The following is a 54471-nucleotide window of genomic DNA, read 5'->3' as shown; positions in this document are numbered from 1 at the left end:
CGCCGCAGTCACAGAATGACATGGGTTTCTCGCTTCCGCCGCACGGGATCGATCTCAACGACTTGGAGGCGGAGTTGATCCGCCAAGCCCTCTCGCTGGCCGGCGGGAACAAGAGTCGGGCCGCGCGACTCCTCGGATTGACTCGGGATACGTTGTTGTATCGCCTTCAAAAGCACCTCATCGCCGGCTAAACCGCGTCCCGTGCTATCCGGTGATGTTGCGATATGACGTGACGGTCGGAGCAGTCTCGGAAGGTCGGCGCCGGACGCGGTTTAGAAAATAGAAAAATAGAAAAATAGAACAACCGGATTCCCGAGCCGCGTCCCCTCCGGCGATGCCGGAGCGCGCCTCGCCGAGAGACGGCTCGAAAGGATGCATGTACCGCCGACGCGTCTCAGCGCGGTTCAGTGTAGGCGCTGACCGCTGCACCATTTGTCGAAGTAACGCTGCATCAGCTCTCTGACCTGCGTCGGATAATTCAACGTCTCCATTTGTCCCATGCCCTCGCGGAAGAAGTAGGGTGCGTGATCGGGCAGCTGCTCGCCGATGGCATCGAACGCCGCTTCCATCAGGGCAGGCTGATGACTGCGCGTGGCGACGATCCCGCGATTGATGAGCAGGATGAGCCAAGGGTCGGTCGGGTCGGTCGGGTCCATTCCTTGGATGCGGTCGGCCCCGATGCCGTCGGCGATCTCGTCCATCAGGCCGTAGAGCTCGGCCAATTCATCGGGTTCTTCCAGGCTGTTTGCGAGCGTGGCCAAGGCGCTGACCACCTCCTCCGGGTGTTGTAGCTCGGCGCCCCGACGCAGCATCCAACAGGTGAAAGGGACGACGAGGACCTCGACGGCTTGCGCGTGCGACTCCTGATTCAAGCGACGCGCGACCTCGGCGAGTTGGCGCAGCAGGCCGAGGCCGTGGTCGAGCAGGGCGTCGGGTTCCGCGCCTGTGGCGGCCCGCAACAACTGCGCCGACCCGCCGTGCGAATCGGCCTCGCCGGCGCGCACGGCGTCGAGCAGCTGCGCGAATCCGCTCAACGACACCTGCGGCGCGGGATCGACCGCCTGCTCCGAGTCCTCGTAGGCGCGCTGAATCTCGTCGCCGAGCCGCGTGAGCTCGTCCGCAATATCGCTGAGGTCGACCTTCGGGAGCATGGGCTGATCATCCTGGCAACATGAAAAAACCGAGGTCGGATCGACCGATCCGGCCTGCGTCCTGCATCGGCACGGCGTCGCGTCGTTGCAAGCGGACTCCGACCGCCTTACCTGGAAAATATAGCAAGTGCCGCAATTCGCGTCTCGTGCGCGGCCTTACGTCGGCGCGAGGCATGCGCACGCGGGATCAGTTAGACTAACGCGATGATAAAAAGCCCAGATCTTCACAGCCATTCGACGGCCTCCGACGGCACGCTGACCCCCGACGCGCTCATGCAGCGCGCGTGCGCGTCCGGTGTGCGGGTCATTGCTCTCACCGATCACGATACCACCGAGGGCCTGGCCGAGGCACGTGCCGCGGCCGATGTGCTCGGTCTTCGGCTCGTCGACGGGGTGGAGATCTCGGTGACCTGGGGAGGCCGCACCGTTCACATCGTGGGTCTCAATGTCGATCCGGAGAATAGAGCGCTTCAGGAGGGCCTGAATCGGCTGCTTGCCTACAGAGGCTGGCGTGCGGAGGAGATCGGGCGCCGCCTTGCCAAACAGGGTATCGAGGGCGCTTACGAGGGCGCGAAGGCCCTCTCCAACGGTCGTCTGATCGGACGCACCCACTTTGCCCGCTTCTTGGTCGGGCAGGGCCATGCACTTGACCTTCGGGATGTCTTCAACCGCTACCTGGTCAACGGCAAGCCCGGCCATGTCAGCGGAGAATGGGCGACGCTCGAGGAGGCAACCCGCTGGATCACGGGCGCGGGCGGTCAGGCCGTCATCGCGCATCCGGCGCGCTACAAGCTCACGCGCACCCGCCTGTTGAGGCTGCTCGGGGAGTTTCGCGAGTGCGGCGGAGTGGGGCTGGAGGTCGTCTCCGGGAGCCACAGCCGGGACGAGGTCTTCAATTTCGGCTGTCTCGCTCGCGACCAGCGCATGCTTGCCTCCGCCGGTTCCGACTATCACGGCCCCGAAAACCCTTGGATCGACCTGGGGCGTCTGCCCGCCCTGCCGCCGGCCTGTACGCCCATCTGGCACGACTGGCCCCGGCTCGACGATGAGCCGAGTCTGAGCCGCGTCGCTGCCGGTTGATCTCGGACCATGGCGCAGTTCTTCCAGATCCATCCCGCGAACCCGCAGACGCGCTTGATCCGTCGCTCGGTCGAGATCCTGCTGGACGGGGGCGTCATCCTCTATCCGACGGATTCCTCCTACGCGCTCGGCTGCCAAATCGGGGAGAAGTCCGCCATGGAGCGGATCCGTCGAATCCGCAAGCTCGACGACAAGCACAACTTCACCCTGGTCTGCCGTGATCTGTCCGAGATCACCACCTACGCCAAGATCGACAACCAAGCGTTTCGTTTGCTCAAGACCCTTACGCCCGGCCCCTACACCTTCATCCACGAAGCGACCAAGCAGGTGCCGCGTCGGCTGCTGCATCCCAAGCGCAAGACCATCGGCATCCGGGTGCCCGACAACGAGATCTGTCGTGCGCTGCTCGGCGAGCTCGACCAACCGATCCTCAGCACCACCCTGATCATGCCGGGCGGCGATCGCCCCCTCACCGACCCGGAGGAGATGCGCGAGCTGCTCGACAAGCAGGTCGATCTCATCATCGACGGCGGGTTCTGCGGGCTCGAGCCGACCACCGTCGTGGATATGACCACGGAGCCGCCGAGTCTCATGCGTCTCGGCAAGGGCGAAGCGAGTTTGTTCGAGGAATGAGCCGTCCAACCGGCGCACGGTGGCGACACCGATCGCGCGTGGGTTTTTCGGAAAACAGGGAGCGTCTCGCGCTCGGTATATAATGCCGCGATGGAAGCACTAAACCCCTACCAACTGCTGGCTGTCCTGCTTATCCCGGTGCTGTTCGCGATCACGGTCCACGAGGCCGCGCACGGCTGGGTCGCGAGTAAGCTCGGCGATCGCACCGCCTTGATGCTCGGTCGCGTCACCTTCAACCCCATCAAGCATATCGATCCGATCGGAACCATCGTCGTTCCTCTCGCCACCTTTTTTCTGGTGGGATTCCTGTTCGGCTGGGCGAAACCCGTGCCGGTCAACTGGCGCAACCTGCGTCATCCGCGCCGCGACATGGCCTTGGTGGCGATCGCGGGCCCGGGTGCGAATCTGCTGATGGCGCTCTTTTGGGGCGGCATGATCAAGCTGGGTGTCGTGCTGCTGCCGGCCAGTCAATGGATCGCCCTGCCGCTGATCTACATGGGCGCGGCCGGAATCCTGATCAATGTCTTCTTGATGGTCCTGAATCTGATCCCTCTTTTGCCGCTCGATGGCGGGCGCGTGCTCAACGCCGTGCTGCCGCCGAAGGTGGCGCTGCAGTTCTCGCGACTGGAGCCCTTCGGGCTGATTATCCTGCTGGCATTGCTGATCACCGGGCTCTTGGGTGCGGTTCTGCTTCCGCTCGTGATCGGCACCGTGGGCCTGCTCCCGGGCTCGGCGATCGTGAGAGAGCTCTTCTTCGTCTGATTACGAGGCTGCCAAACCTTGACTTCCGTCTCCGCACACCACTCGCGCGTCCTCTCCGGGATGCGTCCCACGGGCCGTCTCCACCTGGGGCACTATCACGGTGTCCTGAAGAATTGGCTGGAGCTACAGCACGAATACGAGTGTTTTTTCTTCGTCGCCGATTGGCACGCCTTGACGACACACTACGAGGATCCCTCGATCATCCCGACGAGCACTCGCGAGATGGTGATCGACTGGCTGGCCGCCGGGATCAATCCGGGCTCGGCGACACTCTTCATCCAATCGCGGGTCCCGGAGCATGCCGAGCTGCATCTCTTGCTCTCCATGATCACGCCCCTGGGCTGGCTGGAACGGGTGCCGAGCTACAAGGACCAGCAGGAGAGGCTCAAGGAGCGCGATCTCGCGACCTACGGATTCCTCGGCTATCCGCTGCTCCAAAGCGCGGACATCCTCATGTACAAGGCCGGGCAGGTTCCTGTCGGCGAAGATCAGGTTGCCCATGTCGAGCTCACGCGGGAGGTCGCGCGGCGCTTCAATCACATCTACGGTCGCGAACCCGGCTTCGAGGAGAAGGCGGAAGAGGCCAAGCGCAAGATGGGTAAGAAGAATGCCAAGCTCTTCGATGGCCTAAGGCGCCGCTATCAGGAGCAGGGCGATCAAGAGGCTTTGAGTGTGGCCCATGCACTCTTGGAAGGGCAGGCCAACATCACCCTGGCCGACCGCGAGCGTCTGCTCGGCTATCTGGAAGGCGGCGGGCGCGTGATCCTGCCCGAACCGATGCCGCTGCTGACGAAAGCCTCCAAGATGCCGGGTCTGGACGGGCAGAAGATGTCCAAGTCTTACGGCAACACCATCGCCCTGCGCGACGAGCCTGCCGATGTCGAGAAGGCGCTGCGGACCATGCCGACCGACCCGGCGCGGGTGCGCCGGACCGATCCGGGCGATCCGGAGAAGTGTCCGGTCTGGCAATTCCATCTGGTCTATTCGAACGATCAGGTGCGCGACTGGGTGCAGCAGGGATGTCGCTCCGCGGGTATCGGCTGTCTTGAATGCAAGCAACCGGTGATCGACGGCGTGCTTGCCGAGCTGATGCCGATGCAGCAGCGTGCCCGGGAATACGCGGCTCAACCGGAGCTGTTGCGCAACGTCATCAACGACGGCTGCGAGCGTGCACGCGATGTCGCCCACGAGACGCTCGAGGAGGTTCGGCACGCGATGTCCCTCGTGATGAGCTAAACCGCGCGTGGCGTTCAGGCGTTGGTTCGAGGTGCTCTCGGCGTTGCCGCCCTCGGTCGGCGACGGCAGGGCACGGTTTAGACCATTCAATTCTTAGGGATTCGCATATGGCGGACGAGGGGGCCGACCGGCAGCCGCCGCCGGGGCAACAGCGCGAGATGCCGCTCGAGGTGGCGCCCTTCGCCATGGTGCGGGGTCTGCCGTTCCTGACGTTGCCCGTGGATCTGTATATCCCGCCGGATGCGCTCGAGATCTTTCTGGATGCCTTCGAGGGACCGCTGGATCTGCTGCTTTATCTCATCAAGCGACAGAATCTCGACATCCTGGATATCCCGATCGCGGCCATTACCGCCCAGTACATCGAATACGTCGACCTCATGACCGAGCTGCGCCTGGAGCTGGCGGCGGAGTATCTGGTGATGGCCGCGATGCTCGCCGAGATCAAATCCCGGATGCTTCTGCCCCGTGTGCAGGCCGCAGAGGATGAGGGGGAGGACCCGCGTGCCGAGTTGGTGCGTCGCCTCCAGGAGTACGAGCGGTTCAAGCAGGCGGCGCAGGATCTGGATGCGCTTCCCAGGCTCGAGCGCGACGTCTTCGCCGTCCGCGTCGAGGTGCCGCCCGGCCATGTGCAGCGCGTGCCGCCGGACGTTGATTTCCGTGAGCTTCTTATCGCCATGCGCGAGGTGATGGCCCGGGCGGATCTCTTCACGCGCCACCGCGTCGAGCGCGAGTCCTTGTCGCTGCGCGAGCGCATGTCGTGGGTGCTCGATCGGCTGAGCGACGGCGCGTTTCTCGCCTTCACGGACCTCTTCGACGTCACCGAAGGTCGCCAGGGCGTCGTCGTGAGCTTTCTCGCCCTTCTGGAGCTGATCAAGGCCGCGACGTTGGAGCTGGTCCAGACCGAGCCGTTCGCACCCATCCATGTGCGTCTGCGCGAGACGGCCGCAGACGAGATCCTCGACGAGGCGTCAGGTGCTTAAACAGATCGTCGAGGCCGCACTGGTTGCCGCGGGCGGACCACTGACCCTGGACCAGATCCTTGCGCTCTTTCTCGACGACGAGCGTCCGTTGCGGGCCGATGTGCTCGCGGCGATCGGCGCGCTGAAGGAGGACTATGCCGAGCGCGGACTGGAGATCGTCGAGGTCGCCGGCGGTTGGCGCGTCCAGGTCCGCGCGAGCATCGCGCCTTGGGTCGCACGTCTGTGGGACGAGCGTCCGCCGCGCTACTCGCGCGCGCTGCTCGAAACGCTTTCCCTCATCGCCTACCGCCAGCCGATCACTCGCGGCGAGATCGAGGATATCCGCGGGGTTGCCGTGAGCACCCAGATCGTCAAGACCCTGACCGAGCGCGAATGGATCCGTGTGGTCGGCCATCGCGACGTCCCCGGGCGGCCGGCGCTCTTCGCCACCACGCGCAAGTTCCTGGACTATTTCGGCCTGCGCTCCCTCAACGAGCTACCGACCCTCGCCGAGATCCGCGCCCCGGATTTCCTGATCGACGAGGAGCTGACGCTCGAGGAGCCGACCCGGGACGGCGCGGACAAAAAGCCCGGCGACGACGCTGGTGTATGATCGCCGCGAGGCACCTACACCAAGTAGGATGGGTAGAGCACAGCGAAACCCATCCTCCAACCCGAGAACCTTCATGAAATCCGATCGACGCTCGCCCCCGTCCCCCCCGCCGCTTCCCGCCGAGGAGCCCGTGCGCCTGCAAAAGGCCCTCGCCGACGCGGGCCTGGGCTCGCGTCGCACCATCGAGGGCTGGATCAGCGAGGGGCGGATCCGAGTCAACGGCGATCTCGCCAAGCTCGGCGATCGGGTCACCAGCCGGGATCGGATCCGCATCGACGGGCAAGACGTCAAGCTCAAGGGGCGGCGAGAGAAGCTGCCGCAAGTCATCGCCTATCACAAGCCGGAAGGCGAGCTGGTTACGCGGCGCGATCCCGAGGAGCGCCCGACGGTGTTTCGGCGTCTGCCGAAACCCAAAGAGGGCCGCTGGATTGCGGTCGGCCGGCTCGACATCAACACCTCCGGGCTCATCCTCTTCACCACCGACGGCGAGCTGGCCAACCGGCTCATGCATCCCTCGCGCGAGGTCGAGCGCGAATATGCCGTGCGCATCCTCGGCGAGGTGCCCGAAGGAACGCTCGAGCGACTCGCCGCCGGGATCGAGCTGGAAGACGGGCTCGCCAAGTTCGATGCGGTCACCGAACGCGGGGGCACGGGTGCGAATCGCTGGTTTCACGTCGTCCTGCGCGAGGGCCGCAACCGCGAGGTGCGCCGGCTCTGGGAAGCCGCCGGCTGCCAGGTGAGTCGCCTGATTCGCATCCGCTACGGCAACATCGAGCTCGGGCGACGCCTCTATACCGGGAACTGGCGACCCTTGTCCGAGGACGAGCAAAAGACCTTGATGGCGCAGGCCGGTCTGACACCCCCGGTGCCGAAGCGCCGGCAGGTCCGCCCCGGGGCGAAACCTTGGCAGTCCAAACAACCGAGCGGCGAGTCCCCCTTCGCGCGCGGTCCCAAATGGGGTCGGCCTCGGGGCGATCGCTGAGCCCACGTTTTGCGTGATTGCCGTTTGGGTGTACTCTTAATGCCATATCGCATTTCGAGGGCCCTTGATGGAATCGCACGCGAGAGTTTTCCGGATTCCGGTGTTTTCCGGGGTCGCCGACGCCGAGATCGCGCCCGGAGGGGGGGCTACGGTCTTTCTGCGCCTCGGACTACCGACCGATCGGGCGGGTCTGGTCGCCGAGAGCCGCCGTGGCTTTCCGGTGACGGTCATCGAGCGGCTGGCCGAGGTGCTCGGCCGGCCGCAGCAGACCCTGCTGCGGATCGCCAAGATTGCACCGTCCACCCTGACCCGGCGTCGGCGCAGCGCCGACGGGCGCCTATTGCCGGAAGAGAGCGATCGTGTCTACCGAATCGCGGCTGCGTTCGGCGATGCGGTGGATCTCTTCGAAGGCGATGTCGCCGCCGCGTCCGGGTGGCTCGGCGAGCCGGCGAAGGCGCTGGGCGGGACGGCGCCGATCGAGCATCTGGACACCGAGGCCGGCGCCACGCAGGTGCACGACCTCATCGGGCGTTTGGAGCATGGCGTCTACAGCTGATGCGGGTCTTTCGGCTCGTCAAGGAACGATTCGCCGACAACGCGCTGGACGGTTCGGGCGCGAAGGTCTACGGCGGACGCTGGAACCGCAAGGGTCATGCGACGGTGTACACCTCGGACAGCATCGCGCTGGCGGTTCTCGAGCTTCTGGTGCATCTGCATCGTAGCGAGGTGCTCAATCGGTATCGTCTGGTGACCCTCGATCTTCCGGATGAAGAGATCCTGGTTCTGGATGACCCCGGCCTGCCCGAGGATTGGCGAGACGATCCCGCACCTGTCTCGACGGCGGCGATCGGTACCGCCTGGTTGGCCGGCGGCCAATCGCTCGCGCTCTCGGTTCCGAGTGTCCTGATCCCGCAGCAACGCAACCTGCTGTTGAATCCCGCTCATGCGGCGTCCGGCGGGGTGTTCGCGACGGCAACGCTTCAACAATTCGATCTCGATCCGCGTCTTGTCCGTTGATTCGATTGTGATCGGCTCGACTATGAGCAGACCCCGCTTCATCGACCAACGTACCGCGATCCTGATCGTGGTCGCCAACATGATCGGCACCGGCGTGTTCACGACGCTCGGCCTCCAAGCGGCCGGTATCCCGGACGGCACGGCCTTGCTCTTGCTTTGGTTGATCGGCGGTCTCATCGCGCTCTGTGGCGCACTCTCATACGCGGAGTTGGCCGCTGCCTTGCCGCGTTCGGGCGGGGAGTACCACTTTCTGTCGAGGATCTTTCAACCTCTGCTCGGCCAATTGGCCGGCTGGGTCTCGGTGAGCGTTGGGTTCGCGGCCCCGGTGGCTTTGGCGGCGATGGCGATGGGGCACTATGCGGCGACCGTCTTCCCGACCACGCCCACGGCGATTGCGGTGACGGCCTTGGTCCTGGTCACCGCCGTACACGCCTTCGATCTAAATCTGGGGCGAAGGGTACAGGTTGTCGCGACCTGGCTGAAGATCGCCGTCATCCTCCTGTTCTGCGCCGTGGGGCTCAGTCTGCCGGCGACCTCGGGAAGTCTCTCGGTGTTGCCCTCCGCAACGACGCTCGAGGCCGTCTGGAGCGCGCCCTTTGCCGTGTCTTTGATCTATGTCGCCTATGCCTATTCGGGATGGAACGCCGCCGCCTATGTGGTGGACGAGGTCCAGGACCCGCGTCGTGCGGTTCCGCGCGCCCTGCTGCTCGGCACGCTGATCGTCACGCTGCTCTATCTCCTGCTCAATCTGACGTTTCTGCGCACCGTCGAATACGCTGCCTTGGTCGGTCGCGTCGAGGTCGGTGCGCTCTCCGCCGAGACCATCTTCGGCGCCGTCGGCGGGCATCTCATGAGCCTGGTGCTGACCCTCTTGTTGGTCTCGACTGTCAGCGCCATGGTGCTCGCCGGACCGCGTGTCTTGGAGCGGATCGGCGAGGATCTGCCGTTCTTCCGACCGCTCAGTGTCCGCAACCGGCGCGGTGCACCGACCCGCGCCGTGCTGCTGCAACAGGGGCTGGCGCTTGCGATGATCCTGACCGGCTCGTTCGAGGGTGTCTTGAGCTTTGCGGGCTTCACGCTCACACTCTTCGCGGTAATCACCGTCGCCGGTGTCATCCGTCTGCGTCGGCGCGAGCCGGACCTGCCGCGACCCTTTCGCGTGCCCTGGTATCCGCTGCCGCCGCTGGTATTTATCCTGGTCAGCCTGGCGAGCCTGGTGTTTCTCGCGCTGGAACGGCCGCTTCCGGTCTTGCTGGCCGTCCTTCTGCTCGGTCTCGGCTGGGTGTCGGTGCGGCTCGCCGGGCGACCCTGAGCGACGCGCCGTCTGTCCACGTCATCCGTCCACGCCATGTCCGTCTTCGCCGTTGCGGAATCCGTATGCTGACGCTCATCTCCCCCGGCCTTCTCGGCCCGATCCCGGCGGCTCCGGAGGCACTCCCGAAGGTCCCGGCGATCGATCGCCTGCTCGCGCGCGCGGATCGCATCCCAACCGGCGGGCACGACGCGATGACCACACTCCTGAGGCACTGCGGTGTCTCGTGCGATCCTGAACGCGATGCCCCGACGGCATCGATCAGCCTCCTAGGCGAGGCGCCGGACGTCCGCTCGGACGGCTATTGGATGCATGCCGATCCGGTGCACCTGCGCCCGGATCGCGACCGTCTGCTGCTCTTCGCCGGCGCCGGTATCGCACCCGACCGGGCGGAGGCGGATGCCCTGGTCGCGCTCTTCAACAGCCATTTCGCCGACGAGGGGATGCGGCTGACCGCGCCGCATCCGCATCGCTGGTATCTCGGATCGGATCGAGCCCTGGACCTGCGCACGGAGCCGCTTGAGCGCGTCGTCGGCGGACCGGTCCCGCTCGATGTGCCGAGCGGCGGGGATGCACGGCGCTGGCGCGGCCTCATGAACGAGGTCCAGATGCTCTTCTACGACAGCGAGGTCAATCGTCTCCGCGAGCAGTCCCGGCGTCCGGCAATCAGCGGTATCTGGACGTGGGGCGGCGGCCTGCTGCCGGAGCGTTCGGGCGCACCGCCGGATGCGGTGATCGGGGATGATCCGTTGACCGCGGGTCTGGCACGATGGTGCGGGGTGATGCACCGCTCGCTCGAGGGGTGGTCGCCGCAGGAGTCGCTTCCCGGACGCCGCCATCTCGTGCTCTGGGACCGGCCCTTTGCCGCGCTGCTGGAGCGGGATCTCGCGTCCTGGTCGACTGCGTTGCTCGTGCTGAACGCGACGATCGCGGTGCTGGAAGCGCAGATCAAAGGGGGCGCCCTCGACGAGGTCATACTCGATCCCTGCGAGGGCATCGCCTATCGGCTGACGCGATCGTCGGCGCGTCGTTTTTGGCGTCGCGACGGGTTGGTCGAGAGCCTGGTTCAGCGCTAGGTCGACTCCGCTCAGGTCGCCATCTCGACCCGTGTGGGCTTGAGGAAGGCGAGGGCATCGGCGGTCGCGAGCGAGATCATGTAGCCGCGCTTGCCCCCGTTGATGTAGATCCGCGGTAGTGCTGCGATACCGCTTTCGCAGTATACCGGCATGGGGCGCCGCGTGCCGAAGGGCGAGGTGCCGCCGACCTGATAGCCGGAATGCTTGTCCGCGATCGCCGGCGCGCAGGGCTGGACGCGTTTTACGCCGATCGCGCGTGCCAGGGCTTGGGTGGACACCTGCCGGTCGCCGTGCATCAGCACGATCATGGCGTTGCCGCGCTCGTCTTCCATGATCAAGGTCTTCACGACCAGGTGCTCGTCGACGCCGTGCTCGCGCGCGAACTGCGCCGTACCGCCCCCGTCGATATAGCTGTAGGGGTGGTCTTCGAAGTCCACCTTGGCGGCCCGCAGTGCGCGGACGGCTTGCGTGACGGGTGCTTTCGGCATCGGTGTCGTTACCAGTGAGAGGTGCCGGGCTCGCCTTTGAAGGGGCCGACGACGTCCGCGGTGATCCATCCTCCGTAATAGCCTCCGGGCTGTGCGAGCACGCGCTCGACGTCGAGAAAGCAGGCAACCCGTCCGGGATAGAAGCAGATCCAGCCGGCATGGGGCTCAAAGCCCGCGAGCGGCTCCGGGTAGCACCAGGCGACGTCGATCGCGGGCCCGGCGGCATTCTTGACCCGGAAATAGCGCGCCTGGCCTTTCCACTCGCAGAAACTGCGCGTCGGCGAGACCGTCAGGAGGTCCATCGCGACGTCCTGCGGCGGGACATAGAGCGTCGGCGGGCTTCCGGTCTCGCAGACCCGAACCGCACGGTTGGAATCAGCCAGGGTCACCGTTCCGGCGAGGACCCGGACGGGCCGTGGCTCGGGGCGAATTGCGGGCGGACGAGGGTAGTCCCACACGGACTCTTGATCCGGACCGGGCTCGATGGCGAAGTCGGGTCGTGTCTGCCCGCGAAATCGCCATGCCGCGCGGGCACGTGCGATCCGGGGGTCGTCTTTCGGCATCTCGGGCATGGGATCTCACCGGGAAATTCAGCGTTTTTCTGGTCCATGACGAAACCGCGCCGATTCCAAGGGTTGTCGAGTCTGCCGCGGCTGTTCCCATCCGCAAACATCGCAGACCGTCCCGGGCGCGGCTTAAGGGATACGCTGCCAAACCAAGGTACGGTTGTTGACCGGCATCGGGTGATCCGCGATCAACTCCATGCCGCTGTCGCGGGCCATGCGGATCAGGAGGTCGAGATCGCGGATGCCCATTGCGGGGTCGCGCGAGCGCAGCATGGCGTCGAAGCGCGCATTGCTCTCGCTCGTGTAGCGGCCGCCGATGTTGAAGGGCCCGTAGAGCACGAAATGACCGCCGTCGACCAGGACCCTGCCAACCCCTTCGAACATGGCCTCGACCTGTGCCTCCGACATGATGTGGGCGGTGTTGGCGCTGAACACGGCGTCGAAGCGTTCGTCCGGCCAAGTGCCCGTAACGTCGAGCACGCGCGCGGGCGGGAGATTGGGTAGAGCGGCATCGTCCAGCCAGGCCCGGATTCCGGGGAGATAGTGTGCGCAGTCGCTGGTCTGCCAGACCAGCTGGGGCAGGGCGGCGGCGAAGAAGACCGCGTGTTGACCGGTGCCGCTGCCGATCTCCAGGATTCGACGGGAATCTCGAAAAAGCGGGCCGATCACGTCGAGAATCGGACGCTTGTTTTCTTCGCAGGCTTCCGAGTAGGGTTTGTCGATTGGATACATGGCCTTCGCCGTTCGGGGTGGATCGGGGCTGCTATGCTCGCATGTTCCCGTCGTGCGGGACGCGATGGCGCCTTCAGGTCATTCGGGACGTCGGGGCACAAGGGTCGATCGACAACCGGCTCCCCGGCGCAATGGACCGAAATCGCATCGGAACGCTCTTCACGATCCGTTATGCTGTACATGGCGCGATGCCCGCGCAGCGCAGGGGGGGCGGGCGCGTAAAACGACGCACGACGCCACCGGAGCGCAGTCCGGCGGCGAGTCGAATCTTGCTGACCCGAAATCGGAGACGGTCACATCGTGGAGACACCTTCGCACCACACCCCGGCCGGGCCCGTGCAGCGGGCTCGCCGTATGCGCGTGGCCGTCTCGCCACGGGCCGTCGTCGCTTGCGGTTTGCTCGGGCTTGCGGTCTCGCTCGCCGGTTGTGCCGGGGTTGGACCGGGGCTCCCGATGGGCGCCGAGTCGGAACCGGCTCGGGATGTCGCACGGGTGACGGCGCCGCCGCGATGGCAGGGTCTCGACGATACCCGTGTGTTCGAAGCGCGGCCGGGTGAGCTGCTCACCGGCGAGGCTCCTCCCGCCGAGCCTCGTCCCGCGGAGGGTGTGTTGTTCAACGATCCGGGCGCGCCCCCGGTGCTTTTCAGTCAGGATCCCGCAATCCTTCGGGCCGAGGTCGCGGCCGAGTGTCTGTCCGCGCGCTCCATGTCGATCTCGACGCGGGACGGACTCGATGCCCTGGTGGCGAGTCTCTACTCGTCCGTGATCGACCCTGCCGAAGGCACCGAGGCGCTGATCCTCGGCAACTGTGCGCCGACGCCCGACATCGTGCGTGAGATGGTCGCGAAGGGAGGCGACCAGGTCCTGGATCCGGTTTCGGAGCGGGCGCGCGCACTCAGTGCACCTCGGGCGCGACGCGCGATCGAGACGGCAGCGGCCGACGGGCTGACGCGGCATCTCGAGCTGAACGGCTCCAGCAGCGGCCCGACACGTCTGGCACGCGACTATGCCATGGCCTATTTTCCGTCGGCGGGGCCGGCGGTGCGTATCGAGACCTCGAACGGCGTCGATCATCTGTATCGGCGTGCGATGCCCGGTTTCGGCGTCTACACCTTCGTGATGGTCGGACCGAACGTGGAGCAACTCGCCCAGACGGATCAGGCGCGTCACCGCGAGTTGTTTCGCCTTGTCGAGACCTATGCGGCGGGCGGCGACGGGGCGGAACCGGCGCCGAGCCCCGATGCGCATGTTTTTCTGATCCCGGTCGACGTGGAGCTCGGCGGGATGCCCTTGTTCAACCAAGTTGCCGCGGGTCTTTCGGATCGGATGCGCGGGAAGTTGATCGAAGACCTGCGCGGACGGGGCGATGCTGTTCTCGCGGCGCGTCTGCAAGAGGGCGCCGGCCCCTTCCTCGTTGCCGGTCTCGAGCCGGATTTACTGCCCGGAGGGCCCGCTGCCAGCCGGCTTGTCGCGGATCTCTCCGGCCTGGGGATCGAGCACCTCTACGCGGTCGTCGATGCCTTCGATCGCGAGGTCGACCCCCTGATCGGAGGCAGCCCGGAGAGCTTGGCAGCGATCCGCGATCGACTCCGCGACGTGCGCGCGCGACAATCCGGCACTGCGGAAACGCTGCCGGCCGAAGAACCGATCTGGTTCTTTATGCTGGGGGGCACTGACGAATCCGGGGCCGGAGCCGCAACGGCGATCGGTCGTTTGATGCTCGGCGTTGCAGACCTCTTGAAGAACGAGCCGCCGAGTGCCTGACCCGCTCGACGCCAGGGAGTGCAGACGGAGACTATGAACATCATTCCAACCGGCGTAGGCAGCTTGGTCCGTTTCCTGATCGGAATCTTTCTCCTCCAGGGCGTCACGGGGCTCCTGGTATACACCGCATTGAGTACCGATTGGCAAACGACCTGGCCGCTCTTCTTGCTGTTGGGCGGCTCGATCGGCACGTTGGTCGCTTTCTGGTTCAACACCATCGTTGCGGCGGACCGGCATCGCACCCTCTCGCGCGTGAGCGAGCGCTTCTCCAAGGAGCGCGAAAAGATCCGAGTGAAGGCCGAGCAGATCCGTGCCAAGGTCGGCCGCGACAACGCGGTCCTGCAGGCGAAGGTTCGGCATCGCGGCTCGATGGGTGCCAACCTCAAGACCGGTGTCGTGGTCGGCGGTGCCGTCGGTCTCGGAGTGGCTATGATGTTGGCGCAGTTCGTCACCCTCGGGCTGCTCACCCTGACGACGGCCGGAGGCGCCGCGCTCGGCTACACGGCCCGGGTGCGCCAGGAGAAACATCTCGCCGCCAAGCGTCTCGCCGAGGAGGAGCGCATGCTCATGATGATGGACGGCGATCCGCCGCCGCGCCGTTTGACGGGTCGCAAAGGCCGGCGCGCCGATGCGGATCTGGATTGAGCCCATCGCTTTCAACCTGAAGGATCCGAATCAAGGATCCGAACCGAGGAACGTCCCATGGCCGAGATGACAAGCTATCCAGCCGGAACCTTTTGCTGGGTCGATCTGGCGACCAACGCGCCCGAGGCCGCGAAGACCTTCTACGGAGAGATCTTCGGCTGGACGTCGGAAGACCTCCCGACCGACTACGAGGTGCCTTACAGCATCCTCGAGCGCGACGGCAAGCGCGCTGCCGCGCTCTACGAGATGGCGCCCGAGCAAGGCGCCTTCCCCTATTGGGCGAGCTACGTCCGGGTGATGGACGTTCAGGCGAGCGCCGAGCAGGCCGTCGAGCTGGGCGGACGCTTGGTGATGCCCGCGGTGGATGTGATGCAGCTCGGACGCATGGCCTTCATTCAGGATCCCACCGGCGCCGTGCTCGGTCTCTGGGAGCCGGGCTCGCTGTTCGGTGCCGAGATCGACAACACCAACGGCGCACGCAGCTGGAGCGAGCTGCAGACCCGCAACACCAAGGCCGCGACGCGTTTCTACCACGACCTGTTCGGCTGGACAGCACGCACCAGCAAGAGTCTGATGGACGGGCGTTACACCTTGTTCGAGCTCGACGGCAAGGAGGTGGGCGGGATGATCGAGCTCGATGCCGAGTGGGGCTCGATGCCGCCGAACTGGTCGATCTATTTCGGCGTCGAGGACTGCGATCGGGCCATCGCGGCGGCCAAGCGCCTCGGGGGCAGCATCGTCATGGATCCGATGGAGGTCGAGAATGTCGGGCGATTCGCCTTCCTCGGCGATCCTCAGGGCGCGATCTTCGCCATCATCCAGCATTAAACCGCGCTCGGCGCGGTATGCGATGTTTTTGGGTGGAATCGGCCCTGGCAGACTTGACGAGCGTTGGAGTCGGCGCGATTTAAGGCATTATAAAATATATTATTTTAAGCTACGACCCTGCTAAAGGCCGTGGATGCACCGGACGTCGAGCTCACTTGGAAGCGAGCAACTCGCTCCGGACGCGGTTCAGAGCCGCCGACTCAGGTCTCGGATCGAGAATCCGCACAATGCATCGTCGATCCCCTTCGTCAGCCCCATCACCTTGAATCGCTCCCCCATGATCGTCGGCAGGAGCAGTTGCTTCGCGCCGGGGGTCAGGTGGAAGGCATCGGGCGACTCGGCGAGGATCCGGTCGATCCCGCAGCCGATCAGGAAGTGCGCCTGGGTCGTGAATCCGGCGAGATCGAAGCCTGCGGCAACCCCGGCCTCGGCGACCGCGGTGAAATCCACATGCGCCGTGATGTCCTGTAGCCCGATATGGGTGTAGGGGTCGTCGTGGGCCTGGTGGCGCAGGTGGCACATGAGTGTCCCCATGGTGCGGTCGGGCTGGTAGTAGGCCGAGCGCGGATAACCGTAATCGACCAGCAGGACGAGTCCGGCATCCAGCGTGTGGCCCAACGCCGTCATCCAGGGTGGCAGGCGCAGGTTGATCTCGGAGCTATACCCCGGCGCTCGCGCAAAGCCCTCGGCCTGGAGCGCCGCAACCGCGTCGGCGAGCCCGAGCGAACGCACCGGCGCGGTGACCTCGAGGAAGACGCCTGCGCGCTCGGTGACGAAGACCTCGTCGATCGCCCCGTCATCTCGGATGCCGAAGCGATGCACCGGCATGGCGTCCAGTACCTCGTTGGCGAGCACGATCCCGCGCAGCGTCTCCGGGAGCCGGGGCAGCCAGGCGCAGCGTTCCGCCAGATGCGGTATCCGCTCTTGGATCAGCGTGCGTTGGCGCTCTTGAAGGTCCGGGCTCGGCTCCAGGATCAGGTAGCGGCCCGGCAGGGCCTCGAGCTGCTCCAGGGCCTGGAGCAGCTCGACCGCCAGCGCGCCGGTTCCGGCGCCGAGCTCGAGCATGTCGCCGCCGCCGAGTTGCTCCAGGGCCTCGGCACATTGAACGGCAAGACAGCGCCCGAAGAGCGGCGAGATCTCGGGCGCGGTCACGAAGTCGCCGTCCGCTCCGAGCTTCGCGGCACCCGCGACGTAGTAGCCGAGGCCCGGTGCGTAGAGCGCAAGCTCCATGAAGCGGTCGAATGCCAGCAGGCCTTCGGCGGCCGCGATCTCGTCGCTGATCTGCGCGGCGAGGCGGGCCGAGATCTCGGTCGCGCCGGCTCCGCCGGTCCCGTCGGTCGTATCATTCATCGTGAAATCCTCGTTCGTGCTTTTCGCGCGCCGACACTATATAGCCAGCAGAGCGTCGATCCTCGGACGGACGACGAAACAAAAGAGGCAGGCAGATGAGCAACGACGACAAAGGCGTGCTTCACCGCGGCGCCGCACACAGTTCACCCTATCCGGTCAGCCGTTTGGCCCCGGCCTTCGATTCCGGCGAGCTCGCGAGCGAGGTTGCGCGGGCGGAGTCGATGTTGAGCGCCCGCACGGGCGCGAAGCTTCGGGTCATCGCCGACCAGATCAAGCTGCTACAACAAGAGGCGCGTAAGGTCCTTGCGGACGCCAAGGAGGAGCAAACGCTGACCCGTGCGCGGTGCGCATTCAAACGCATCCCCGGCCGGACCTATCATCTCTATCGGAAGGCGCCCGGCGAGCCTTTCTTCTCGATGCTCGCGCCGGCCGAGTGGGGCGGTGCGGTCCCTTACGAGTTTCTGGGATCCTACCGTCTCGAGACGGATTATTCCTGGACGCCGGCCGATCGAGCCGATCGGCCGGACGATACCGGCGAGCTGGTGACTCAACTGTTGCGCATCGGCGGCTTAGACGCGCGGGGCGAGGGATGAAGACACTTCTCCTGATCGTCGGCGTCGTTGCGGTGCTGGGCATCGTCGCCATGGCTGTCTTTGTCTTCGTGGTTCAGAACGTCGAGACACCCGACTATGTCGCCGTTCAGAGCGACGGTGCCTTCGAGATTCGGGACTATCCAGCCCTCGTGGTTGCGGAGACGACCCGCAGCGGCGCGCGTCGCGAAGCACTCGGTTCCGGGTTCGGGCCGCTCGCACGCTATATCTTTGCCAAGGAGCGTGCCGGGGAGACGATCGCGATGACCGCACCCGTCATCCAGCAGCGCCCGGAGGCGCACGCCGAGCGGATCGCCATGACGGCCCCCGTGATCCAATCGCCGGCGGGGGAGGACACCTGGTCGGTTCGCTTCATCATGCCTTCCGGGTACAGGCTGGACGAGCTTCCCGCGCCGGCCTCGTCGGAGGTGCGCCTGCGCGAGATCCCTGCACGGCGACGCGCGGCGGTTCGTTTCAGCGGCGCGACGACAGACGCCGCGCTTGCGCAGCAAGAGGCAGCGCTGCGGGCCTGGATGAGCTCGCGCGACCTGACGGCTGCGGGTCCTGCCGTTTATGCCTATTACAACGATCCCTTCACGCCAGGCTTTCTGCGTCGAAACGAGGTTCTCATCGACGTCGAGGCGCCCTGAGGCACGCGAGGCGGGCCTCGCTCGCTCGTGCGGCTCGGAAAAATTTGTCGAGACCGTTCGTTGTCGTTGTCGTAATCGACCATGGATACGACAACGACAACGGTTTTACCGCGGCCGCGCCGCCTCGTCGCGCCTTGCCGGACACCGCGCCGGACGTACTCCCGAAGCCGCTCAGCACCGATCGCCGCGTTCGATCACCACGCCCACATCGACGCCTTCGCCGACGGCACCGGGTTTGCTCAGCGTGAGCCGGACCCAAGGGATCCCGAGCTCGTCGCGGAGGATGGACGCGCAGCGCTCGGCAAGCGTCTCCACCAGCTCGAAGCGGCTTTCCGAGACGAATTGCTCCAAGCGCCGCGTGATGGCCTCGTAGTCCAGCGCATCTTCGATGCGATCGGTGGCCGCGCCGCGTGCGATGTCGCTCGCCATCTCCAGATCCAGAACCACGGGGCGGCGGATGCGCTTCTCCCAATCGTGGATGCCGATGGTGGTATCGATCCTCAGGCCGCGAATGAAGACCCTGTCCATGCTAGCCCGCGTCCGGCGGGACATGTGATGGTTCCGTGAAGGCCGTCGGCCGGAGGGCTCCGCCGCCGGTGTCGTGAACGCGGTCTAGGATGTGGTTTTTCTTCATTGTGGATCAGCTCTATCCGGATGTTTGGTTCTCTTCGAATCTGCGAGAGGAGGCAAGAGGGGACTGAAGCGGGCCCTGTTCAGGCGATCTGCCGGAAGCAACGCCGGCGCGGCCTGTCGTCCGCTTGACCTGCACCGGCTTCCCATGTCCAATTGCGGCCCATGATTACAGCCTCGCTCCTCGTCGTCGCCGCCTATCTGCTGGGCTCGGTGTCCAGCGCCATCATCGTTTGCCGTTTGATGGGGCTGCCGGATCCGCGCACGCAGGGTTCCAACAACCCCGGTGCGACCAATGTGCTGCGCATCGGCGGCAAGAAGGCCGCTGCGATCACGCTGGTCGGCGACAGTCTAAAGGGCCTGATCCCGATGGTGGTCGGTCACCTCCTCGGCGCCGGCCCTGCGGTGCTGGCGGGCATCGGTCTGGGCGCCTTCATCGGCCATCTCTACCCGGTCTTCTTCGGGTTTCGCGGCGGTAAAGGCGTGGCCACCGCCTTGGGCGTACAGATCGGGCTCTTTTGGCCGATCGGTCTCTCGGTGGCCGCCATCTGGCTGTTCGTCGCCAAGGTCCTCAAGATCTCCTCCCTGTCCGCCCTGATCTCTATGGCGCTCGCCCCCGTCATCGTCTGGTTCTTCTGGCCCGACAACGTCTTGATCGGGATGCAGCTCGTCATCACGGGTCTGCTCTTTTGGCGGCACCGCAGCAATATCCGCAACCTGATCACGGGCACGGAAGGGCGGATCACCCGCTAAACCGCTGCTAAACCGCTGCTAAACCGCATCCGTGCCACATGCGCTCTCGTCGCTTTGTGTCGACGTCGGGCGATATGCTCAAGGTTGGAGTCGACGCGGTTTAGGATAAAAAACACAAAGTGACCTAGTAGGGCCTAACGGTTTCCGAAATTCACCTAAACTGCGTCCGCTCCGACGTCTGTAGGAAGTGCAACACTTCGATTCACCAAGAACGTCGCATATCTTGAAGAGACGCAGTTTAGTTTAGCTGACCAGGCGCGTGGTGGCTCCGAGCTGCGGCTCGTCCGGCGGGCGGAACCAGCTCAGCTTCTCGCGCAGCTTCACGACCTCGCCGACGATGATCAGGGTCGGTGGCTGCGGGGGATCGGCCTCGACCAGATCCACGATGGTCTCGAGCGTGCCCGAGTAGACGCGCTGCAGGTGGGTCGTCCCCTGCTGAATCAGCGCAATGGGCATCTGCGGGGAGACGCCGTGCGAGATCAATTGGTCGACGATGATCGGCAGGCCCGCAAGGCCCATGTAGAAGACCACGGTTTGGCTCGGCTGGGCGAGCGCGCCCCAGTTGAGATTCATGGTCCCGTCCTTGAGATGGCCGGTGACGAAGGTCACGGATTGGGCATAGTCGCGGTGGGTCAGCGGAATGCCGGTGTAGCTGGCGCAGCCGGCGGCCGCCGTAATGCCGGGCACGACCTGGAAGGGCACGCCCTCCGCGGCGAGGGTGTCGATCTCTTCGCCGCCGCGTCCGAAGATAAAGGGATCTCCGCCCTTTAGGCGCAACACGCGATGACCATCCTTGGCGAGATCGGCAAGCAGTCGGTTGATCTCTTCTTGCCGCATCGCATGGTGATTGCGCTGTTTTCCGACATAGATGCGGCGGGCGTCGCGGCGCGTCATCTCGAGGATGGGCTCGGCGACCAGACGGTCGTAGACGACGACATCGGCCTGTTGCATCAGGCGCAGGGCCCGGAAGGTCAGGAGGTCGGGATCACCCGGACCGGCGCCGACGAGATAGACCTCGCCCATATCGGATTCGAGCGCATCGTGTGCCAATTCGCGCTCGATGACCGCCTCGGCCTCGGCGAATTGGCCGGCAAAGATGCGTTCCGCGACAGCGCCTTCCAGGACACGATCCCAGAATCGACGCCGATCGGGCAGGGCGCTGAAACGCTCTTTGACGCGGTCGCGATAGCGTGCGCAGAGCTCCCCGAGACGGCCGTAGCCGGCCGGGATGATGGATTCGAGTCGGGTCCGCAGCAGCCGCGCCAGCACGGGGGATGCCTTGCCGGTCGAGATCGCCACGACGACGGGCGAGCGATCCACGATCGAGGGCAACAAGAAGGTGCAGGCATCCGGATCGTCGATCACGTTGACCGGGATGTCGTATTCGCGGGCAAGCTCGGCAACCCGGCGGTTGACGCCACGGTCGTCCGTTGCGGCGATCACGAGGCGGTTGCCCTCGATATCGCCGGACTCGAAACGCCGCGCGAGATGACGAACCGCGCCTGCGGCGGCCCGGTCTCGCAGTGAATCGTCGAGGTCGGGTGCGACGACCGTGACGGCAGCGCCGGCACGCAGAAGGCTGCCCACCTTGCGGGCCGCGGTGACGCCGCCGCCGACGACCAAGCAGGGTTTATCCCGGACGTCTTGAAAGATCGGAAGGAATTCCATGGTCATTTCGGTCTATGTAGCCCACAAGGGTCGTTGAGTTGGCCGTCAAAAGTCCTTAATATACTTAAATACTTAGGTTTGTGGTAGGACAGCGATGTGATCAACGAGATCGACTCCGAATCTCTGCACGGCAGGATTGCGAGCGGCGAGGATGTGCTGCTCGTGGATATCCGCACCCCCGCGGAGGTCGCGCAAGGTGCTATCCCCGATGCCATGCGGCTGCCTATGCATCTGATCCCGATTCGAATCAATGAGTTGCCGAAGGATCGGGACGTCGTGCTCTACTGCCGCAGCGGCGCACGTTCCTATCAGGCCTGTGCCTACATGATGCAGCAGGGATACGACCGCGTCCTGAATCTGCGGGGCGGCATCATCGCCTGGGCGCGTCACGGCTACCCGATCGCATGAGTCAATGCGGGTTCGCGCCGCGCTGCGGTCGAGATGGAGCGCGACCGGTGTCGGGAGACAACCCTCGACGCCTTGCCTTTTCGCCCTGTTTCGCCTATAAAACCGAATTCTTGTGTCTACTGATATTCTAAAACAGCACCCGACCGGAGGTACTCCATGGCAGACTTTGATCAAGAGCTCGACGCCAGCGGCCTGAACTGCCCGCTCCCGATTTTACGTGCGAAGAAGACGCTGAACGCGATGGGCTCCGGCCAAGTGCTGCACGTTGTCGCCACCGACCCGGGTTCCGTCAAGGACTTCGATGCCTTCGCCAAACAGACCGGCAACGAGTTGATGGAGTCGAAGGAAGATGGCGGGAAATTCCACTTCCTGATCAAGAAGGGCTGACGGCCCGAGCCGTCTCGCTCAAACGAATCAACCCGCGCGCCGATCGACCCGCGAGGAGGACACGATGGAAGAAAAAAAGCTCGCTATTATCGCCACTAAAGGCTCTCTCGATTGGGCCTATCCGCCCTTTATCCTGGCCTCGACCGCATCCGCACTCGGCTACGAGACCCAGATCTTCTTCACCTTCTACGGGCTCCAGCTCCTGAAGAAAAAGCTCGCCCTCGAGGTGACCCCGCTCGGCAACCCGGGGATGCCCATGCCGATGGGTATGGACAAGTGGTTTCCCGTCCTGGGTCTGACCTTGCCCGGTATGCAGGGCATGATGACCTCGATGATGAAGAAGAAGATGAAGGACAAGGGCGTTGCCAGTGTCGAAGAGCTTCGGGACCTCTGCCAAGAGGCCGAGGTTAAGCTGATCGCCTGTCAGATGACCGTCGATCTCTTCGATATGAACACATCCGAGTTTATCGACGGCATCGAGTATGCGGGCGCCGCGGCGTTCTTTGAGTTTGCCGGCGAAAGCGACATCTGTCTCTACATCTAAAGCGCGCTCCGCGCCTCGCGCACGGGCTCCGCTTTGCGTGTGTCCGGAACCCCGTTGGGTGACCCCGTGTTTGCAACGAAAACGCCGCCTCAATGGCGGCGTTTTTCTTGTGTTCCCTTCTGAACCGCGTCAGCTCGGGCTTGCGTAGCCTCGGTTGTCGCGGATTCAAGCCAACAACTGCGCATGCCGCTCCAGACGCGGTTCAGCGGCTCAGAAGACCTTGACGATCTCGACCCCGATGAGGTGCGCGTCCATCTCGTAATCGCCATCGAGCGCATCCGTTCCGTTGATGTCGCCGCCGCGATAGGGGGTGCTGCTGCTGATGGTGCGGTCGTTCGCCTTCACGTACATGTAACCCGCTTCGATCGACAGGCCGTTGCCTAGGAGCTGCGCGATGCCGATGCCGAAGAGGTGGCGGTCGTTGTCCGGGACGCGTGCGCTGAAATGGGCGTCTTCCTGTCCGGTCTCGTCGTAGGAGTAGCCGAATCGCAGCTGCGTCTCCGGGCGGATTTGATACGTGATGCCGAGTCGGTAGGCGTTGCTGTCTTTCCAGTCGTTCGTATCGGTGAAGATGGTCTCTCCGGTCCCTGTCCCTTCGATCTCGAGCTTGCTGAAGGAGCTCCAGCCCGTGCGCGTCCAGTCGAGCTCGACGGCCAATGCTTCGGTGACGGCGTAGCGGACGCCCAGCTGCATGCGCCAGGGTAGGTCGACGTCCACCTTTGCGTCTTGTGCCGGCGCAAGCCGACCGATCGCCACGAGGGTTTGGCTCAAGGGTCGATAGTCACCTTCGAGGCCGACGGTCGAGGCGGAGCGAAAGGCAGCGCCGAAGCTCCATGCCTCGTAGCGATAGAGTGCGCTCAGGTTGAAACCGACATCGGCTCCGTCGCCGCTGAGTCGCCCGGCGGTCGAGTCGAGCTGGGCGTCTTTGACCCAGTAGATATCCAAACCGCCGGACAGGCTGAGATTGTCGTTGACGCGATAGGCGACCGTCGGCGAGAAGTCGAGGATCTCGAGCTTGCTCGTCGTGGGCTGTCCGCGCGGCACGTTCGGGTCAAGCGGCGGTGGAACCGGTATGCGCACGGTGCCGCTCAGGGCGGGGAAGGTTCCGTCCTCCCAGCGGGTTTCGAGCCCGAAAGGCGCCGTGATCCCCAGCCCGATACGCCAGTCCGCGTTGATTCGCAAAGCGGCCTGTATCATCGGGGCGGCTGTCCAGTCCGCGCCCTGGCTGTCGTGTTGCCCGGAGGCCGTCCTGACGCTGAAGTTGGGGCCGATCAGGATCCCGCCGAGTGCGACGCTCGACGCATCATGGAATCCCATGGCCGCCGGGTTATAGGCGAAGGCGCCGGTCTCTTCGGGGTTCGCGACCAGGGCGTTCGCCAGTCCGATGCCCGCCGTCGAAACCTCCGGGAGTGAAAAGCCCGCGGCGAGCGATTCGCCGGCAGCGACCAATGCTCCGGCGGCGATGGCGGTTGCAGCCGCACGGGCGATCTGTTGATTCATTCAGGGGGCTCCTCGTCGTGTGGGTATCCGTTGTTTTTCGGCATCGCACTTTAGGCGAATGCGCCACATTTATCCAGAGCTGTGGTACGAAAATTCGAGGACCCTGTTCAATCCGAATGCGCGTGTCTCCGGTATCGGTGCAACCGGCGTTCGATGATCCCTTAGCGCTACCCCGGCATCCCGTGATTGTGATATAAAACGACCTTATTTCGCCGTCGTCATCTCGACGTGGTCTCCGGATGGCAGATCGCAGGCTCCAGGTTTTTCATACGGTCGCTCGGCTGCTGAGCTTCACGAAGGCAGCCGAGGAGCTGCATATGACGCAGCCGGCCGTGACCTTTCAGGTGCGCCAGTTGGAGGAGCACTTCAACACGCGCCTATTCGACCGGACGCACAACCGGATCAGCCTGACAGATGCCGGAAAGACCGTGTTCGCCTCGTCCGACCGGATCTTCGAGCTCTACTCCGAGATGGAAAACGCGGTTCGGGAGATCACCGGCGAGATCAGCGGTGCGCTGGCGATCGGTGCGAGCACGACGATCGCCGAATATATGCTTCCGACCCTCTTGGGTGATTTCAAGGAACGCTATCCGGATGTGATCATCCACCTCAAGGTCTCCAACAGCGACGGAATCGTCTCGATGGTGGAGAACAACACCATTGACCTCGGGGTGGTGGAGGCGCCGGTCGGGAACAAAAATCTCGTCGTAGAGCATTGCAAGCGCGATCAACTCTTCGCGATCGTGCCCCCGGGCCACCCGCTCGCCGGTGCCGAGATGGTCACCTTCGAGCGGCTCCTCGAGTATCCCTTCATCTGTCGCGAAGAAGGATCGGGAACGCGTGAGGTGATCAACGATTACCTCAACTTGCAACACGACTGCCATTCGGTGCTCAAGGTGTCGATGGAGCTGGGAAGCCCCGAGGCGGTGAAAGGCGCCGTCGAGGCCGGGATGGGTGTATCGGTGGTCTCGGGGGCCACGATTCAAAAAGAGCTCAAGCTGGGCACTCTGGTTGCCCTCAACCTGGATCCGTCCCTGGATCGCCCCTTTTCATTTGTCCATCAGAAGCAAAAGTTTCGACTGCGCGTCATGGAGGAGCTGCTTGAGTTTGCACGGGCCTATTGCCGTGAGCACGATGCCTGAGACCGAAGCGCGATGGAGTTCGTGAGCGCGCGTGCGTCGGTGACTGCGGCACCGTCGATTCCTGTTGGATCTCCCCGGGTCCAACCCACCGTCTTTCGCTGAGCGTTTCCCCGTGATGAGTCGAATGCAAGGGCCGGAGTCGGAGCGGCGTCTCATGCGCGCCTTCCGCGCCCTGGGTGCAGCGGAGCGCGAAACGCTGCTCGCGTTCGCCGAGTTTCTGGTGCAGCGCGGGGCTGCAACGCCGGAGACCCATTCCGGGCCGCGCGAGCCGACTCCGGTGCCGCGTCCGAGCGCGGAGAGCGTCGTCGCCGCGATCAAGCGCCTGTCGAAGACTTACGGGATGCTCGACCGCGGGCCGATGCTCAACGAGACCTCGGCGTTGATGTCCGCGCATGTCCTGCAGGGTCGTTCGGCACGCGAGGTCATCGACGATCTCGAGGCGTTGTTCGCTCGCCATTACCGCGATTACCGAGCCAAGTTCCACTCGGAAGGCTAATCCAGTCCACATGAGAATCGTCGCGAACTGGTTTCGGCGCTATTTTTCCGATCCCCAGATCATCTTCTTGGCCATCCTGCTGCTGATCTCGTTCGCCGTGGTCATCACCATGGGCGGCATGCTCATGCCCGTCTTGGCCAGTATCGTCATCGCCTATCTGTTGGAGGGCTTGGTCGGGCCGCTCGAACGTCGCGGGTTGCCGCGGTTGGCGAGCGTCTTGGTGGTGTATGTCGCCTTTTTGGCGTTCGTCGCCTTGGTGCTGGTGGGCGTGTTGCCCTCGGTGTCGCTTCAGATCACCGAGCTCGTGCAGCAGCTGCCCTCGATGATCTCGGCCGCGACCACGGCGCTCCTGGATCTGCCCGAGCACTATCCCGAGTTGGTCACCGAAGCCCAGGTTGCCGAGTTGATCGGGGTCATCCGGGGCGAGACCGTGCTTTTCGGTCAGCGCGTGCTCTCCTGGTCGCTCGCAAGCGTCGTCGGCATCATCACCATCCTCGTTTATCTCATCCTCATGCCGCTGCTGGTGTTCTTCTTCATGAAGGACAAAGAGCTGATTTTGAAATGGTTTCATCGGTTCCTGCCGACGCATCGCACGATCGTAAACGGCATCTGGAGCGATGTGGATCGCCAAATCTCCAATTACGTCAGGGGCAAGGCCTGGGAGATCTTGATCATCTGGCTGGTCAGCTACGCCACCTTTGCCGCCTTCGGGCTCAAATATGCGATGCTCCTGTCGTTGCTGGTCGGGTTCTCGGTGGTGATTCCCTACATCGGGGCGGCAGTGGTCACGGTGCCGGTGTTGCTGGTGGCCTGGTTCCAATGGGGCTGGACTCCGAGCTTCATTTGGCTCGCGGTGGCCTACTTCGTCATCCAGGCTCTCGACGGAAATGTCCTGGTGCCCCTGCTGTTCTCCGAGGTGGTGAACCTGCATCCGGTCGCGATCATCGTGGCGATTCTGGTGTTCGGCGGGCTTTGGGGCTTCTGGGGTGTGTTTTTTGCGATTCCCCTCGCGACCCTGGTTCAGGCCATTCTGACGGCCTGGCCTATCCCCCCGGGCGATCAGGGCGACGCGCTCGCTTGATGCACGGGTGCGGGTCGCACCCTGCTTTCGGAAAAACCCGTACGCGGTCGGTATACAATCCAGGTCCCTCCAACGCCACGGCGCACCCATGCACGCCTTCGCCCTCAGTCGCTTCCTGTTCTGGTTCGTGATCTTCTTTCTCCTCGCACTGGCGAGCCGGCCATGGATCGAGGATCTGTTCATTCGTTACCAAGCCGAACCGCGCACGATCATGGCGCGGGGAGAGTTGGCCGCCGACGAGCAGACGACCATCGCGATCTTCGAGTCGGTCAGCCCGTCGGTTGTCTATATCACGACGTCCGGGCGGGTGATGGATCTGTTGTCGCGCAATCTCTTGGAGGTGCCGCGCGGCACCGGCTCCGGCTTCATGTGGGACCGTCATGGGCATGTCGTGACGAACTATCATGTGGTTGCCGATGTACAGGCGGCTTATGTTCGGCTCTCCAGTCAACGCGTCTACGAGGCGGCGTTGGTCGGCGTCAGCCCCGAGCACGATATTGCCGTGCTGCGGATCGACAGCGGTGCGGGCGGGCCGCCGCCGGTGGCGATCGGCTCGAGTCACGACCTGAAGGTCGGGCAGAAGGTCTTCGCGATCGGCAACCCCTTCGGATTGGACTATTCCTTGACCGGGGGGGTGATCTCGGCGCTCGATCGGACGATTCCCTCGGGTGAGGGGCGCAAGATCGAGCATCTTATCCAGACCGATGCGGCGATCAATCCCGGAAACTCGGGTGGGCCTTTGATCGACAGCGCCGGGCGGGTCATCGGCATGAACACGGCGATCTTCAGCCCGTCCGGGAATTTTGCCGGGATCGGGTTCGCGGTGCCCGTGGATACCATCAACCGCGTCGTGCCGCGGCTGATCGCCTACGGTCGCTATGTGCGGCCTGCACTCGGGGTCATCACGGACGGAGATCTGAGCCGGCGACTCGCCGAGAGTCTCGGAGTCGAGGGCGTGGTGATTCTTCAAGTCCAGGAGGGGTCGCCTGCCGCACGCGCCGGACTGCGCGCCGCAGTCATCGCCGGGAACGGGGATCTGTCCGCCGCCGATGTGATCGTCGCCGTGGACGGACGCGAGGTCGACTCGGTCGAGGGCCTCATCGACCTGCTCGATGCCTATCGGATCGGGGATAAGGTCAGGTTGCGGGTTTACCGCGAGGGACAGATGATCGACGTCGAGGTCGTGCTCGGCTGAACCGCGTCGCCCGGGGTCTTCGCGCGTAGCCTGTCGACTCGGCGGATTGCGAGTCAGCGCGGGTTGCGGCGGACGCGGTTCAGGTGTTGGAAAGCCGCTTTGATCGGGGCGTGTCGGCCGGGATCAGTTCAAACCGCACATCCCGCCCGGGCAGCACGCCCCGGTTGCGCAGGCGGGGGCGTTGCCGCTGCCGAGACTCTTGCTCGAAATCACGTTTCCGCCGGTCGCGAGCCGGTGCACGGGCGCATCGGCCGGGGTGTCGCCGAGAGCAGTCCCGGTGCGAGCACAAAGATCACCCCAGCTCGTCACGCTCTCGCTCATTCGGTGGTTGACCTCGAGGACGCGGTCATTGGCCTCGCAGCGGTAATCATAGGTCGGCATCGCCTTTCTCCAAGGTATATCGATGAATGCTTATGGACATTATTATATCCGGGTGCCGAGAGCAGGCAAGCGCCCGGCGAAGCAGATTCCCGAGCCGGAGAAGCGACGCCGCGATCGAGAGCCGAAGGAACGCTTCTTCGAGCATGGCGCCCGGATCCAGGTTGAATGCGTCCGGCCGTGTCGTCCTGCGGCGACCCCGGCCAAGCTGTTGCCGGACGCCGTTCAGTCGGCGTCTGCGATCGCACGCTCGGCGCGCTTTCGGAAGACTTTCATCTCCTTTGCGGCCTGGATATCGCCCTTGGCCTCGGCGACCGCGATGCCGCGATCGAGGGCGAGGATGGCCTCGGCGTGGCGGCCTGCCGCCGAAAGCCCTTTGCCGTAGAGCTTCCAGGCTGCGGAATAGGCGGGGTCGAGTCGAACGGCTTCGGCGAGATGCTCGAGTGCGCGCCCGGTGTCGTCGGTTTTCAGATATTCGGCACCCAGGCTGTAGCGCAAGAGGGCCGTATCCTGGCCACGCCTCAGCATGGCTTCGAGGTTCTCGATCATGCTCATACTGTTGTTCCGCGGTGTCGGTGTTGACCGGTCCCGATCGGTCGCTCGGGCCATTCCCCAGGCGCGATTGGATTCCGCGCGCGGTTCCCCCCGGCTCGATCAGCGCTGCCAGAAGGCCGGCGTCAACAAGACCAGGAGTGTAAAGATCTCCAAGCGCCCGAGGAGCATCGCTACGCAGAGGATCCACTTCGCCGGATCGTGCAGGTCCGCGTAGTGCGCGCCGACCTGGGCCAGTCCGGGCCCGAGGTTGTTGATGCAGGCCGCAACCGCGGAGAAGGACGTCAGCAGGTCCAGGCCGGTGGCGGCGAGCAGAAGATACATGATGACGAAGCTCGCGACATAGAGCGAGAAGAATCCCCAGACGGCATCCACGACGCGGTGATTCACGCTGTTGCCGCCGACGCGGACCGGGATCTGAGCGCTTGGATGGATAAGGCGCTCGATCTCGCGGATTCCCTGCTTGATCAGCAGCAGAAAACGGATCACCTTGATACCGCCGGCGGTCGAGCCGGCACAGCCGCCGACGAAGCTCGCAAAGAGCAGCAGAATCTCGATGAACGGCGGCCAGTAGAAGAATTCCGCGGTCGTGAATCCGGCGGTGGTTCCGATCGAGACGGCTTGGAACAGGCCGTTCGTGAAGGCGTCGTCCCAGGTGATATAGGTGTCGCTGTAGAAGAGGGCCAACGTCGTGATGGCGGTCACGGAGGCCATGAGGAACAGAAAAAACCTCAGCTCGCTGTCGCGCCGATAGACCCCGAGGTCAAGTCGATGAAAAGCGACGAAATGCAAGGCGAAGCTCATCGCCGCCAGGAGCATGAAGAGCACCGCGATCATCTCGATCAGTGTGCTGTTGAAGTATCCCATGCTGGCGTCATGGGTGGAGAAGCCGCCGATGGCGACGGTGGAGAAGGCGTGGCCGAGGGCATCGAAGAAGGTCATGCCTGCCGCCCAATAGGCCAGCGTGCAGGCGACGGTCATCGCCGCATAGATGTACCAGAGGGCTTTGGCGGTCTCGGTGATCCTGGGCGTGAGCTTGGCGTCCTTCACCGGGCCGGGCATCTCGGCCCGAAAAAGCTGCATGCCGCCGATCCCGAGCATCGGCAGCACGGCGACCGCGAGCACGATGATCCCCATGCCGCCCAACCATTGGAGCTGCTGACGGTAGAAGAGAATGGCCTTGGGCATGTCGTCGAGTCCGACGATCACGGTCGCGCCGGTTGTGGTGAGACCGGACATGGACTCGAAGATTGCGTCGGTCACCGAGAGCATGGGCTGTTCGGCGAGCAGGAAAGGCAAGGAACCGGCCAAGCCGAGTCCGGTCCAAAAGAGCACGACGACGAGGAATCCGTCCCTGATGCGCAGCTCTTGGCGGAGCCGCATCACCGGCAGAAAGGTCAGCAGACCGACACCGAGGATGAGTAGAAATGCGGCCAGGAAAGGCCAAATCTCACCGTCCCGGTAGATCAATCCGACCACAACGGGCGGGAGCATCGTGAAGCTGAACAGCGTCAAGAGCAGGCCGACGACCTTTTGAACGGCGAAGAGCTTCATCGCGCACCCCGACGCATCGGTCCAACTCGGTCGCTCGTCAAGGCTCGAGCCCCGGCACCCGAGCGCGCGCCCACCCCGGAGGATCGACACGCACGATGAATCTCGCTGCTTCCCTTATTGCAGTGTTTTTGATGCTGCTCATCGCGGTCGCGGTTGCGGCGTTGTTCTTGGCCGGAAACGACAGCCGCTCGTCGAACGAAGACGATCCACCGCCTCCGCCCTGAATGTCGCTACCCGGCCCCCCGGCGCGCGCTTGTGCTTTTCGGCGCCGATGCGAGCGCTGCGGGGTTGCGAAACGCAGCATCGTCATTCCCGTGCGCTGCAGTCGCCGAGGCGGCAATACACGCGCAGCGAGCGTCCATTCCGGCACGGCACCCGATGTCGCTCCCACTCCGGTCCCGTGGCTTCGAGGACCGTGCCCATGTCCGTCAGCACGCAACCGCGACTCTCTGCGTAGCGCTCGGCGTAGTACGTCCAGGTGCCGAGCGCCTCGGTCCCGGCGTAGCGATCCGGGGAGTCGGGGCGGGGTGGCGGGGATCGGGCGGGCTCTCGTGCGCCGATTCCGGCAGCCTCGCGGTATTCATCCCATTTTCTCCTGAGCGAGCTCAAGGCATTGCCGAGATTCTCGGCATAACGTTCGGTCACATCCGTCGACCACTCTTCGCCCGTGGCGGATATCCGTATCTCGCGAGCACGCAAGAGGACACGTGTCCCTGCGGTCTCTTCCACGAAGGACGCGGAGATGCGGATCAGATCGCGCGGGGCGCGAGGATTGTCCGGGTCGCCCTCTTCGAGAACCTGCTCGAATCCGGCCGTCGTTGCACCGACCGTCGGGACGCTCCAGCCTCGACTGTAGGCCGTTTCGATTGCGAAGTCTCTCGCCTGATCGGGGGTGGCCCCGTACAGAAGGATGCTTGGTACGGACGCTGCGGCGATTCCGAGCGCGAGAAATCCGAACGCGATCGGGGCGATTCGGAACAGCAGGGCGGGGGGCGAACGGTGCGCCGCGCAAGCTCGGACTCGCCGGCGGGGGATGCGCCCGAGCGGTCGCACGATCAAGGGTCTTGGCCCGTCCATCGCGACGGCGTCGGATCCGGCCGCGGACATCTGCGATTCGGATCGAGGCCGCCGGATCGGCGGCGCTAAAGGAGACCGCGGCACTCGCCGTTCTGGCACTGCACCAAGACGCTGTCCGCGCCCGCGCAGGGCACCTTGTGGATCTCCCCGTCGCTGCGCGAATCGATGAGGATGGACCCGCGGGGCTCGACGTTGCAGCCCCGAAGACGCGCATATTGCTCTGCGTAGTAGGCCCAACTGACGTCTCCCGAGGACGGCGAGAGCGCCATCATGTTCTCGCTGCTCGGAATCTGCTCTACGGTCGGCTCCGGGAGCGTTGCGGGGAGCGGCTCGGGGAGCGACATCGGCTGGGTGGCTGCGCTTGTCTGGGTGCGCGGGGCCGGCATCGTATCGACAATCGGTGCGGGGTTGCCCGCGGGCCGGCGCGGTTCCGGCACGGGGGTCGCGGCTGCTGCGGCAACGCCACTGCCCGATGCGGCAGACGGCGTCCGCGGGGGTGTGCTCCAAGCGGGTGTCGACGCGCTCTGAGCTTGGCTGGACAGTGAGGTATCCGCGGGCGCTGAGGCTGCCGCCTCGGCGCCCCGGGTCGTCGATGGCGTGGCTGTTGCGGTATCGGCCAGCGCGGTATCTGCCGTATCGGCGCTGCCGGAGGCGCCTGGATCATCGGTCGCGGTCCGGGCGTCGCCGATGGGGGGGGCCGCCTGCGCGACTCGCGAGCGATTGCGCGACCAGGTGGAATGAAGGGAGCGAAGGGATTCCTCCAACGACGGGCGAAAGGTCTCGGTCGTGTCGACACGGGTCGGCTGCCCCCCCGGTGTCGTCGAGACGAGCGCCGAGTCCAAGGCAACGGTGACGCCGTTGCGGTTCTCGAGAAAGTGTGACGTGACCTCGACGAGGCTGCCGGGAGCAACCGCATTCGGCCCGAGGTCGCGCGCAAGAGGGGAGCTCGGATCGAGCGGTCGCTGGACGACCAGACGACCGTCGGTCGACTCGGCGATGATCCAAGCACGACTCCTTGCAGATCCCATGGCCAACGACTGGACCTCGGTGCGGTTTGCCCCGGGGAATTCCATTTGGGGACGATCTCCGATCGCGAAGGATCCGGGTTGCGGATCGTACGCGCGGCTTCCCGGGTCACCGGCGCAACCGACCTGCAGCACGCCGAGCGTCGTTGAGAGAAGAATCAAAGTAGCGGGACGCAGGCTCACGGCAAACCCTCGAGCAGAGAATAGGTTGACTGCGGGCGGTACGGATCGAGACTCCGCGGCCACACCCGCCGGGACCGAGCGTGATGCGAAGCGTGCCACACCCTGCTACCCGAGGCCAGCCTCCGGAGGCCGCATCTTCGGACGCGAACCCTGATGCAGAGGGCGAGCCATCGCGGGCACCGGCAGAGATCTTCAGGGAGCTTCGGCGCTTCGGATTCACAGAAACAACAAAAGCCGGCGTTGTGCCGGCTTTTGCGGATGTCGTAGAGTACTTGGAGCCGATGCGCGGATTCGAACCGCGGACCTACGCATTACGAATGCGTTGCTCTACCGACTGAGCTACATCGGCAACAAGCCGCGAAGTATAGGGCGATCGCTCGCGCGTTTCCAGCCCATGCGACTCATTTCGAGTGTCGCGTTGAAATTTTTGCAATCAGCGTCCGAGTTCCGCTAGAATCCTGGCGCTTAACTTCGACCATCCGCCTTTGTCCGGAGCCAACCTTAGGGATTATCCATGCCCAGCGTGCGTGTCAAAGAGAACGAGCCTTTCGAAGTCGCAATGCGGCGTTTCAAGCGGTCCTGCGAAAAGGCAGGTGTGCTCGCCGAGGTCCGTCGCCGCGAGTTTTACGAAAAGCCGACGTCCGAGCGCAAGCGCAAGAAGGCGGCTGCGGTGAAGCGGCATCAGAAGAAGCTGCAGCGCGAGTCCCGCCGCTGGGAGCGTCCTTACTGAGGTCGGATCGTCGATGCCGGCCCCGCATTCGCGGGGGCCGCTGCCTGTCTTGCGACACCTTCGCAAGCTCTTCTTCTCGTTCCGTCTTGGTTTCAACGCCCTACCATGCTTAAGCTTCAAATCCAGAGCGATATGAAGACCGCCATGAAGGCGGGCGACAAGACCAGGCTCGGGGTGATTCGTCTGATGCTCGCGGCGATCAAACAGCGCGAGATCGACGAGCGCATCGAGCTCGACGACGCGCAAGTGCTGGCCGTCCTCGATAAGATGGTCAAGCAGCGTCGTGACTCGATCACGCAGTACAGCGGTGCCGGTCGCGAGGATCTCGCCGAGATCGAGCGCTTCGAGACCGAGGTCATCCAATCCTATCTCCCGCGCGCGCTCACCGACGACGAGCTCACGACCTTGATCGACGCCGCGATGGCGTCCACACAAGCGAGCGCGATGAGCGATATGGGCAAGGTCATGGGTCTGTTGAAGCCGCAGATTCAAGGCCGGGCCGACATGGGCAGCGTCAGCGCACGCGTCAAACAGCGCCTCGGAGGCTGACTCCGGCGTCGTACCTCAACGGTCTGCCGAGGCACATGGCCGGTCGCATTCCCCCCGAGTTCATCGACGAGCTGCTGACGCGAACCGACATCGTCGACATCGTCGGCACACGGATTCAGCTGCGCAAGGCCGGCAAAGACTACCAAGCCCGCTGCCCCTTCCACGACGAGAAAACCCCTTCCTTCACCGTCAGCCCGGACAAGCAGTTCTATCACTGTTTCGGCTGCGGCGCGCACGGCACCGCCATCGGCTTCCTCATGGAGTACGATCGGCTCGACTTTCTCGAGGCCGTCGACGAGCTGGCGCAGCGTGCAGGCTTGGCGGTGCCCGACCGGGCCGATGCGGGTCCGTCGGGTCCGGATCACGGGCCTCTGTACGCCCTTCACGAGCAGGCAGCCGAGCTCTATCGCGAGCAGTTGCGGGTCCATCCCGAAGCCCCGCGTGCCGTCGAGTATCTCAAGGCGCGCGGTCTCACGGGCGAGGTCGCGGCGCATTACGGTCTGGGTTTTGCGCCGCCCGAAGGTCGCCTGCTCCTGTCGCGCCTCGGCGCGAGCCCGTCGGAGCGCGAGCGCCTGCTCAGCTGCGGGTTGATCTACGACGAGGAGGGGCGGCGTCGCGACCGCTTCCGCGATCGGATCATCTTCCCGATTCGAGATCGGCGCGGCCGTGTGATCGGTTTCGGCGGGCGGCTGCTCGGCGAGGGCAAGCCGAAGTATCTCAACTCGCCCGAGACCCCGATCTTCCACAAGGGTCGCGAGCTTTACGGCCTGTTCGAGGCGCAGAAGGCCAATCGCAAGCTCGACGCGGTCCTCGTCGTCGAAGGGTACATGGACGTCATCGCCTTGGCGCAGTTCGGGGTCACGAATGTCGTCGCGACGCTCGGCACGGCGACGACCTCCGAGCATCTCGCGCTGCTCTCGCGCACGGCGCCCGAGGTTGTGTTTTGCTTCGACGGCGATCGCGCCGGGCGCGCCGCGGCTTGGAAGGCGTTGGAGAGCGCGCTGCCGTCGGCGACCGGCCGTCAATCCATTCGATTTCTGTTTCTGCCGGACGGCGAGGATCCCGACACCCTGATGCGCGCCGAGGGCGCAGAGGCCTTTCGGGCGCGCATGACACGGGCGCAGCCGCTGTCCGAGTTTCTGTTCGAGCAGCTCAGCGGCCAAGTCGACATGACCAGCATCGACGGGCGGGCGCGTCTCGCTGCCTTGGCGCAGCCGCTCATCCAGGTGGTGCCCCCGGGGATCTACCGCGATCTCTTGGCCGGGCGCTTGAGTGCTCTAGCTGGAATACCGCAGGAATCAAGGCCGCGGGCGCCGCTTCGGGGTCAGGGGCGGGGGCGAGCACAAGCGCCGCGACCGCGTCGACCGTCGCGTATCGCCCTTGCTATTGCGCTCTTGCTCGATCATCCCGAGCTTGCCGTCGAGGTGGCGCAGCTCCCGGACGACTGGCGGCGATCGCCGAGTCCGGGTACGGCGATTTTGGTGCAACTACTTGAAACCATTGCCGCACAACCAGATATCAATAAGGCTGCACTGATCGAGCGTTGGCGCGGGGAAGAGCACTTCGCGTATTTGCAGCAACTCAGCGTCGATCCATGTCTTCGCGATATTCCCCCCGAAGGCATGGCGGCGGAGCTCGTCGGCGCCCTGAGTCGCATCGGCGAAGAGGTTCTCAAGGACGAACGCCGTCGGCCGTTGAATCAATACAGTCCGGGCGCATGGAGTGAGGAGGTGCGCGCGCAGCTCGAGCGAGAGGCGGCCGCGGCTCGAACACGCAAACGCTGATGGAGTCGAAACGATTGTCATGCTAAACTACGTAGTTCGCCTTTCAGTGGCCATCCGCCGTAGCAACCAGGGTATCCCATGGATCAAGAACAGCAACAGTCCCAGCTGAAGCAACTGATCGCCAAGGGCAAAGAACAAGGTTACTTGACCTACAGCGAGGTCAACGATCATCTGCCTCCCGGCATCGTGGAGACCGACCAGATCGAGGACATCGTTCGCATGATCAACGACATGGGGATCATGGTCCACGAGACCGCCCCGGATGTCGTCGATCACACCCTGAGCGACTCCGCAGTCTCCGACGACGAGGCTGCCGAAGCCGCTGCGGCTGCCTTGGCGACGGTCGACAGCGAGTTCGGCCGCACGACCGATCCCGTGCGCATGTACATGCGCGAGATGGGTACCGTCGAGCTGCTCACGCGCGAAGGCGAGCTGGTGATCGCAAAGCGGATCGAAGACGGACTCAACCAAGTCCTCTCCGCTCTGTCGGTTTATCCGCGCTCGGTCGAGAAACTGATCGAGATCTTCGATCGCGTCGAGCGCGAGGAGACGCGTCTGACCGACGTCATCTCGGGCTTCAACGACGGGGACGACGAGCCGGTCGCCACTCCGCAGGTCGTCGGCAGCGAGAAGGCCAAGGACGAAACCGATTCTGAATCCGACGACGACGACGATGACGCGGCGGTGGTGGATACCGGCCCCGACCCCGAGGACGCCGCGCGGCGCGCGCAGCTGCTGCGCGAGCACTTCGCCGTGCTCCGCTCGGCGCTGGAACAATACGGGCGTGACGACGAGCGTTCGCGCGCCGCCATGGCGAGCGTCTCCGAGGTCTTCCTCCAGTTCAAGCTGGTTGCTCCGATCTTTCAGGAGCTTGCCGAGCTCCTGCGTCACACCATCGAGCGGATTCGCGGCCAAGAGCGCGTGATCATGAGCCTGTGCGTCGAGCAAGCCGGCATGCCGCGTAAGGTTTTCATCGACACCTTCCCGGAGAACGAGACCAATCCGCAGTGGCTCGAGCAGCAACTGGCGAGCGGAAAGCCCTACGCCGCCCGTCTTGCGGAGGTCGCCCAGGATATTCGCCGTGCCCAGCGTAAACTTCAGGAGATGGAGAAGGAAAACATCCTGACCATCAGCGAGGTCAAGGACGTCAACCGCAAGATGTCGATCGGCGAGGCCAAGGCACGCCGCGCCAAGAAGGAGATGGTCGAAGCCAATCTGCGATTGGTGATCTCGATCGCCAAGAAATACACGAACCGCGGCCTCCAGTTCCTGGACCTGATCCAGGAAGGCAATATCGGCCTCATGAAGGCCGTGGATAAATTCGAGTACCGTCGCGGCTACAAATTCTCGACCTACGCGACCTGGTGGATTCGCCAAGCGATCACGCGCTCCATCGCCGACCAAGCGCGTACCATCCGCATCCCGGTCCACATGATCGAGACCATCAACAAGCTCAACCGAATCTCGCGGCAGATGATCCAGGAGATGGGACGCGAGGCGACCCCGGAAGAGCTTGCGCAGCGGATGGACATGCCGGAGGACAAGGTCCGCAAGGTCCTGAAGATCGCCAAAGAGCCGATCTCGATGGAAACGCCGATCGGCGACGACGAAGACTCGCATCTCGGCGACTTCATCGAAGACTCCGGGGTCATCTCGCCGGTCGACTCCGCCACGGCGGAAGGCCTGCGCGAAGCGACCCAGAACATGCTCGCCAGCCTGACCTCGCGCGAGGCCAAGGTGCTGCGCATGCGCTTCGGCATCGACATGAACACCGACCACACACTCGAAGAGGTGGGTAAACAGTTCGACGTGACGCGCGAGCGCATCCGCCAGATCGAAGCCAAGGCCCTGCGCAAGCTCCGGCATCCGACACGTTCCGATAAGCTCCGCAGCTTCCTCGACGCCGATTAGCCCGGGACTTCCGCTGCCATGGACGGCACAGTTTCCGCACCAAACACCCCATCGCAAGACGGGCCGTTAGCTCAGCGGTTAGAGCAGGGGACTCATAATCCCTTGGTCCTAGGTTCAAATCCTAGACGGCCCACCACACCTGATCGGAGACCTCTCCGTGCCGGATCTGCGATGAACTCAGGTCTCGGAACAGGTCTCGGAACCTCGTTTTTCATCCCTTCACGACGCGACCTCGGATCTCCCGGGCGCTGGACCGAGGGCGTCCAGATCGGGTGTCGCTAACTGTCAGGATCGCGCGTTGCTCGGGTGACAGTTATTGTCACCTGCCCCCTCGGTTGGACGCGAATCGGTGCCGATCGGCCCGCGCCGCGGCATGTTCGGTCTCAAGTCGGGAGAGTCGCTATCGACTCATCATCGGCTCTTCGGGCAGCCCTCAAGCCCCCGTTAGCCTTCATCCTCTGGTGCTCGTTGCCGTGTCGTCGTGTTTTGTGGCGACTCTATTCGCGTGTCTCGTACGGCATCTGCATACAGTGCGAAGAAGCTGGCGCGGGTTTCGCATTGGGGGCATGGAGTGCGAGGGGTCGAGGTTCCGTTATGTCGGCCATTCTTGCTCTTTGCGATCTTGAAGGCACTGGAGGCACTGGACCCGGAGTGACGATGGCATCTCTTAAGGCAGGATTGACATGTCGCGACCTCGATGGCGAGTTGGTCGTTCTGGACGCCGCGACGGGGTATATTCATCAGATGAATCCCACCGCCGCGTTGATTTGGAAACTGCTCGACGGAGGGACATCGATCGAGTCCATCGAGGCTCGTCTCTCGGAGGAGTTTGATCTCGATGACGCGGAGGCGCGACGCGATGTGCTCGGCTTCGTCGAGCAATTGCAGCGTGCAGGTCTCCTGGAGGCGATCGCTCGGGATTCACTGTGATTCGAAACCGCGCTCGATGTGCGGGAACAGAGCGAGCATGCATTTGTCGAATTTTCATGGTAAGCGCAACGTCATTGCACCCAGGCAACGGCACTCGCAGTCGCTCGGATCCCTGTTTGCTTAGGAGGGATTCGCTCGATGCGTCCGGAGTATCGAATGCGCCGAGTACACGGCCGGACTGAGCTGCGGGGTTGGTTCCCTGCCGTGATTCTCCCGGTTAGTCTTCCGCTTAGGATAATGGAGGCAAAGAGATGCCACACGATCCATCACGGCGAGCCTTCCTGAAGAAGGCCAGCTACGTTCCCCCGATTCTCCTGAGCTTTCACGCCGCGCCGTCTTTTGCGCGCCCGGGATCGGCTAGGTCTCGTCCGTCGCAACCCGGCATTCAGACGCTTAAGCCCGGTGTTCAGGTGATGAATCCGACGGGTAGATTGCGGAAGTCGGGAGCGTGATCGGGAAACAACAGAATGACGTTCCTGCTCTTGTCGAGCCCGGCTTGAGCCTCGCGTGGCTCGCATGTCGGTGAAGCAACGTCGGTTCAGTGTCGTCGACAATGCTGTAGCGATCGTGTGGGGGGCTGATTATCTCTCCCCGATGATCGCTGCAGCATTCGGTGGCTTTGAACCGTGCGCATCGAGCCAATCTGCCGATCTAGCATACCGAATCGTTTCGGAGGCGGGAGATGGCTCATTTAGCCTCTTGCGGAGTGGGTCAGTAATCGATCGGGGCCTTGACGCTTCGCAGGTTCTGTTCGCGCTCCAGCAGGATATCGTTGTTGCTGTTCAACGTTTGCGGCCTGACCTCGTTTTCGTCCATTCGGCCGTCGTCCAGCGTGGCGGTCGCGCGTTTCTCTTGGCGGCACCGTCAGGAAGCGGAAAGTCGACTCTCTGCTGGGCCTTGCTGCATCATGGATTCCGGCTGATGAGTGATGAACTCGCGCCGCTGGATCCCAAGACACTGAGAATCAGCCCGTTTCTGTTAGCCGTTACATTGAAGGCGCCGCCTCCGGACTGCTATCCTCTACCGGGATCCTCGATCAAGACGCACCGATCGCACTATATCCCGGTCGACGTTCTCCCGACCGTGCCGGCGAACGAGTCCGCCCCGATCGGGGCCATTCTGTTCGTGGACTACGCGTCGAGTCACACCGCGCCAGCGCTCCGCAAGCTCGCGGCTGCGGAGTGTGCGTTCCGCCTTTATCCGAATGTCCTCAACGCCTTGGCACATCAGTCCATGGGGCTTGACGATGTGATCCAAATCACGAATTCCGTGCCATGCTGGTACCTGGCCTCCGCGGCGCTTGAAGCGACCGCGAAGGAAGTGGCTGGGCTCTTTTCTGCATTGTGAGGGGGACACGAATCGCCGGGTTCCGTGTATCCCGATCTCGCGGTACTTAGTTGCGTTATCCTTAGACAGGCGACTTGATTCGCGGCGATCCATCTTCAGCGAGGCCAAAGCCGGGCGGTCATCCTTTGCCGAGAAGCGACCCGGGGGGAACGCTACGGCCGCGTGCACCAGTCGGTAGGCACTGAGGGGTTGCGATCGTGTCGCGAATACCCGTTCTTGAAAGAATAAACATGGAGTCTTGCAAAGGTTATGTGTGGCCTTGCTGGCATTTTGCGTCTTGACGATGACAATGTCGTCGGGCGCCTGGAAATTGAGCCTATGGTGGCCGAGCTCACTCCGCGCGGTCCGGATGGGACGGGCTACTATTCCGCTGCGGGCATCGGACTTGGTCACGCGCGCCTGAGTATCATCGACCTGGAAGGTGGCGGCCAGCCGATCCACAACGAGGACCGGACGGTTTGGACCGTGTTTAACGGCGAGATCTTCAACTACGTCGAGCTACGTCGCGACCTGGAGCGGCGGGGTCACCGTTTCTACACGCACTCAGACACGGAAGTGATCGTGCACCTCTACGATGAGTACGGGGACGATTTTCCCGGGCGCATGAACGGGCAGTTCGCGATCGCGCTATGGGACACAAGACGTCGGCGCCTGCTCCTGGTGCGCGATCGTCCAGGCATCCTCCCGTTGTATTTCAGTCGCCAGGACAACCGACTCCTATTCGCTTCCGAGGTCAAGGGGTTGCTGCCGGCGATGTCTAACCGGCCTGAACTGAATTTTGCGGCTCTCGATCAGCTCATGACATTTTGGGCGCCGACGTCCCCGGCCTCGCTGTTCAGTGGTGTCGAGGAGGTCTCGCCTGCCGAGATGGTCATTGTCGAGGCGGGGCAAGTGCGTCGTCGTCGCTATTGGGAGTGGGATTTCGCGACTGACCGAGACTATTTGACCGGCAGCACGGAATCCCTCGCCGAGGAGCTTTCCGAGCTTCTCCTCGATGCCACGCGACTGCGGCTGCGTGCTGATGTACCGGTCGGTGCGTATCTCTCCGGTGGACTGGATTCATCCGGAATCGCAGCACTCGTCCGGCATCTCGGGCACCCGGACCTACACACGTTTTCGATTGGTTTCGAAGACCCCGGCCTCGACGAGCGCGAACATCAAGTGCGCATCAGCAAGTACTTGGATACGCGTCATGCGTCCGTTTTATGCCGCCATGGGGATATCGCCGCGATCTTTCCGCAGGTGATCAGGCGCACCGAGGCACCGATTCTACGCACAGCTCCTGCACCGATGGCGATCCTGTCGGCACTTGTGCGTCGGCATGACTACAAGGTTGTTTTGACGGGCGAGGGCGCAGACGAGGTATTCGGCGGCTACGATCTGTTCAAGGAGGCAAAAATCCGGCAGTTCTGGGCTCGCCAGCCGGAGTCGATGCGACGCCCGATGCTTCTCAGGCGCCTATACCCCTATCTTGACTTAAATCAGCGTGGGGGTCAGGCCTATTTAAAACGTTTCTTTGGCCAAGGACTTGACCAGCCCGACTCGCCCGGCTTCTCGCACCTTCCTCGCTGGATCACGACCGGCAAGACGAGGGAGTTCCTCAGCTCCGACCTCCGCGCATCGCTTCCGAACGACCCTGTCGAGGGACTCATCGCCACACTGCCGGAATCATTCGGGACCTGGCACCCGTTCAACCGCGCGCAATATCTCGAAGCAAAAACCCTGATGGCAGGCTACCTGCTCAACAGCCAAGGCGACCGCATGCTGATGGCCAACTCAGTTGAAGGACGCTTTCCGTTCCTCGATCACCGCGTCATCGAGTTCGCCAACCGCTTGCATCCGCGTCATAAGATGCGTGTATTGAACGAGAAATACTTGCTTAAGCGAGCCCTGGCCAAATACCTTCCCGCAGAGACAATCGCACGCTTCAAACAGCCTTACCGCGCCCCTGACATCGCGGCATTTTTTGGCTCGGGTGCATCGCCGCCGGACTACGTTACAGAATGCCTCAGCGTGCGCTCGCTGCACGAGACCGGTTATTTCGATCCTCAGCGTGTGCAGCATTTGCTGCGCAAGATCGAACATGGGCGTGTGATCGGTTTTAAAGACAACATGGCGTTTCTTGCGGTATTATCGACCCAGTTGTGGCACCGAATTTTCATTGATAGGCAGGATATTCCCGTCGGGCAGATCACGACGTCCGACGCTTCAAATTCTTATTCGTAGGATAACGTTAGAATGCCGACAGTAGATCGACTTCGCCGGTACGTGTTAGAGAGTTTCTTGTTCACCACGGACGAGAGCGCTCTCGATAACGACGATTCTTTCCTCGATAAAGGTATCATCGACTCGACGGGTATATTGGAGTTGGTGACGTTTCTTGAGCAGGAATTCGGCATTCAGATTGCCGACGAGGAGCTTTTGCCCGAAAATCTCGACTCGATTGACCGCCTGGTGAACTTCATCCACCGCAAGCAATCCTGAGGTCCCATCTCATGCTTCCGGACCACCGTCCCTATCGCGCATTACTCCATGAGTGCCTCGCGATCGCCGCAATGGAGTCCCCGGAGAAGACTGCCCTGCATGTCGGGACCGAGACCTGTAGCTACCGGATGCTCGCGGAAAGATCCGATCGTCTTGCGGCGGCATTGCAGGATCGAGGCCTGAGGCGCGGGGATCGTGTCGCAATCTTCATGGACAACACGATCCCCTGTGCCATCTCCATTTTCGCGGTTCTCAAGGCCGGCGGCGTATTTGTCGTCATCAATCCGCAAACAAAGCATGACAAGCTCTCGTTCATCGCAAACGATTGCTCTATCCGTCATCTGATCACGGATGTTCACCTGGCGAAGGTTGCCATCGCCGCCTCCGCACATGTTCCAACCCTAACGCACATCATTTTTTCGGGTGATGGCGCCGAGCGTCCGTCGCGAGAAGGTGTGGCAACCGAGTGGCTGGAAGAGGTGTTGGCATGTTCAACGACAGGTATGCGGTCTCCGGGGACCATTCCCACCGATCTTGCGGCTTTGATCTACACATCCGGAAGCACCGGCAATCCTAAAGGGGTCATGCAGACTCATCAGTCCATGGTATTTTCAGTCGGTAGCCTGACCGAATACCAACGTCTATCGGCGGATGATGTGATGCTGAACCTGCTGCCGCTGGCGTTCGATTACGGACTGTACCAGCTCCTGATGTCGGTATCGTTGGGAGCCGCGTTGGTTCTGGAACGCTCTTTTACGTACCCCGCCGAGGTCTTCACGCGCATGACCCGGCATCGTGTCACGGTGTTTCCGGGTGTTCCGACGATTTTTGCGATGATGATTGCTGCACATCAGCGTCGGCCGCTCGAATTTCCCGACGTCCGACGCGTCACGAATACTGCCGCTGCACTGCCCCCGTCTCAGTTTCCAGTGATCCGCGACATTTTTCCCAATGCGCTGATCTACGCGATGTACGGGCTTACCGAATGCAAACGGGTAAGCTATTTGCCACCGGAACTGCTTGACGCCAAGCCGGGATCCGTCGGCATTGCGATTCCGGGGACCGAGGTTTACCTGAGGTCACCAAGTGGTGAGTCGGTGGAACCCGGAGCGCCGGGGATCCTACATGTCCGCGGACCTCACGTGATGCGCGGCTATTGGAACAATGTCGCGCGCACCGAGAAGATGCTCCGCGAGGGCGACATCCCGGGTGAGCGGGTGCTCTGCACCGGGGATTGGTTCCGGATGGACGAAGACGGATACTTGTACTTCATCAGTCGCAGCGATGACATTATCAAAACTCGCGGCGAAAAAGTCAGTCCGGCCGAGGTCGAGGCGGTACTTTGCGCGATCCCGGGCATCGAGGAGGCCGCAGTGATCGGCGTCGCCGACGAAGTCCTAGGCCAGGCGATTTGCGCATTTGTTGTGCCGAGCTCGGGCGTCGTCTTCGACGAGCGCCGTTTAAGGCGCGAATTGGCGAGCAACTTGGAGAACTATATGGTCCCTCGCGATATCCTCTTGCGCGAGACACTGCCGAAAAATCCAAATGGCAAGATCGACCGGAAAGCGTTGGCCGGAACATGCGATCAAGAGGAGACGCAGCATGACTCAGCGACAAGCTAATCCAGACTTTGCTGTGCTGCTCGAAAAGCTTCGGGAGGAGCTACGACTCCTGCCGGACAAGCCGGATGAGACGCCCGAGACCACACTCGCTTGCCTTTGGGCGCTCGCCGCCGGATATCCGCTGGCCGTCAGTCAAGTGTCGGATTTTGTCCCGCCGGTGCTCGACGTGTCTGCTAGAACGTGTCTTCAGGGTTTGATCGAGGAGCGACTTTCCGGCGTACCGCTGGCGCACCTCACCGGTAGGCAAGATTTCATGGGCCGGGTGCTTTTGGCATCTCCGGCAGCCCTTGTGCCACGCAGGGAAACCGAGCAGCTCGGATTTACGGCGGTCAGGCACCTCGGAACGCTCGCGGAGGAGCGACCGCTCGTGGTTGATGTCTGTACCGGCGCAGGCAACGTGGCCTTGGGCATCGCGGTACATGTCCCTCAGGCACGCGTGCACGGCGCCGACATTTCGGAAGATGCCGTCGCACTCGCCCGCAGCAACGCGCGATTCCTTGACCGCGAGGACGTTCAGTTCCGCTGCGGCGACTTGTTTGCGCCGTTTGCAGAGCCATTATTTCAAAAAGCGGTCGATCTCATCTCCTGCAATCCGCCGTACATCTCGAGTTCTCGAGTAGAAGGAATGCCGCAGGAGATCAGCTTCCACGAGCCTAAGCTTGCGTTCGACGGGGGGCCTTTCGGAGTTGGCGTCATCCGCCGTATGGTCAACGAAGCGCCCACGTTGTTAAAGCCCTGCGGCTGGCTGCTGCTTGAGGTCGGCGCCGGGCAAGGTGCCGGGCTCGCTCGCAGCCTGGGGGCTGATAAGCGATATGACATCGTCAACACCCATGAGGATGCGGGCGGAGAGATCCGCGTCATAGCAGCACGCCTCGCCCCGAACGACTGAGCATCGAGCAACCAAACCTATGGACACAAGTGTTCTCGCGCTGGATGAACAAGCCGAGATAGAGCGGATCGCAGACGCCATGCGCGAAATGCTGACGCGGCAGCTGCGGCGACGCGGACTGGTCGTCGGCATTTCCGGCGGCATCGACAGTGCCGTCTGCGCTGCGCTTTGCGTCCGCGCGGTGGGCCCAGAGAAGGTGCTGGGGCTTCTGATGCCGGAGAATGATTCGTCGCCCAACACGACGCCGCGCGGTCGGCTCGTGGCGGAGCACCTCGGCATCGAGTTCCTGACCGAGGATATCTCCGCGACGCTGAAGGCGATCGGGTGCTACAGCCGGAGAGATGACGCGATTCGTGTGGTCTTCCCGGACTACGACGGGCACTGGCCCAACAAGCTGGTCATCCGGGGCGGAGCAGACGGCCGAATCAACCACTTCGCGATCGTGGTGCAGCGACCGGATGGCAGGCAGGAGGAATCCCGCCTCCCGCTACAGGCTTACCTGCAGATCGTCGCGGCGACCAACTTCAAGCAACGCATTCGAAAGACGCTTGAGTACTTCCACGCTGATCGGCTCAATTACGCGGTGATCGGAACGCCGAATCGACTTGAGTACGACCAGGGATTTTTCGTCAAAAACGGTGATGGCGCCGCGGATATCAAACCGATTGCCCACCTTTACAAGACCCAGGTATACGCACTCGCCGAGGCGCTCGGTATTCCGGAGGACGTTCGGCAGGCGGCACCGACGACGGATACCTACAGTCTCGCGCAGGGTCAGGACGAGTTTTATTTCGCTCTTCCATACGCGAAAATGGATCTCGCGCTCTGGTCGGTCAACCATGGGATTCCTGCGGTCGACCTCGCCAAGAATATCGATCTGACAGTCGATCAGGCCGAATTTGTCTACCGCGACATTGCTGCGAAAAGGCGGACGACAGCCTACCAGCATCTCAAAAGCTTGTTGATCGAGCCCGTGGAGCAAATCACGTCGTAGCAAGGAGCCGCTCGTCAAAGGCGTCATACCGTTGGAATGCTGCATGAAGCAGTCAACTCCGGAATCTAGGTTCAGGGACAGTCGAAATCCGTATTGGCGTCGGTGAGATTCCAGCAGGAGCCGTCGAGCAAGTCCGTAAATCGGGCAGGTTCCGCGCAGCGTATGCCCACCGTTGCGAATTCACTGCCTGGGCGGCTCGCAAATCCGAGCCGCCAGAGCGAGCGCTCAAGCCGCTCGTGAAGGAATGTCATGCTGACAACATCGACCCGCTCGCGCAGAGCGCGCCGCATGAGTTCCTGAACAAGCAGGCTGAAACCGTCGAATCCATAACGCGCATCGACTAACCAGTCGATCAGCCTCATGGTCTTTGTTTCTCTCCTGCCATCTTCAATGTAATAGGCGATATAGGCAATCATGTCACCGGCTTCGAAAGCGGCAATGACTGAATACTTAACGTCGGGCGCCTCGAACAACCGCCAGTTCAGATATTGACTCGAGCGTACGACGGTCTCTTCACTGAATCCCCAGCGGCGTTCGAAAAGACTTTCGACCGAGTCATCAAAGCGAGCTAGATCGCGCAGCGACCACGAAGGTGGGATCCGTCGGAAGGTAACGGCACGCCAGAGCTTCAAGGCGAAATCCGTTGGAATTGCCAATGCCGACATTGCTAGTTTCGATTGCAATCGCTTTGAAAGGTAATGTCCTATGGTTAATGGCGCCGCGTATTGCGTACGATTGGGAAGCCGGTGAAAAAGACGATTAATCAAGCCGATGGAATTTTGATTTGAACCGATTGCAACTGCAACCGGGGTGTTGGTGAAGATGGCCATGCTGAGCCAGACCCCAAGGCCGACACCATCCAGCTCAGGATCGACTAGGATGTCCATCAGAGAGAGCGCATCAAGTGTCTCTTTGCCGTGTGCAAGCCGCAGCTTCTCGGTACCGATCATGCCGAGCACTCTGTCCGCGCGCACAACGATCATTAGGCGGCCTTTATCTTCAGATCGACCTTCTAAGTCATATCGCCATCGCAGGTAGCGTTCGTCGTCCCGGTTCGGGGATTTCCCGATGAACCGTCTCCGCAACTGTATGATGCTTGCCAAGTGAGCCAAGCCGGCGGGTTGAAAGCTCGCTTGCAGTTCATCGGGAGTCATTCCCAGGGCGCGAGATACCAACGTAGTCGTTTTCCTAAACGATGGCGGGGTCGCTTTCACGGAGGACATTATCCGTTTGAGAGGGACTGAGAAGCGAAACGCGAAGGCTCCGATGGTCGATGCTCAGTCGGCGAGCACGCCATGACGCTTCAGCAATTGAAGCACATCGTCGATGCGAGCCATCCCCCGGGATTCGTCAGGGGTCAAAATGATGCCGAAGCGGTCATCGAGCTCAGCCATCAGTGCCAGGGTGCCCAAGGAATCCCACTGAGACACATCGTCGCGGGACAACTCCGGTGAAATGTTTTCAATCGGCTCTTCGAAGATCTCCGACAGCATTTCAAGCGCGTCTGATGTCGTTATCTTGACCATTGTTGGACTCTTCATAAGAATCACTGAAGGGTAAAGCCACCATCGATAATGAGGTCGGCCCCGGTAATCCATCTGTTGTCCGGATCCAGCAGAAATGCTGCAGCCCGCGCAACGTCTCGTGGCTCTCCTGGACCTAAAGGGTGAAGCGCCGCAATGTGCGCCCATTGCTCTTTACTCATGCGCGAAGCTGCGGCGTCTGTCATGTCGGTGCTCACCATCCCGGGTGAGATGGAGTTGACGCGCACTTTACGGCTCGCCAACTCCAACGCCATCGCGCGGACCGCGGCCGTAATCGCGCCCTTGCTTGCACAGTATCCGATTTGTCCGGGCGCCCCGACGTGAGCGTATATCGAAGCGATCCAAAGGATGCTCCCGCCGGTCTCTGAAAGAATGTCTCGCCGTGTGATCGCCCGTGCGAGCTCCAAGCCGGCCATGAAATTGAGGTCTAGCATTGCTCGAACCCGCTCGGGCTTGCTCGCAGCGAGCGGCAGCGTTTGCACAACGCCGGCACAATGGCAAAGCCCATAGAGCCGCCCCAATCGCCCCGCCAGATCTCCGATGGCTGGCCCGATATCCTCCAATCGAGTCAGATCGAGCACGCATACTTCCGCGCGATCCGGGGCGCAGGAAAGCTGCGCGGTTTCCTCAAGTTTCTCCTTACGTCTGCCGAGCAATATCGTATGTGCGCCCTTCTGAATGAGCTCGAGGGCGATTTGTCGCCCAATACCCGATGATGCCCCGGAGACGAGGACTCTGAGTCCGCAGAAGCCCTGCTCTTGGCTGTTCATGCTCGACCTATCGTACCGGTATAAATGGAGTGCAACAGTGGGGCGTCGGCGCCGAGCTGCACGATTCCCGCTCCCCATGACAAACCTACCCCGTAACCGATAGTCATGGCGCGACAATCCTTCCTGCCGGTTTCCGGAATGCCTTGTGTAAATGCAAGCGCAACGGATGCCCCGCCGCTATTGCCGAAGCGATCGAGTACGAAGGGCACGCATTGCTCCGGCAGGCCGCACTTTTTGGCGAGGTGTTTCATGATGAAGCGATTGGATTGATGAAATAGATACCAGTCGATGTCTTCCACGGCGAGATCTGCGAAGGCTAGGGTGTCGCGGATCATTGGCGGAACCCGCTGGATCGTGAAATTGAATACGGCGGCGCCATCCATGCGGACAAACAAGTCGCGCGGGTCAGAGGGTGATCGATCACGGAATCCACCGCCAGGAAGGATCAGAGTGTCGTATCCTTGCCCGTCGCTCTGAAGGCAGAAAAACGCAGGGTTCAACGACGTATCGCACATTTCGATCGCGGTCGCGGAGCCCACGTCTCCAAACAGCAGGGTAGTTGCGTGATCGTCCGGACTAGTCAGTCGGCTCGGCGTTTCTCCATGCAGCATCAAGATGCGTCGATGCCCCCCGGCTTTAAGCATCGTTCCCGCCAGATAGAGGCCGTAAGGGTAACCGGAACAACCAAGTCCTACGTCAAACGCAGCGCACTGGTCCGAGAGCCCGAGCCATTTATGGAGCAAGCAGCTTGAGGATGGAAGAAAATAATCGGGCGTTTGCGTGACGAAAATCAAGCCGCTAATTGATTCGCGTGACCAGCCGAGTGACTCTAAAAGCCTCTCGGCAGCCTCGAAAGATAGATCGGCGGAGGTCACTCCCGGCTGGACCACATGTCTGTAACGCACCCCGGCCATTGCTATGACTTTGCGGACTTCATCAACGCCGTAGTCGGTACCGCAATCGCTGTTGTCGATTGCTCGGGGCGGAACACAGGTGCTGACCCCGGAAACCTGAAAGCCGTCGATACGCGTAAAACTCATTGGGCGTGCCTATCAATCAGGGGTTAACGTTCGGTGTTCGGCCGCCTAGCCGCTTCAACGTGCAATGGTCAATCGTAGTCTCTGCGCCCGATGCGGGCCCGATTCAGGCTGCTTCTCGTTGCCCGTCGGGCGGTCTTTCGGTCACCGGAATATCGTTATTGTATCGTGTACCCTTAAGCGAGTCGTCCAGCGCCTCGACGACGTGAAGGAGGCGCCGGGATTTGGCCTCCTCCTCGGGGACTTGGACGCGAAACCGAGGAAGAAGCTTCGAGAGATACGATGCTTGGTCCGCGAGTCGCGATGACGCACTGTGGCAAAGTTCGACCCAATCCGAGTCGGTGGCCCGCTGATGGAACCAGTGGTAAGCGCAGAGCCTTAGCAGGGCGAGCAGAACGTGGCGGCCCTGAACCAGGTTCTCCGTGGCCCTGGGATAAATCGCGTGAACCCGCGCCGCGCTATACAGCGCCCTAAGGACGGCATCGCCGCATCGGGCCCCCCTCCAACTTGTTAACCTGCGGTTCGTCGACGGATTTCCCGTGTGGAGACTTAGACAGGTTTGCGAACTCCGTTCTCATTCTAGGGGACCAGCAGAGAGGGTGCAACGTCGGGAGAGCTCTGCTCGAGCATCTCGCCGGCTTCGACCTAGACAGGGACAACCCGCTGCCAGAGGGCTATTCTCTAGGGCCCGCGCTGGCAGAGACCTTCTTATTACCATTGTCTTGAGTTTGGAACTGCCGGGCGTCTTTGGTCTCGTCGACGGTCCCTTGCGCGGCTTCGCGAGACCCAAATTTGTGCTGTCCGTTCCGCATTCTGCTTGAGAGTGTGTCTATAATTCGGTCAAACCCGTCTGTCACCATCGGTGCCCGACGGAAACAGTTACCGACCGCAGTTTGTTGAGGGGCGACAACGCTCATGCCGGCCAAAGTCATCGACGTGGATCTGGCTTCTGGACCAAAATCCTTGACAGGACTGCATGGCTATAACTCGGCATGTGTCCTGCTCCGCTGGAACGGACTTCCGGTAGGGCGTTTGGCATTGCCCATTCGCGACGGGCGAATCGAGGGATCCGTATTATGGCGAGAAGTCTGCGAGTCCCTCAAGGAACGCCTAGCCCGCGCGGTTCTTGACGACTGGCTGCCCCGACATCCACGGAATCTCAGTACGTTACCCTCGGCGACCGTGGCCGTTTGCACCCGCGACCGACCTGTAGATGTCGAGAACTGTTTGAGGTCGATTTGCAGCACGCGATCCCCTGCGCTGGATATACTGGTCGTCGACAATGCTCCCTCGGATGGCCGGACCAAGACCGTCGTTCAGGGCTTCCCGGTTCGGTACTCCGTCGAGCCCCGGCCCGGTCTAAATTGGGCGCGTCATCACGCAGCAAAGCAAGCACTTGGGGAACTGGTCATCTACACGGACGACGACGTCGTGGTCGATCCAGATTGGGCTGACCAGATACGAGCAGCGTTCGATTCTCCGGATGTTGCATGTGTCACAGGCTTAGTCATGCCCTCGGAGTTGGAAACCGACGCCCAGGAGGTATTCGAGTTCACCGTCGGAGGGTTCGCCCGCGGATTTTTGCCCAAGCGCTTTACCGCATCCACGATCGACCCCGTAGCTGCCGCGAATGTCGGGGCCGGGGCGAACATGGCTTTCCGTCGCGACCTGCTCCTCGAGATGGGTTTGTTCGCGAGGGAGTTGGATGTCGGGACACCCGCACGGGCAGCAGGGGACACCTACGCCTTTTTTCGAGTACTGGATGCCGGTTATACCATTTCCTATAATCCGCGAGCCTTGGTTTGGCATCGGCACCGTCGGGATATGCAAAGCCTCATCTCGACTCTGCGCGGATATAACGTCGGGACCTATGTTTTTCTTTTGCGTTGCCTGCTGGAGCACCGGGATCCGGCTGCTATCCATGCCGGATTGTGGTGGCTCCGCTATCATCTGCTGAGAAATCTTTGGCGTGGTATCAGGGGAAAAAGAAAGACTCAACCGCTCGCACTGACCCTCAGTGAGCTTTGCGGATTGCTGGATGTGCCCCGAGCCTATATTCGAAGTGTCCGTCGTGAGCAGGAGGCAGGGCGATGATCGACAATTATGCAGTGAGCGTTATCATTCCGACGCATAACCGATCTGAATCCTTGAGCCGTTCGCTGTTCGCTTTGTCGCGTCAGACTCTCGGTGAACCCTTCGAGGTTATCGTTGTCGCCGACGGTTGCACGGACGACACCGGCAGCCGAGTGTCCGATTTGGTGTTGCCCTATTCGTTTCGGTATTTGGAGCAGGCACCGGCTGGACCGGCTGCTGCTAGAAACCGAGGAGCAGAGGACGCCCGCGCCGATATCCTGTTGTTTTTGGATGATGACATGGAGGCGGCACCGGCCCTAATCGATTCACACCTAAAGGCCCACAGGGCGTTCCCAGGCGGGCTTGTTCAGGGTTACTTCCCCATTTCCGTCGGGGCGGATCGTCGAGACTTCCTGATGCGATCGACGGCGGCGTGGTGGGGCCGTTTCTTTGCGGACTTGTCAGAGCCCGGACATCGCTTCCGCTTTACCGAGATCTGTACGGGGAATCTTTCGGTTCCGCGTGATCTTTTTATCTCCATCGGTGGATTCAATCCCGACTTTCACAACAAAGCAGGGGAGGACTTCGATTTCGGTGCCCGAGTCCTAAGGCGGGGTTTACACGTTCGTTTCGTTCGTAATGCGTTCAGCTGGCATCATGATCGCCCGACCTTGCCACGGTCGCTCTCGAGAGCTCGGGCCGAAGGCCGAGGGCATGTCTTGATTTTGGGAAAGGATCCGTCCTTGACACGTGCGCTTCCACTGGGTCACAGACCGCACGGTCGTTTGCGTCAGATTGCGTTCAAGCTGTCTTGGGGGCCTCGGGTGCCCGCAGATTTCTTTTCCCTTTGCCTTCGGCTGTTGTGGTTTGCGGCGGTTCGACTTCGACTGCGGAAGGTTGCGCGGCGATGCTATTTGGGTCTGCATGCGCTGCACTACTGGTTCGGGGTCCGCGATGAGCTCGGCACTTTCCCGGTTTGGCAGCGTCTCGTGCAGGATGCACCGATACATGCGGATGCGGAGCGGGAGATCGACATCGATTTGAAACAGGGCTGGCAGGTTTTGGAGGTACTGCTGCAAGAGGTCCGACCTGACGCCGTCAGGCTCTGGTATGGCGACCACCCGCTCGCACGAGTCGCGCCGGAGTTTGGAATGGAGGCGCTGGGATATGATCAGGTTCGGGCGTACATTCTCGATCATCTCAGCTTGCAGCTTCTCGGGATCCGGCTCTTGGAGCCGCAAGACGCTGCGGGCGTAGTTGATAAATCGCCGGTATCAGATCGAGCCGTTCCCGTGATGGTTTAGTCGGATGATGATTAATCTAAAGGCAGATGTCAGCCTCGGGCGATACGATGCTGACAGCCTTGCGCTCGGCGCAGCCGTTGAGATTGCTTCGCGGCTGTACATCGCCGGCCTACGAGGAAGTCGGCGCGTTGATGGTTTTATCATGCCTCGGGCGCCGTCGGGTACTTGTCATGCGCCTTGTCCGACTGCTTTAGGGGGGGGTCGGTAACGATCTTGGGTTATGAAAACAAAAGTCGGCGAGTTTGACCTTCAGGAACCGCAGGTCATCTGGGGCCTGGATGGCTATGACGGCGCACTCTTAGCAGTGAGGCGCGGCGCCGCCGTACTCGGAACGATTTGGCTGTCCATTCGAGCTGGCCAACACATCTTCACTGTAGCGGATCTGGTGTCCGCAGCAAAAGAAGGGAGTCTTAGCGAATCCGAAATCAGCGACCCACTCTCGTTCCCCCCGATCAGCATCGTCGTCTGTTCGCGAGACCGCCCTGTGCCGCTCAAGCGCTGTCTCAGGGCCCTCCAGGGCCTAATCTATCCCGAGTTTGAAGTTGTTGTGGTCGACAACGCTTCGCGAGGCGCGGCAACGTTGGAGGTCGTCGAGGACAGCGGCTTTCGCTATGTCCGAGAGGATCGTCCGGGTCTCGACTGGGCGAGAAATCGGGGATTCCACGAAGCCAAATATGATCTGATCGCTTATGTGGACGATGACGCGATCGTGGATCGCCATTGGCTTGGCGGATGGGCGCAGGCGTTTCAGGATCCGGACGTCAAGGCGGCGACAGGCTTGGTCCTGCCTTGGGAGCTGGAGACCCGAGCTCAGCATCTATTTGAACGCTATGGCGGCATGGGTAAAGGGTTCGTCGCCCGAACCTTTCGAGCCTCGGAGATGACTGCCGAGCAAACCATGGATGCGCATCATCTTGGGGTCGGCGCCAACATGGCGTTTCGACGTGAAGCGTTGGCCCTTTGCGGTCCCTTCGATACGGCGCTTGACGTCGGTACGGTGTCACAAGGCGGCGGGGATGTCGACATGTTTCATCGCGTGCTCATCGAAGGCTGGGCACTGAAGTATGAACCGGGAGCCTTGGTTTGGCACCAGCACAGAAGAGATATCGCGAGTTTGAAAAAGCAAATTTATTCTAACGGGCGAGCGTTTGGTGTCTATCTCATCAAGATTTGGCGAGCTGGCCAAGTCCCTCGTCGGGTGGTGGCGGCTTATGCTTGGAGGTGGGTGCGTTCCTGGCTCATCTTTCGCACGATGCGCGGAATTCTCGGGCGCGGGAAGCTGCCATGGTGGGTGCCTGCAAACGAGATCTGGGGCGCCAGCCATTCGTTTTATGCCTATATACAGACCTATCGATGCGACCGACTATTGCGCGCGCGTTTTGGTGGCGGGCCCGTCTGTGGCACCGGAGTGCCTAGATGACCTTCCCTTCCGTTTTACCGATACGATATGTACTTGACCGGACCTGTAATGCCGTCATGTGATGGGTTCGGTTAAG

57 protein-coding genes and 2 tRNA genes (1 of these 59 cut by a window edge) are annotated in these 54471 nt (G+C 62.6%); 41 read left to right on the top strand and 18 right to left on the bottom strand.

From position 1 onward, the window contains the following. Positions 1–191 carry the 3' end of a sigma 54-interacting transcriptional regulator gene (locus THIMADRAFT_RS09975; protein ID WP_007192904.1) on the top strand. Its footprint begins 706 nt before the window's first position, so the window shows 191 of its 897 coding nt (coding positions 707–897); its start codon lies off the left edge, out of view; the stop codon is at positions 189–191. A 213-nt stretch (positions 192–404) separates the two neighbouring features. Here THIMADRAFT_RS09975 and THIMADRAFT_RS09970 read toward each other — a convergent pair whose 3' ends face one another. Beyond that, complete coding sequence (locus THIMADRAFT_RS09970; RefSeq protein ID WP_007192903.1) at positions 405–1151, bottom strand: hypothetical protein; 747 nt, start codon at positions 1149–1151, stop codon at positions 405–407. A 204-nt stretch (positions 1152–1355) separates the two neighbouring features. Here THIMADRAFT_RS09970 and THIMADRAFT_RS09965 point away from each other — a divergent pair, with 204 nt between their 5' ends. From THIMADRAFT_RS09965 to THIMADRAFT_RS09915, 11 genes are all read left to right on the top strand, one after another. Then, a complete protein-coding gene (locus tag THIMADRAFT_RS09965) occupies positions 1356–2231 on the top strand; it encodes a PHP domain-containing protein (protein ID WP_007192902.1) in 876 nt (291 codons plus the stop codon). A gap of 9 nt (positions 2232–2240) precedes the next feature. Beyond that, entirely contained in the window at positions 2241–2864 is a 624-nt protein-coding gene (locus THIMADRAFT_RS09960; RefSeq protein WP_007192901.1) for an L-threonylcarbamoyladenylate synthase, read from the top strand. 90 nt (positions 2865–2954) lie between these two features. Next, positions 2955–3626: a site-2 protease family protein gene (locus THIMADRAFT_RS09955; protein ID WP_007192900.1), complete on the top strand. Its 672-nt coding sequence runs from the start codon at positions 2955–2957 to the stop codon at positions 3624–3626. An 18-nt stretch (positions 3627–3644) separates the two neighbouring features. After that, on the top strand, positions 3645–4862 hold the full coding sequence (locus THIMADRAFT_RS09950; RefSeq protein ID WP_007192899.1) for a tryptophan--tRNA ligase: 1218 nt from the start codon (positions 3645–3647) through the stop codon (positions 4860–4862). Between the two features lie 107 nt (positions 4863–4969). Beyond that, complete coding sequence (locus tag THIMADRAFT_RS09945) at positions 4970–5842, top strand: segregation and condensation protein A (RefSeq protein ID WP_007192898.1); 873 nt, start codon at positions 4970–4972, stop codon at positions 5840–5842. Continuing rightward, entirely contained in the window at positions 5784–6434 is a 651-nt protein-coding gene (gene scpB / locus THIMADRAFT_RS09940; protein ID WP_050799540.1) for an SMC-Scp complex subunit ScpB, read from the top strand. Before THIMADRAFT_RS09945 ends, scpB begins: the two co-directional genes overlap by 59 nt. A gap of 73 nt (positions 6435–6507) precedes the next feature. Continuing rightward, complete coding sequence (gene rluB, locus THIMADRAFT_RS09935; protein WP_007192896.1) at positions 6508–7416, top strand: 23S rRNA pseudouridine(2605) synthase RluB; 909 nt, start codon at positions 6508–6510, stop codon at positions 7414–7416. A 67-nt stretch (positions 7417–7483) separates the two neighbouring features. Further along, positions 7484–7972: a type II RES/Xre toxin-antitoxin system antitoxin gene (gene parS / locus THIMADRAFT_RS09930; RefSeq protein ID WP_007192895.1), complete on the top strand. Its 489-nt coding sequence runs from the start codon at positions 7484–7486 to the stop codon at positions 7970–7972. Next, entirely contained in the window at positions 7972–8433 is a 462-nt protein-coding gene (locus tag THIMADRAFT_RS09925; protein ID WP_007192894.1) for an RES family NAD+ phosphorylase, read from the top strand. Before parS ends, THIMADRAFT_RS09925 begins: the two co-directional genes overlap by 1 nt. 22 nt (positions 8434–8455) lie before the next feature. Further along, entirely contained in the window at positions 8456–9745 is a 1290-nt protein-coding gene (locus THIMADRAFT_RS09920; protein ID WP_007192893.1) for an APC family permease, read from the top strand. Positions 9746–9810: 65 nt separating this feature from the next. Further along, positions 9811–10821, top strand: coding sequence for a hypothetical protein (locus tag THIMADRAFT_RS09915; protein WP_007192892.1), 1011 nt, complete (start codon positions 9811–9813; stop codon positions 10819–10821). An 11-nt stretch (positions 10822–10832) separates the two neighbouring features. Here the strand turns inward: THIMADRAFT_RS09915 and THIMADRAFT_RS09910 are convergent, their stop codons facing one another. The 3 genes from THIMADRAFT_RS09910 to THIMADRAFT_RS09900 form a co-directional block, all read right to left on the bottom strand. Then, a complete protein-coding gene (locus tag THIMADRAFT_RS09910) occupies positions 10833–11309 on the bottom strand; it encodes an aminoacyl-tRNA deacylase (RefSeq protein ID WP_007192891.1) in 477 nt (158 codons plus the stop codon). Between the two features lie 8 nt (positions 11310–11317). Continuing rightward, positions 11318–11881, bottom strand: a complete 564-nt coding sequence (locus tag THIMADRAFT_RS09905; RefSeq protein WP_007192890.1) for a DUF427 domain-containing protein — start codon at positions 11879–11881, stop codon at positions 11318–11320. Between the two features lie 123 nt (positions 11882–12004). Next, a complete protein-coding gene (locus THIMADRAFT_RS09900; protein WP_007192889.1) occupies positions 12005–12607 on the bottom strand; it encodes a DUF938 domain-containing protein in 603 nt (200 codons plus the stop codon). Positions 12608–12907: 300 nt separating this feature from the next. On the opposite strand from THIMADRAFT_RS09900, the gene THIMADRAFT_RS09895 reads away from it, so the two are divergent. Genes THIMADRAFT_RS09895 through THIMADRAFT_RS09885 form a run of 3 tightly spaced genes read left to right on the top strand, consistent with a single transcriptional unit; the run spans position 12908 to position 15844 of the window. Then, positions 12908–14371, top strand: coding sequence for a hypothetical protein (locus tag THIMADRAFT_RS09895; protein WP_007192888.1), 1464 nt, complete (start codon positions 12908–12910; stop codon positions 14369–14371). A gap of 33 nt (positions 14372–14404) precedes the next feature. Then, positions 14405–15016 (top strand): hypothetical protein, encoded by a 612-nt coding sequence (locus THIMADRAFT_RS09890; RefSeq protein ID WP_007192887.1) that lies wholly within the window; start codon positions 14405–14407, stop codon positions 15014–15016. A gap of 57 nt (positions 15017–15073) precedes the next feature. Further along, positions 15074–15844 carry a VOC family protein gene (locus THIMADRAFT_RS09885; protein ID WP_007192886.1) on the top strand — a complete coding sequence of 257 codons (771 nt, stop codon included), beginning with the start codon at positions 15074–15076 and terminating at the stop codon, positions 15842–15844. 186 nt (positions 15845–16030) lie between these two features. Here THIMADRAFT_RS09885 and THIMADRAFT_RS09880 read toward each other — a convergent pair whose 3' ends face one another. Next, positions 16031–17194 (bottom strand): class I SAM-dependent methyltransferase, encoded by a 1164-nt coding sequence (locus THIMADRAFT_RS09880; RefSeq protein WP_007192885.1) that lies wholly within the window; start codon positions 17192–17194, stop codon positions 16031–16033. A 95-nt stretch (positions 17195–17289) separates the two neighbouring features. Between THIMADRAFT_RS09880 and THIMADRAFT_RS09875 the strand changes: the two genes are divergently transcribed. Then, positions 17290–17787, top strand: coding sequence for a DUF2452 domain-containing protein (locus THIMADRAFT_RS09875; RefSeq protein ID WP_007192884.1), 498 nt, complete (start codon positions 17290–17292; stop codon positions 17785–17787). Next, entirely contained in the window at positions 17784–18434 is a 651-nt protein-coding gene (locus tag THIMADRAFT_RS09870; RefSeq protein ID WP_007192883.1) for an SOUL family heme-binding protein, read from the top strand. The genes THIMADRAFT_RS09875 and THIMADRAFT_RS09870 overlap by 4 nt, the downstream gene beginning before the upstream one ends. Before the next feature lie 171 nt (positions 18435–18605). On the opposite strand, the gene folB is transcribed toward THIMADRAFT_RS09870, so the two are convergent. After that, on the bottom strand, positions 18606–18962 hold the full coding sequence (folB, locus tag THIMADRAFT_RS09865) for a dihydroneopterin aldolase (protein WP_007192882.1): 357 nt from the start codon (positions 18960–18962) through the stop codon (positions 18606–18608). Between the two features lie 267 nt (positions 18963–19229). On the opposite strand from folB, the gene plsY reads away from it, so the two are divergent. Then, complete coding sequence (plsY, locus tag THIMADRAFT_RS09860) at positions 19230–19817, top strand: glycerol-3-phosphate 1-O-acyltransferase PlsY (protein ID WP_007192881.1); 588 nt, start codon at positions 19230–19232, stop codon at positions 19815–19817. A 243-nt stretch (positions 19818–20060) separates the two neighbouring features. Here plsY and cysG read toward each other — a convergent pair whose 3' ends face one another. Further along, positions 20061–21485 (bottom strand): siroheme synthase CysG, encoded by a 1425-nt coding sequence (cysG, locus tag THIMADRAFT_RS09855; protein ID WP_040730950.1) that lies wholly within the window; start codon positions 21483–21485, stop codon positions 20061–20063. Positions 21486–21581: 96 nt separating this feature from the next. On the opposite strand from cysG, the gene THIMADRAFT_RS09850 reads away from it, so the two are divergent. The 3 genes from THIMADRAFT_RS09850 to dsrE2 all read left to right on the top strand — a co-directional run bounded on the left by THIMADRAFT_RS09850 (position 21582) and on the right by dsrE2 (position 22824). Beyond that, positions 21582–21893, top strand: a complete 312-nt coding sequence (locus THIMADRAFT_RS09850) for a rhd_2599 family sulfurtransferase (protein ID WP_007192879.1) — start codon at positions 21582–21584, stop codon at positions 21891–21893. A gap of 156 nt (positions 21894–22049) precedes the next feature. Further along, positions 22050–22280, top strand: coding sequence for a sulfurtransferase TusA family protein (locus THIMADRAFT_RS09845; protein ID WP_007192878.1), 231 nt, complete (start codon positions 22050–22052; stop codon positions 22278–22280). 64 nt (positions 22281–22344) lie between these two features. Next, positions 22345–22824, top strand: a complete 480-nt coding sequence (gene dsrE2 / locus THIMADRAFT_RS09840; RefSeq protein ID WP_007192877.1) for a sulfur carrier protein DsrE2 — start codon at positions 22345–22347, stop codon at positions 22822–22824. A gap of 210 nt (positions 22825–23034) precedes the next feature. Here dsrE2 and THIMADRAFT_RS09835 read toward each other — a convergent pair whose 3' ends face one another. Next, positions 23035–24324 (bottom strand): OmpP1/FadL family transporter, encoded by a 1290-nt coding sequence (locus THIMADRAFT_RS09835; RefSeq protein WP_007192876.1) that lies wholly within the window; start codon positions 24322–24324, stop codon positions 23035–23037. Positions 24325–24563: 239 nt separating this feature from the next. Here THIMADRAFT_RS09835 and THIMADRAFT_RS09830 point away from each other — a divergent pair, with 239 nt between their 5' ends. The 4 genes from THIMADRAFT_RS09830 to THIMADRAFT_RS09815 all read left to right on the top strand — a co-directional run bounded on the left by THIMADRAFT_RS09830 (position 24564) and on the right by THIMADRAFT_RS09815 (position 28238). Continuing rightward, on the top strand, positions 24564–25466 hold the full coding sequence (locus tag THIMADRAFT_RS09830; RefSeq protein WP_040730847.1) for a LysR substrate-binding domain-containing protein: 903 nt from the start codon (positions 24564–24566) through the stop codon (positions 25464–25466). 154 nt (positions 25467–25620) lie between these two features. After that, complete coding sequence (locus THIMADRAFT_RS09825; protein ID WP_007192874.1) at positions 25621–25962, top strand: hypothetical protein; 342 nt, start codon at positions 25621–25623, stop codon at positions 25960–25962. Positions 25963–25972: 10 nt separating this feature from the next. Next, positions 25973–27043, top strand: a complete 1071-nt coding sequence (locus THIMADRAFT_RS09820) for an AI-2E family transporter (RefSeq protein WP_007192873.1) — start codon at positions 25973–25975, stop codon at positions 27041–27043. Positions 27044–27131: 88 nt separating this feature from the next. Continuing rightward, on the top strand, positions 27132–28238 hold the full coding sequence (locus THIMADRAFT_RS09815) for a S1C family serine protease (protein ID WP_007192872.1): 1107 nt from the start codon (positions 27132–27134) through the stop codon (positions 28236–28238). A gap of 123 nt (positions 28239–28361) precedes the next feature. Here THIMADRAFT_RS09815 and THIMADRAFT_RS09810 read toward each other — a convergent pair whose 3' ends face one another. The 3 genes from THIMADRAFT_RS09810 to THIMADRAFT_RS09800 all read right to left on the bottom strand — a co-directional run bounded on the left by THIMADRAFT_RS09810 (position 28362) and on the right by THIMADRAFT_RS09800 (position 30722). Continuing rightward, complete coding sequence (locus THIMADRAFT_RS09810) at positions 28362–28619, bottom strand: FmdB family zinc ribbon protein (protein ID WP_007192871.1); 258 nt, start codon at positions 28617–28619, stop codon at positions 28362–28364. A 222-nt stretch (positions 28620–28841) separates the two neighbouring features. Further along, a complete protein-coding gene (locus THIMADRAFT_RS09805) occupies positions 28842–29171 on the bottom strand; it encodes a hypothetical protein (RefSeq protein ID WP_007192870.1) in 330 nt (109 codons plus the stop codon). A gap of 99 nt (positions 29172–29270) precedes the next feature. Further along, positions 29271–30722: a TrkH family potassium uptake protein gene (locus THIMADRAFT_RS09800; protein ID WP_007192869.1), complete on the bottom strand. Its 1452-nt coding sequence runs from the start codon at positions 30720–30722 to the stop codon at positions 29271–29273. 95 nt (positions 30723–30817) lie between these two features. On the opposite strand from THIMADRAFT_RS09800, the gene THIMADRAFT_RS28235 reads away from it, so the two are divergent. Beyond that, positions 30818–30946, top strand: a complete 129-nt coding sequence (locus tag THIMADRAFT_RS28235) for a hypothetical protein (RefSeq protein ID WP_267878404.1) — start codon at positions 30818–30820, stop codon at positions 30944–30946. 82 nt (positions 30947–31028) lie between these two features. Here THIMADRAFT_RS28235 and THIMADRAFT_RS09795 read toward each other — a convergent pair whose 3' ends face one another. The 3 genes from THIMADRAFT_RS09795 to THIMADRAFT_RS09785 all read right to left on the bottom strand — a co-directional run bounded on the left by THIMADRAFT_RS09795 (position 31029) and on the right by THIMADRAFT_RS09785 (position 33356). Further along, on the bottom strand, positions 31029–31829 hold the full coding sequence (locus tag THIMADRAFT_RS09795) for a hypothetical protein (RefSeq protein WP_007192867.1): 801 nt from the start codon (positions 31827–31829) through the stop codon (positions 31029–31031). Positions 31830–31864: 35 nt separating this feature from the next. Next, positions 31865–32872, bottom strand: a complete 1008-nt coding sequence (locus tag THIMADRAFT_RS09790) for a hypothetical protein (protein WP_139052785.1) — start codon at positions 32870–32872, stop codon at positions 31865–31867. 408 nt (positions 32873–33280) lie between these two features. Beyond that, positions 33281–33356: transfer RNA gene (locus tag THIMADRAFT_RS09785), tRNA-Thr, on the bottom strand. A gap of 165 nt (positions 33357–33521) precedes the next feature. On the opposite strand from THIMADRAFT_RS09785, the gene rpsU reads away from it, so the two are divergent. The 12 genes from rpsU (at position 33522) to nadE (ending at position 46247) form a co-directional block, all read left to right on the top strand. Beyond that, a complete protein-coding gene (rpsU, locus tag THIMADRAFT_RS09780; RefSeq protein WP_007041206.1) occupies positions 33522–33737 on the top strand; it encodes a 30S ribosomal protein S21 in 216 nt (71 codons plus the stop codon). Positions 33738–33842: 105 nt separating this feature from the next. Next, a complete protein-coding gene (locus THIMADRAFT_RS09775) occupies positions 33843–34286 on the top strand; it encodes a GatB/YqeY domain-containing protein (RefSeq protein ID WP_007192865.1) in 444 nt (147 codons plus the stop codon). A gap of 35 nt (positions 34287–34321) precedes the next feature. After that, the gene (gene dnaG / locus THIMADRAFT_RS09770; protein WP_007192864.1) at positions 34322–36070 is read left to right on the top strand and encodes a DNA primase; all 1749 of its coding nucleotides are present in this window, start codon (positions 34322–34324) and stop codon (positions 36068–36070) included. 78 nt (positions 36071–36148) lie between these two features. Beyond that, entirely contained in the window at positions 36149–37981 is a 1833-nt protein-coding gene (gene rpoD / locus THIMADRAFT_RS09765; RefSeq protein ID WP_007192863.1) for an RNA polymerase sigma factor RpoD, read from the top strand. A gap of 60 nt (positions 37982–38041) precedes the next feature. Then, positions 38042–38117, top strand: a tRNA-Ile gene (locus THIMADRAFT_RS09760). Positions 38118–38638: 521 nt separating this feature from the next. Next, positions 38639–38911 carry an HPr-rel-A system PqqD family peptide chaperone gene (locus THIMADRAFT_RS09755; RefSeq protein WP_007192862.1) on the top strand — a complete coding sequence of 91 codons (273 nt, stop codon included), beginning with the start codon at positions 38639–38641 and terminating at the stop codon, positions 38909–38911. 516 nt (positions 38912–39427) lie between these two features. Further along, positions 39428–40258, top strand: a complete 831-nt coding sequence (locus THIMADRAFT_RS26605; RefSeq protein ID WP_139052784.1) for a hypothetical protein — start codon at positions 39428–39430, stop codon at positions 40256–40258. A 249-nt stretch (positions 40259–40507) separates the two neighbouring features. Beyond that, complete coding sequence (asnB, locus tag THIMADRAFT_RS09745; protein WP_040730834.1) at positions 40508–42484, top strand: asparagine synthase (glutamine-hydrolyzing); 1977 nt, start codon at positions 40508–40510, stop codon at positions 42482–42484. Positions 42485–42541: 57 nt separating this feature from the next. Beyond that, positions 42542–42742 carry an acyl carrier protein gene (locus THIMADRAFT_RS09740; protein WP_233490222.1) on the top strand — a complete coding sequence of 67 codons (201 nt, stop codon included), beginning with the start codon at positions 42542–42544 and terminating at the stop codon, positions 42740–42742. An 11-nt stretch (positions 42743–42753) separates the two neighbouring features. Further along, on the top strand, positions 42754–44364 hold the full coding sequence (locus tag THIMADRAFT_RS09735; RefSeq protein WP_007192856.1) for a class I adenylate-forming enzyme family protein: 1611 nt from the start codon (positions 42754–42756) through the stop codon (positions 44362–44364). Beyond that, positions 44345–45253 (top strand): N5-glutamine methyltransferase family protein, encoded by a 909-nt coding sequence (locus THIMADRAFT_RS09730; RefSeq protein ID WP_007192855.1) that lies wholly within the window; start codon positions 44345–44347, stop codon positions 45251–45253. The genes THIMADRAFT_RS09735 and THIMADRAFT_RS09730 overlap by 20 nt, the downstream gene beginning before the upstream one ends. Before the next feature lie 19 nt (positions 45254–45272). After that, positions 45273–46247, top strand: coding sequence for an NAD(+) synthase (gene nadE / locus THIMADRAFT_RS09725; protein ID WP_007192854.1), 975 nt, complete (start codon positions 45273–45275; stop codon positions 46245–46247). A gap of 71 nt (positions 46248–46318) precedes the next feature. On the opposite strand, the gene THIMADRAFT_RS09720 is transcribed toward nadE, so the two are convergent. From THIMADRAFT_RS09720 to THIMADRAFT_RS09705, 4 genes are all read right to left on the bottom strand, one after another. Then, a complete protein-coding gene (locus THIMADRAFT_RS09720) occupies positions 46319–47401 on the bottom strand; it encodes a hypothetical protein (RefSeq protein ID WP_139052783.1) in 1083 nt (360 codons plus the stop codon). 123 nt (positions 47402–47524) lie between these two features. Next, positions 47525–47773, bottom strand: a complete 249-nt coding sequence (locus THIMADRAFT_RS09715) for an acyl carrier protein (protein ID WP_007192852.1) — start codon at positions 47771–47773, stop codon at positions 47525–47527. Between the two features lie 20 nt (positions 47774–47793). Then, entirely contained in the window at positions 47794–48561 is a 768-nt protein-coding gene (locus THIMADRAFT_RS09710; protein WP_007192851.1) for an SDR family NAD(P)-dependent oxidoreductase, read from the bottom strand. Beyond that, complete coding sequence (locus THIMADRAFT_RS09705; RefSeq protein WP_007192850.1) at positions 48558–49601, bottom strand: ketoacyl-ACP synthase III; 1044 nt, start codon at positions 49599–49601, stop codon at positions 48558–48560. The genes THIMADRAFT_RS09710 and THIMADRAFT_RS09705 overlap by 4 nt, the downstream gene beginning before the upstream one ends. A 912-nt stretch (positions 49602–50513) precedes the next feature. Here THIMADRAFT_RS09705 and THIMADRAFT_RS25650 point away from each other — a divergent pair. From THIMADRAFT_RS25650 to THIMADRAFT_RS09690, 3 genes are all read left to right on the top strand, one after another. Further along, positions 50514–51692, top strand: a complete 1179-nt coding sequence (locus tag THIMADRAFT_RS25650; RefSeq protein WP_083829261.1) for a glycosyltransferase — start codon at positions 50514–50516, stop codon at positions 51690–51692. Continuing rightward, positions 51689–52975, top strand: a complete 1287-nt coding sequence (locus tag THIMADRAFT_RS24695; protein ID WP_007192848.1) for a glycosyltransferase family 2 protein — start codon at positions 51689–51691, stop codon at positions 52973–52975. Before THIMADRAFT_RS25650 ends, THIMADRAFT_RS24695 begins: the two co-directional genes overlap by 4 nt. Positions 52976–53195: 220 nt before the next feature. Further along, on the top strand, positions 53196–54395 hold the full coding sequence (locus THIMADRAFT_RS09690) for a glycosyltransferase family 2 protein (protein WP_007192847.1): 1200 nt from the start codon (positions 53196–53198) through the stop codon (positions 54393–54395). The last annotated feature ends 76 nt before the right edge of the window (positions 54396–54471 follow it).

Origin of the sequence: Thiocapsa marina 5811 (assembly GCF_000223985.1) — a bacterium.
Classification (GTDB): Bacteria; Pseudomonadota; Gammaproteobacteria; order Chromatiales; family Chromatiaceae; genus Thiocapsa; species Thiocapsa marina.
This window is presented reverse-complemented; position numbering and strand designations above follow the sequence as displayed.

Bases quoted from the DNA above. Each gene is read 5' to 3' on its own strand.
- rpoD (WP_007192863.1), top strand. From the start codon at position 36,149: ATGGATCAAGAACAGCAACAGTCCCAGCTGAAGCAACTGATCGCCAAG.
- THIMADRAFT_RS09805 (WP_007192870.1), bottom strand. From the start codon at position 29,171: ATGAGCATGATCGAGAACCTCGAAGCCATGCTGAGGCGTGGCCAGGAT.
- dnaG (WP_007192864.1), top strand. From the start codon at position 34,322: ATGGCCGGTCGCATTCCCCCCGAGTTCATCGACGAGCTGCTGACGCGA.
- rpsU (WP_007041206.1), top strand. From the start codon at position 33,522: ATGCCCAGCGTGCGTGTCAAAGAGAACGAGCCTTTCGAAGTCGCAATG.
- THIMADRAFT_RS09970 (WP_007192903.1), bottom strand. From the start codon at position 1,151: ATGCTCCCGAAGGTCGACCTCAGCGATATTGCGGACGAGCTCACGCGG.
- THIMADRAFT_RS09755 (WP_007192862.1), top strand. From the start codon at position 38,639: ATGGCATCTCTTAAGGCAGGATTGACATGTCGCGACCTCGATGGCGAG.
- THIMADRAFT_RS25650 (WP_083829261.1), top strand. From the start codon at position 50,514: ATGCCGGCCAAAGTCATCGACGTGGATCTGGCTTCTGGACCAAAATCC.
- THIMADRAFT_RS09800 (WP_007192869.1), bottom strand. From the start codon at position 30,722: ATGAAGCTCTTCGCCGTTCAAAAGGTCGTCGGCCTGCTCTTGACGCTG.
- THIMADRAFT_RS09870 (WP_007192883.1), top strand. From the start codon at position 17,784: ATGAAGACACTTCTCCTGATCGTCGGCGTCGTTGCGGTGCTGGGCATC.
- THIMADRAFT_RS09690 (WP_007192847.1), top strand. From the start codon at position 53,196: ATGAAAACAAAAGTCGGCGAGTTTGACCTTCAGGAACCGCAGGTCATC.
- THIMADRAFT_RS09925 (WP_007192894.1), top strand. From the start codon at position 7,972: ATGCGGGTCTTTCGGCTCGTCAAGGAACGATTCGCCGACAACGCGCTG.
- THIMADRAFT_RS09960 (WP_007192901.1), top strand. From the start codon at position 2,241: ATGGCGCAGTTCTTCCAGATCCATCCCGCGAACCCGCAGACGCGCTTG.
- THIMADRAFT_RS09720 (WP_139052783.1), bottom strand. From the start codon at position 47,401: ATGACTCCCGATGAACTGCAAGCGAGCTTTCAACCCGCCGGCTTGGCT.
- THIMADRAFT_RS09830 (WP_040730847.1), top strand. From the start codon at position 24,564: ATGGCAGATCGCAGGCTCCAGGTTTTTCATACGGTCGCTCGGCTGCTG.
- THIMADRAFT_RS09890 (WP_007192887.1), top strand. From the start codon at position 14,405: ATGAACATCATTCCAACCGGCGTAGGCAGCTTGGTCCGTTTCCTGATC.
- THIMADRAFT_RS09790 (WP_139052785.1), bottom strand. From the start codon at position 32,872: ATGGAATTCCCCGGGGCAAACCGCACCGAGGTCCAGTCGTTGGCCATG.
- THIMADRAFT_RS09735 (WP_007192856.1), top strand. From the start codon at position 42,754: ATGCTTCCGGACCACCGTCCCTATCGCGCATTACTCCATGAGTGCCTC.
- THIMADRAFT_RS09710 (WP_007192851.1), bottom strand. From the start codon at position 48,561: ATGAACAGCCAAGAGCAGGGCTTCTGCGGACTCAGAGTCCTCGTCTCC.
- THIMADRAFT_RS09880 (WP_007192885.1), bottom strand. From the start codon at position 17,194: ATGAATGATACGACCGACGGGACCGGCGGAGCCGGCGCGACCGAGATC.
- cysG (WP_040730950.1), bottom strand. From the start codon at position 21,485: ATGGAATTCCTTCCGATCTTTCAAGACGTCCGGGATAAACCCTGCTTG.
- THIMADRAFT_RS09885 (WP_007192886.1), top strand. From the start codon at position 15,074: ATGGCCGAGATGACAAGCTATCCAGCCGGAACCTTTTGCTGGGTCGAT.
- THIMADRAFT_RS26605 (WP_139052784.1), top strand. From the start codon at position 39,428: ATGTCGGTGAAGCAACGTCGGTTCAGTGTCGTCGACAATGCTGTAGCG.
- parS (WP_007192895.1), top strand. From the start codon at position 7,484: ATGGAATCGCACGCGAGAGTTTTCCGGATTCCGGTGTTTTCCGGGGTC.
- THIMADRAFT_RS09775 (WP_007192865.1), top strand. From the start codon at position 33,843: ATGCTTAAGCTTCAAATCCAGAGCGATATGAAGACCGCCATGAAGGCG.
- THIMADRAFT_RS09820 (WP_007192873.1), top strand. From the start codon at position 25,973: ATGAGAATCGTCGCGAACTGGTTTCGGCGCTATTTTTCCGATCCCCAG.
- rluB (WP_007192896.1), top strand. From the start codon at position 6,508: ATGAAATCCGATCGACGCTCGCCCCCGTCCCCCCCGCCGCTTCCCGCC.
- THIMADRAFT_RS09795 (WP_007192867.1), bottom strand. From the start codon at position 31,829: ATGTCCGCGGCCGGATCCGACGCCGTCGCGATGGACGGGCCAAGACCC.
- THIMADRAFT_RS09835 (WP_007192876.1), bottom strand. From the start codon at position 24,324: ATGAATCAACAGATCGCCCGTGCGGCTGCAACCGCCATCGCCGCCGGA.
- THIMADRAFT_RS09730 (WP_007192855.1), top strand. From the start codon at position 44,345: ATGACTCAGCGACAAGCTAATCCAGACTTTGCTGTGCTGCTCGAAAAG.
- folB (WP_007192882.1), bottom strand. From the start codon at position 18,962: ATGGACAGGGTCTTCATTCGCGGCCTGAGGATCGATACCACCATCGGC.
- THIMADRAFT_RS09915 (WP_007192892.1), top strand. From the start codon at position 9,811: ATGCTGACGCTCATCTCCCCCGGCCTTCTCGGCCCGATCCCGGCGGCT.
- THIMADRAFT_RS09815 (WP_007192872.1), top strand. From the start codon at position 27,132: ATGCACGCCTTCGCCCTCAGTCGCTTCCTGTTCTGGTTCGTGATCTTC.
- THIMADRAFT_RS09965 (WP_007192902.1), top strand. From the start codon at position 1,356: ATGATAAAAAGCCCAGATCTTCACAGCCATTCGACGGCCTCCGACGGC.
- THIMADRAFT_RS09945 (WP_007192898.1), top strand. From the start codon at position 4,970: ATGGCGGACGAGGGGGCCGACCGGCAGCCGCCGCCGGGGCAACAGCGC.
- THIMADRAFT_RS09910 (WP_007192891.1), bottom strand. From the start codon at position 11,309: ATGCCGAAAGCACCCGTCACGCAAGCCGTCCGCGCACTGCGGGCCGCC.
- THIMADRAFT_RS09845 (WP_007192878.1), top strand. From the start codon at position 22,050: ATGGCAGACTTTGATCAAGAGCTCGACGCCAGCGGCCTGAACTGCCCG.
- THIMADRAFT_RS09875 (WP_007192884.1), top strand. From the start codon at position 17,290: ATGAGCAACGACGACAAAGGCGTGCTTCACCGCGGCGCCGCACACAGT.
- THIMADRAFT_RS09705 (WP_007192850.1), bottom strand. From the start codon at position 49,601: ATGAGTTTTACGCGTATCGACGGCTTTCAGGTTTCCGGGGTCAGCACC.
- dsrE2 (WP_007192877.1), top strand. From the start codon at position 22,345: ATGGAAGAAAAAAAGCTCGCTATTATCGCCACTAAAGGCTCTCTCGAT.
- THIMADRAFT_RS09920 (WP_007192893.1), top strand. From the start codon at position 8,456: ATGAGCAGACCCCGCTTCATCGACCAACGTACCGCGATCCTGATCGTG.
- asnB (WP_040730834.1), top strand. From the start codon at position 40,508: ATGTGTGGCCTTGCTGGCATTTTGCGTCTTGACGATGACAATGTCGTC.
- THIMADRAFT_RS09905 (WP_007192890.1), bottom strand. From the start codon at position 11,881: ATGCCCGAGATGCCGAAAGACGACCCCCGGATCGCACGTGCCCGCGCG.
- THIMADRAFT_RS09900 (WP_007192889.1), bottom strand. From the start codon at position 12,607: ATGTATCCAATCGACAAACCCTACTCGGAAGCCTGCGAAGAAAACAAG.
- THIMADRAFT_RS09810 (WP_007192871.1), bottom strand. From the start codon at position 28,619: ATGCCGACCTATGATTACCGCTGCGAGGCCAATGACCGCGTCCTCGAG.
- nadE (WP_007192854.1), top strand. From the start codon at position 45,273: ATGGACACAAGTGTTCTCGCGCTGGATGAACAAGCCGAGATAGAGCGG.
- scpB (WP_050799540.1), top strand. From the start codon at position 5,784: ATGTGCGTCTGCGCGAGACGGCCGCAGACGAGATCCTCGACGAGGCGT.
- THIMADRAFT_RS24695 (WP_007192848.1), top strand. From the start codon at position 51,689: ATGATCGACAATTATGCAGTGAGCGTTATCATTCCGACGCATAACCGA.
- THIMADRAFT_RS09715 (WP_007192852.1), bottom strand. From the start codon at position 47,773: ATGGTCAAGATAACGACATCAGACGCGCTTGAAATGCTGTCGGAGATC.
- plsY (WP_007192881.1), top strand. From the start codon at position 19,230: ATGATTACAGCCTCGCTCCTCGTCGTCGCCGCCTATCTGCTGGGCTCG.
- THIMADRAFT_RS09955 (WP_007192900.1), top strand. From the start codon at position 2,955: ATGGAAGCACTAAACCCCTACCAACTGCTGGCTGTCCTGCTTATCCCG.
- THIMADRAFT_RS28235 (WP_267878404.1), top strand. From the start codon at position 30,818: ATGAATCTCGCTGCTTCCCTTATTGCAGTGTTTTTGATGCTGCTCATC.
- THIMADRAFT_RS09825 (WP_007192874.1), top strand. From the start codon at position 25,621: ATGCGCGCCTTCCGCGCCCTGGGTGCAGCGGAGCGCGAAACGCTGCTC.